Origin of the sequence: Stappia sp. P2PMeth1 (genome assembly GCF_900185735.1) — a bacterium.
Classification (GTDB): domain Bacteria; phylum Pseudomonadota; class Alphaproteobacteria; order Rhizobiales; family Stappiaceae; genus Stappia.
Genome location: NZ_FYAW01000040.1, coordinates 56,519 through 111,926 on the forward strand (window position 1 = coordinate 56,519; position 55,408 = coordinate 111,926).

General features: G+C 67.7%; 53 protein-coding genes (2 of these 53 cut by a window edge). 33 read left to right on the forward strand and 20 right to left on the reverse strand.

Annotated features, from left to right (window positions below; genetic code table 11):
- Window positions 1-243, reverse strand: the 5' end (the start) of a protein-coding gene (locus P2PM1_RS21880) for a LysR family transcriptional regulator (protein WP_186400543.1). Its footprint begins 630 nt before the window's first position; 243 of the gene's 873 nt are visible here — the first part of the coding sequence; its start codon is at window positions 241-243; its stop codon lies off the left edge, out of view.
- A gap of 75 nt (window positions 244-318) precedes the next feature.
- Here P2PM1_RS21880 and P2PM1_RS21885 point away from each other — a divergent pair, with 75 nt between their 5' ends.
- The gene (locus tag P2PM1_RS21885) at window positions 319-1,065 is read left to right on the forward strand and encodes an NAD(P)H-dependent oxidoreductase (protein ID WP_186400544.1); all 747 of its coding nucleotides are present in this window, start codon (window positions 319-321) and stop codon (window positions 1,063-1,065) included.
- Between the two features lie 15 nt (window positions 1,066-1,080).
- Here the strand turns inward: P2PM1_RS21885 and P2PM1_RS25850 are convergent, their stop codons facing one another.
- Complete coding sequence (locus P2PM1_RS25850) at window positions 1,081-2,148, reverse strand: methylglyoxal synthase (protein ID WP_186400545.1); 1,068 nt, start codon at window positions 2,146-2,148, stop codon at window positions 1,081-1,083.
- Window positions 2,149-2,323: 175 nt separating this feature from the next.
- On the opposite strand from P2PM1_RS25850, the gene P2PM1_RS21895 reads away from it, so the two are divergent.
- The 7 genes from P2PM1_RS21895 (at window position 2,324) to P2PM1_RS21925 (ending at window position 8,939) form a co-directional block, all read left to right on the forward strand.
- Entirely contained in the window at window positions 2,324-3,031 is a 708-nt protein-coding gene (locus tag P2PM1_RS21895; protein ID WP_186389856.1) for a B12-binding domain-containing protein, read from the forward strand.
- Between the two features lie 3 nt (window positions 3,032-3,034).
- On the forward strand, window positions 3,035-3,646 hold the full coding sequence (locus P2PM1_RS21900) for a DUF1638 domain-containing protein (protein ID WP_186400546.1): 612 nt from the start codon (window positions 3,035-3,037) through the stop codon (window positions 3,644-3,646).
- Window positions 3,647-3,824: 178 nt separating this feature from the next.
- Window positions 3,825-4,472 (forward strand): type B chloramphenicol O-acetyltransferase, encoded by a 648-nt coding sequence (gene catB, locus P2PM1_RS21905; RefSeq protein WP_186400547.1) that lies wholly within the window; start codon window positions 3,825-3,827, stop codon window positions 4,470-4,472.
- A 207-nt stretch (window positions 4,473-4,679) separates the two neighbouring features.
- Window positions 4,680-5,024 (forward strand): virulence factor, encoded by a 345-nt coding sequence (locus P2PM1_RS21910; protein WP_186389859.1) that lies wholly within the window; start codon window positions 4,680-4,682, stop codon window positions 5,022-5,024.
- Window positions 5,021-5,917 (forward strand): methylenetetrahydrofolate reductase, encoded by an 897-nt coding sequence (locus P2PM1_RS21915; protein WP_186400548.1) that lies wholly within the window; start codon window positions 5,021-5,023, stop codon window positions 5,915-5,917. The genes P2PM1_RS21910 and P2PM1_RS21915 overlap by 4 nt, the downstream gene beginning before the upstream one ends.
- Window positions 5,914-6,867, forward strand: a complete 954-nt coding sequence (locus P2PM1_RS21920) for a methyltetrahydrofolate cobalamin methyltransferase (RefSeq protein WP_186389861.1) — start codon at window positions 5,914-5,916, stop codon at window positions 6,865-6,867. The genes P2PM1_RS21915 and P2PM1_RS21920 overlap by 4 nt, the downstream gene beginning before the upstream one ends.
- A 32-nt stretch (window positions 6,868-6,899) precedes the next feature.
- Window positions 6,900-8,939, forward strand: coding sequence for an ASKHA domain-containing protein (locus tag P2PM1_RS21925; protein WP_186400549.1), 2,040 nt, complete (start codon window positions 6,900-6,902; stop codon window positions 8,937-8,939).
- A gap of 9 nt (window positions 8,940-8,948) precedes the next feature.
- On the opposite strand, the gene P2PM1_RS21930 is transcribed toward P2PM1_RS21925, so the two are convergent.
- On the reverse strand, window positions 8,949-9,848 hold the full coding sequence (locus P2PM1_RS21930) for a DUF1194 domain-containing protein (protein WP_186400550.1): 900 nt from the start codon (window positions 9,846-9,848) through the stop codon (window positions 8,949-8,951).
- Window positions 9,849-10,113: 265 nt separating this feature from the next.
- Here P2PM1_RS21930 and P2PM1_RS21935 point away from each other — a divergent pair, with 265 nt between their 5' ends.
- From P2PM1_RS21935 to P2PM1_RS21970, 8 genes are all read left to right on the forward strand, one after another.
- Window positions 10,114-11,052: an ABC transporter permease gene (locus tag P2PM1_RS21935; protein WP_186400551.1), complete on the forward strand. Its 939-nt coding sequence runs from the start codon at window positions 10,114-10,116 to the stop codon at window positions 11,050-11,052.
- A complete protein-coding gene (locus P2PM1_RS21940; protein ID WP_186400552.1) occupies window positions 11,053-11,919 on the forward strand; it encodes an ABC transporter permease in 867 nt (288 codons plus the stop codon).
- A gap of 5 nt (window positions 11,920-11,924) precedes the next feature.
- Window positions 11,925-13,493, forward strand: coding sequence for an ABC transporter substrate-binding protein (locus P2PM1_RS21945; protein ID WP_186400553.1), 1,569 nt, complete (start codon window positions 11,925-11,927; stop codon window positions 13,491-13,493).
- Window positions 13,494-13,561: 68 nt separating this feature from the next.
- Window positions 13,562-14,167 carry a hypothetical protein gene (locus P2PM1_RS21950; protein WP_186400554.1) on the forward strand — a complete coding sequence of 202 codons (606 nt, stop codon included), beginning with the start codon at window positions 13,562-13,564 and terminating at the stop codon, window positions 14,165-14,167.
- Window positions 14,168-14,169: 2 nt separating this feature from the next.
- On the forward strand, window positions 14,170-14,769 hold the full coding sequence (locus P2PM1_RS21955; RefSeq protein ID WP_186400555.1) for a hypothetical protein: 600 nt from the start codon (window positions 14,170-14,172) through the stop codon (window positions 14,767-14,769).
- A 7-nt stretch (window positions 14,770-14,776) separates the two neighbouring features.
- Complete coding sequence (locus tag P2PM1_RS21960) at window positions 14,777-15,340, forward strand: AAA family ATPase (RefSeq protein WP_186400556.1); 564 nt, start codon at window positions 14,777-14,779, stop codon at window positions 15,338-15,340.
- Between the two features lie 327 nt (window positions 15,341-15,667).
- Window positions 15,668-16,006, forward strand: coding sequence for an antitoxin Xre/MbcA/ParS toxin-binding domain-containing protein (locus P2PM1_RS21965; protein WP_186389869.1), 339 nt, complete (start codon window positions 15,668-15,670; stop codon window positions 16,004-16,006).
- A gap of 7 nt (window positions 16,007-16,013) precedes the next feature.
- On the forward strand, window positions 16,014-16,571 hold the full coding sequence (locus P2PM1_RS21970; protein WP_186400557.1) for an RES family NAD+ phosphorylase: 558 nt from the start codon (window positions 16,014-16,016) through the stop codon (window positions 16,569-16,571).
- Between the two features lie 78 nt (window positions 16,572-16,649).
- Here the strand turns inward: P2PM1_RS21970 and bmt are convergent, their stop codons facing one another.
- The 4 genes from bmt to coaD all read right to left on the reverse strand — a co-directional run bounded on the left by bmt (window position 16,650) and on the right by coaD (window position 19,479).
- Window positions 16,650-17,663: a betaine--homocysteine S-methyltransferase gene (gene bmt, locus P2PM1_RS21975; protein WP_186400558.1), complete on the reverse strand. Its 1,014-nt coding sequence runs from the start codon at window positions 17,661-17,663 to the stop codon at window positions 16,650-16,652.
- Between the two features lie 211 nt (window positions 17,664-17,874).
- Window positions 17,875-18,312, reverse strand: a complete 438-nt coding sequence (locus P2PM1_RS21980) for a peptidylprolyl isomerase (RefSeq protein ID WP_186400595.1) — start codon at window positions 18,310-18,312, stop codon at window positions 17,875-17,877.
- Window positions 18,313-18,392: 80 nt separating this feature from the next.
- On the reverse strand, window positions 18,393-18,935 hold the full coding sequence (locus P2PM1_RS21985; protein WP_186400559.1) for a peptidylprolyl isomerase: 543 nt from the start codon (window positions 18,933-18,935) through the stop codon (window positions 18,393-18,395).
- Between the two features lie 37 nt (window positions 18,936-18,972).
- A complete protein-coding gene (gene coaD / locus P2PM1_RS21990; RefSeq protein WP_186389873.1) occupies window positions 18,973-19,479 on the reverse strand; it encodes a pantetheine-phosphate adenylyltransferase in 507 nt (168 codons plus the stop codon).
- 127 nt (window positions 19,480-19,606) lie between these two features.
- Here coaD and P2PM1_RS21995 point away from each other — a divergent pair, with 127 nt between their 5' ends.
- Window positions 19,607-20,125 (forward strand): GNAT family N-acetyltransferase, encoded by a 519-nt coding sequence (locus P2PM1_RS21995; protein ID WP_186400560.1) that lies wholly within the window; start codon window positions 19,607-19,609, stop codon window positions 20,123-20,125.
- Here the strand turns inward: P2PM1_RS21995 and P2PM1_RS22000 are convergent.
- Complete coding sequence (locus P2PM1_RS22000; RefSeq protein ID WP_244301594.1) at window positions 20,115-21,020, reverse strand: DMT family transporter; 906 nt, start codon at window positions 21,018-21,020, stop codon at window positions 20,115-20,117. The two genes, P2PM1_RS21995 and P2PM1_RS22000, sit on opposite strands and share 11 nt — an antisense overlap.
- A gap of 151 nt (window positions 21,021-21,171) precedes the next feature.
- Between P2PM1_RS22000 and P2PM1_RS22005 the strand changes: the two genes are divergently transcribed.
- The 10 genes from P2PM1_RS22005 (at window position 21,172) to P2PM1_RS22050 (ending at window position 30,078) form a co-directional block, all read left to right on the forward strand.
- Window positions 21,172-21,882, forward strand: coding sequence for a helix-turn-helix transcriptional regulator (locus tag P2PM1_RS22005; protein ID WP_186400562.1), 711 nt, complete (start codon window positions 21,172-21,174; stop codon window positions 21,880-21,882).
- A gap of 353 nt (window positions 21,883-22,235) precedes the next feature.
- Window positions 22,236-23,078, forward strand: a complete 843-nt coding sequence (locus tag P2PM1_RS22010) for a hypothetical protein (RefSeq protein ID WP_186400563.1) — start codon at window positions 22,236-22,238, stop codon at window positions 23,076-23,078.
- A gap of 42 nt (window positions 23,079-23,120) precedes the next feature.
- Window positions 23,121-24,128: a polysaccharide deacetylase family protein gene (locus tag P2PM1_RS22015; RefSeq protein ID WP_244301596.1), complete on the forward strand. Its 1,008-nt coding sequence runs from the start codon at window positions 23,121-23,123 to the stop codon at window positions 24,126-24,128.
- A 237-nt stretch (window positions 24,129-24,365) separates the two neighbouring features.
- On the forward strand, window positions 24,366-25,829 hold the full coding sequence (locus P2PM1_RS22020; protein ID WP_186400565.1) for a TIGR03808 family TAT-translocated repetitive protein: 1,464 nt from the start codon (window positions 24,366-24,368) through the stop codon (window positions 25,827-25,829).
- A gap of 210 nt (window positions 25,830-26,039) precedes the next feature.
- Window positions 26,040-26,330, forward strand: a complete 291-nt coding sequence (locus P2PM1_RS22025) for a hypothetical protein (protein ID WP_186400566.1) — start codon at window positions 26,040-26,042, stop codon at window positions 26,328-26,330.
- A 318-nt stretch (window positions 26,331-26,648) separates the two neighbouring features.
- Window positions 26,649-27,995, forward strand: a complete 1,347-nt coding sequence (locus tag P2PM1_RS22030) for an FAD-dependent oxidoreductase (protein ID WP_186400567.1) — start codon at window positions 26,649-26,651, stop codon at window positions 27,993-27,995.
- Window positions 27,996-28,329: 334 nt separating this feature from the next.
- Window positions 28,330-28,674 carry a hypothetical protein gene (locus P2PM1_RS22035; protein WP_186389883.1) on the forward strand — a complete coding sequence of 115 codons (345 nt, stop codon included), beginning with the start codon at window positions 28,330-28,332 and terminating at the stop codon, window positions 28,672-28,674.
- A gap of 76 nt (window positions 28,675-28,750) precedes the next feature.
- The gene (locus P2PM1_RS22040) at window positions 28,751-29,101 is read left to right on the forward strand and encodes a hypothetical protein (protein ID WP_186389884.1); all 351 of its coding nucleotides are present in this window, start codon (window positions 28,751-28,753) and stop codon (window positions 29,099-29,101) included.
- 249 nt (window positions 29,102-29,350) lie between these two features.
- Window positions 29,351-29,509: a DUF5993 family protein gene (locus P2PM1_RS22045; RefSeq protein WP_186395052.1), complete on the forward strand. Its 159-nt coding sequence runs from the start codon at window positions 29,351-29,353 to the stop codon at window positions 29,507-29,509.
- A gap of 11 nt (window positions 29,510-29,520) precedes the next feature.
- Entirely contained in the window at window positions 29,521-30,078 is a 558-nt protein-coding gene (locus P2PM1_RS22050) for a disulfide bond formation protein B (protein ID WP_186395053.1), read from the forward strand.
- A 14-nt stretch (window positions 30,079-30,092) separates the two neighbouring features.
- Here P2PM1_RS22050 and P2PM1_RS22055 read toward each other — a convergent pair whose 3' ends face one another.
- Window positions 30,093-30,737, reverse strand: coding sequence for a MarC family protein (locus tag P2PM1_RS22055; RefSeq protein ID WP_208985376.1), 645 nt, complete (start codon window positions 30,735-30,737; stop codon window positions 30,093-30,095).
- 295 nt (window positions 30,738-31,032) lie between these two features.
- Here P2PM1_RS22055 and gyrA point away from each other — a divergent pair, with 295 nt between their 5' ends.
- The gene (gene gyrA / locus P2PM1_RS22060) at window positions 31,033-33,834 is read left to right on the forward strand and encodes a DNA gyrase subunit A (RefSeq protein ID WP_208985383.1); all 2,802 of its coding nucleotides are present in this window, start codon (window positions 31,033-31,035) and stop codon (window positions 33,832-33,834) included.
- A 750-nt stretch (window positions 33,835-34,584) separates the two neighbouring features.
- Here the strand turns inward: gyrA and P2PM1_RS22065 are convergent.
- Window positions 34,585-34,872, reverse strand: a complete 288-nt coding sequence (locus P2PM1_RS22065; RefSeq protein WP_186400569.1) for a GIY-YIG nuclease family protein — start codon at window positions 34,870-34,872, stop codon at window positions 34,585-34,587.
- Window positions 34,873-35,508: 636 nt separating this feature from the next.
- Window positions 35,509-38,070 (reverse strand): FAD-dependent oxidoreductase, encoded by a 2,562-nt coding sequence (locus P2PM1_RS22070; protein ID WP_186400570.1) that lies wholly within the window; start codon window positions 38,068-38,070, stop codon window positions 35,509-35,511.
- Between the two features lie 298 nt (window positions 38,071-38,368).
- On the opposite strand from P2PM1_RS22070, the gene P2PM1_RS22075 reads away from it, so the two are divergent.
- Window positions 38,369-39,910 carry a trimethylamine methyltransferase family protein gene (locus P2PM1_RS22075; RefSeq protein WP_186400571.1) on the forward strand — a complete coding sequence of 514 codons (1,542 nt, stop codon included), beginning with the start codon at window positions 38,369-38,371 and terminating at the stop codon, window positions 39,908-39,910.
- A gap of 252 nt (window positions 39,911-40,162) precedes the next feature.
- Here P2PM1_RS22075 and P2PM1_RS22080 read toward each other — a convergent pair whose 3' ends face one another.
- From P2PM1_RS22080 to P2PM1_RS22105, 6 genes are all read right to left on the reverse strand, one after another.
- Window positions 40,163-40,804, reverse strand: a complete 642-nt coding sequence (locus tag P2PM1_RS22080; RefSeq protein WP_186400572.1) for a sarcosine oxidase subunit gamma — start codon at window positions 40,802-40,804, stop codon at window positions 40,163-40,165.
- On the reverse strand, window positions 40,797-43,787 hold the full coding sequence (locus P2PM1_RS22085; RefSeq protein WP_186400573.1) for a sarcosine oxidase subunit alpha family protein: 2,991 nt from the start codon (window positions 43,785-43,787) through the stop codon (window positions 40,797-40,799). The genes P2PM1_RS22080 and P2PM1_RS22085 overlap by 8 nt, the downstream gene beginning before the upstream one ends.
- Window positions 43,784-44,077: a sarcosine oxidase subunit delta gene (locus P2PM1_RS22090; RefSeq protein WP_186400574.1), complete on the reverse strand. Its 294-nt coding sequence runs from the start codon at window positions 44,075-44,077 to the stop codon at window positions 43,784-43,786. The genes P2PM1_RS22085 and P2PM1_RS22090 overlap by 4 nt, the downstream gene beginning before the upstream one ends.
- A gap of 14 nt (window positions 44,078-44,091) precedes the next feature.
- Complete coding sequence (locus P2PM1_RS22095) at window positions 44,092-45,351, reverse strand: sarcosine oxidase subunit beta family protein (protein ID WP_186400575.1); 1,260 nt, start codon at window positions 45,349-45,351, stop codon at window positions 44,092-44,094.
- Between the two features lie 139 nt (window positions 45,352-45,490).
- On the reverse strand, window positions 45,491-46,444 hold the full coding sequence (locus tag P2PM1_RS22100) for a LysR family transcriptional regulator (protein ID WP_186400576.1): 954 nt from the start codon (window positions 46,442-46,444) through the stop codon (window positions 45,491-45,493).
- Window positions 46,445-46,545: 101 nt separating this feature from the next.
- Window positions 46,546-47,694: an iron-containing alcohol dehydrogenase gene (locus tag P2PM1_RS22105; RefSeq protein WP_186395063.1), complete on the reverse strand. Its 1,149-nt coding sequence runs from the start codon at window positions 47,692-47,694 to the stop codon at window positions 46,546-46,548.
- A 250-nt stretch (window positions 47,695-47,944) separates the two neighbouring features.
- Between P2PM1_RS22105 and P2PM1_RS22110 the strand changes: the two genes are divergently transcribed.
- A complete protein-coding gene (locus tag P2PM1_RS22110; RefSeq protein WP_186400577.1) occupies window positions 47,945-48,247 on the forward strand; it encodes a hypothetical protein in 303 nt (100 codons plus the stop codon).
- 94 nt (window positions 48,248-48,341) lie between these two features.
- Here the strand turns inward: P2PM1_RS22110 and P2PM1_RS22115 are convergent, their stop codons facing one another.
- Both P2PM1_RS22115 and P2PM1_RS22120 read right to left on the reverse strand, forming a co-directional pair.
- Complete coding sequence (locus tag P2PM1_RS22115) at window positions 48,342-50,564, reverse strand: xanthine dehydrogenase family protein molybdopterin-binding subunit (protein WP_186400578.1); 2,223 nt, start codon at window positions 50,562-50,564, stop codon at window positions 48,342-48,344.
- A gap of 4 nt (window positions 50,565-50,568) precedes the next feature.
- Window positions 50,569-51,027: a (2Fe-2S)-binding protein gene (locus tag P2PM1_RS22120; RefSeq protein WP_186389898.1), complete on the reverse strand. Its 459-nt coding sequence runs from the start codon at window positions 51,025-51,027 to the stop codon at window positions 50,569-50,571.
- Window positions 51,028-51,204: 177 nt separating this feature from the next.
- On the opposite strand from P2PM1_RS22120, the gene P2PM1_RS22125 reads away from it, so the two are divergent.
- Together P2PM1_RS22125 and P2PM1_RS22130 are read left to right on the forward strand one after the other, a co-directional pair.
- The gene (locus tag P2PM1_RS22125; protein ID WP_186400579.1) at window positions 51,205-52,242 is read left to right on the forward strand and encodes a LysR family transcriptional regulator; all 1,038 of its coding nucleotides are present in this window, start codon (window positions 51,205-51,207) and stop codon (window positions 52,240-52,242) included.
- Window positions 52,243-52,404: 162 nt separating this feature from the next.
- Window positions 52,405-53,061, forward strand: coding sequence for a hypothetical protein (locus P2PM1_RS22130; protein ID WP_186400580.1), 657 nt, complete (start codon window positions 52,405-52,407; stop codon window positions 53,059-53,061).
- Window positions 53,062-53,064: 3 nt separating this feature from the next.
- On the opposite strand, the gene P2PM1_RS22135 is transcribed toward P2PM1_RS22130, so the two are convergent.
- The gene (locus P2PM1_RS22135) at window positions 53,065-54,615 is read right to left on the reverse strand and encodes an alkaline phosphatase family protein (RefSeq protein ID WP_186400581.1); all 1,551 of its coding nucleotides are present in this window, start codon (window positions 54,613-54,615) and stop codon (window positions 53,065-53,067) included.
- A gap of 274 nt (window positions 54,616-54,889) precedes the next feature.
- Here P2PM1_RS22135 and P2PM1_RS22140 point away from each other — a divergent pair, with 274 nt between their 5' ends.
- Window positions 54,890-55,408, forward strand: the 5' portion of a protein-coding gene (locus P2PM1_RS22140) for a pirin family protein (protein WP_186400582.1). It continues 408 nt past the right edge of the window; the window shows 519 of its 927 coding nt (coding positions 1-519); its start codon is at window positions 54,890-54,892; its stop codon lies beyond the right edge, outside the window.

Sequence of the window (55,408 nt, forward strand, 5' to 3'; positions counted from 1 at the left end):
CTCGAAAGCCTTCGCTGCGGCCACCACCGCCTCCCCGGCCCCCGTCAGCGCGTATCCGCTGCGGTGCCGGTCGAACAGCCGCGTTCCCAGCCGCTCCTCTATCGCGTTGAGCCGGCGGAACAGCGTCGCATGGCTGCGTGCCGAGTGCCGGCCGGCCAGCGTCAGCGACCCGGCGCGGGCAATCTCCAGCACCAGACGATAGTCGCTCCAGTCGAGCCGATCTTGCAAAATTGCAAACTCCATCTGCGATATCGACGATCATCCTATCATTTCCGCAAGATAAGCTGAAGCGAATGTCCATCGTCAGAGGAACCCCGCATGCACGTTCGCATCATCCGGGCCCATCCCGATCCCGGCTCCTTCAACGCCGCCATGTCGTCCGCGGCGTCAACGGCGCTGGCCCGCGACGGCCACACGGTCAGCCTTCAGGATCTTTACGCCTCGCGCTTCGACCCGGTCGAAAAGGGCGCGCATTACGTCAACCGGCTCGATCCAGACGCCTTCTCGCCGCTCGCCGAACAGCGCCACGCCTGGCAGAGCGGCAGCGTTCCCGCCGACGTCCTTGCCGAAATTGCCGAGCTGGAACGCGCCGACCTTCTCGTGCTCCAGTTTCCGCTGTGGTGGCACGGCCCGCCGGCGATGCTGAAAGGGTGGTTCGACCGGGTGTTCCTGAGCGGCGGCCTCTATACCAGCCGCATGCGCTACGACGCCGGCTATTTCCGCGGACGCCGCGCCATGCTCAGTGTCACCACCGGCGCGCCGGAGAGCGCCTTCGGGCCGGGCGCGCGCGGCGGCGACTTCGCGACGATGCTCTGGCCGCTGCACTACTCCCTGCACTATCTCGGCTTCACGGTGCTGCCGCCCTTCACCGCCTGCGGGGTGCAGGGGCACGGCTATTCCTACGAGGATGAGTCCGCCCAGCAGCAGCGGCTGCGCTGCGTGCTCGCGGCCTGGGGCGCGCATGTCGCGAGTGCGCAAACCCTCCCCGCGCTCGCCTTTCCCGGCTGGCAGGACTGGGACGCGGCCGGCCGGCCGCTTCACCTGCCACATGCGGCGAGCGACTGACGGGGCCCCTTCCCCCTACCCGGCGAGGCTTGCCGCGACGACGAGGTCGGCGGCGGCCGGCGAGCAGGCGATCGGCGTGTCGTGCAGGATGGCGAGCCGCGTCAGCGCCATCAGGTCGACATCGCTGGTGTGGTGGCCATGCGGATCGGCGAAGAAGATCACCGCGTCGAGCTCGCCGGTGGCGATCAGCGCGCCGAGCTGCTGGTCGCCGCCATGCGAGCCGCGCTGCAGCCGCTGGATCGCCAGCCCCGGCACCGCCTCCAGCAGCATGGCGCCGGTGCCGCCGGTCGCCACCAGCTTCTGCCGGCGCAGCACGTCCGCATGCCGGCCGACCCAGGCGCGCAGATGCGCCTTGCGGGCATTGTGGGCGACCAGCGCGATGCGGCGCGGCGCGGTGGAGCGGCGGCGCGCCTCCAGCGTCAGCGACAGGATCGCCCGCACCTGCGCGGCAAGGCCGGCTTCGGAGGCGGCGAACTGGCCCTTCAGCGCCGCCGTGCCGACGGTGAAGCCGGCCGCCCCCGCCTCCGCCACCTCGACGATCCGCGCCGCCCGGTCGATGCTGCCGGCCATGATCACCGGCTTGTCGCAGGCCGCGCAGACGCTGCGCATCAAGGCCGGCACGTCGCCGGCAAAGCGATAGGCGAGCAGGTCCAGCCCGTGCACGCTCTCCAGCTCGGCGAGCGCCCGGGCGCTTGCCGTGATGCTCCCGATGGTTCCGGCCAAGACGCTCGGATGGCCGACGATCTCGCCGGGAAACGGGTAATAGCGGATCGGATGCGCCTTCAGGAGCGGCGCCACCTCGGCCGGCCGCGTGCCGCCGAGCAGGCAGTCGACTTCGAGGCCGATGGCCGCGCGGGCCGAGCGCAGCTCGCTCTGCGCATCGAGGCTCACCACCTCCAGATAGACCCGCCCGCCGGCGGCGCGGATGTCGCGGGCGAGCCCCCGCAGCTCTTCGAAGGGCAGGCCGACATCCTTGAAGCCGATATGCCTTGCGCCGCCCGCCAGCACCTCGTCCAGCCGGCTTCGGGCATCGGGGACGGTGCTGTCGTCCTCCGTCAGCATGAAGATGAAATCGAAGGCCATCGGCGCGCCGGTCCCCTTGAAAATCGCGCAGGCGTCCGCGGGACGCCGGCGCTGTCGCTCCCGCGACTCCGCATGTCGCATTGAAGATATCGACGGGAGGCGGTGCAAACCAGTGTACTGGAAGCAGGCCCGGAAGCGAGCCATGCCCCCCGAATGCGCAAACGGAGCGCCCGCGATGTCGCAGGAAGACGATCTCGATCTCAGGTCGCTGTCCGACGAGGAACTCGTCGAGCAGATGCATGACGATCTCTATGACGGCCTCAAGGACGAAATCGTCGAGGGCGTGGAGATCCTGCTGGAGCGCGGCTGGACGCCCTACCGGATTCTCACCGACGCATTGGTCGAAGGCATGCGCATCGTCGGCGTCGACTTCCGCGACGGCATTCTCTTCGTGCCGGAAGTGCTGATGTCGGCCAATGCCATGAAGGCCGGCATGGGGCTGCTGCGCCCGCTGCTCGCCGAGACCGGCGCGCCGAAGGTCGGCAAGATGGTGATCGGCACCGTCAAGGGCGACATCCACGACATCGGCAAGAACCTCGTCTCGATGATGATGGAGGGCGCCGGCTTCGAGGTGATCGACATCGGCATCAACAATCCGGTCGAGAACTACCTGGCGGCCATCGAGGAGCACAAGCCGGACATCGTCGGCATGTCGGCCCTCCTGACCACCACCATGCCCTACATGAAGGTCGTCATCGACACGATGATCGAGAAGGGCATCCGCGACGACTATATCGTCATGGTCGGCGGCGCGCCGCTGAACGAGGAGTTCAGCCAGGCGGTCGGCGCCGATGCCTATGGGCGCGACGCGGCGGTGACCGTCGAACTCGCCAAGGAGCTGATCGCGCGCAAGCACAACCAGTTGGTGGCGCGGGCGGGCTGAGCCATGCCGGCGGCACCCGCGCCCTTTCGCGAAAAGGTGCTGGTGATCGCCTGCGGCGCGCTGGCGCGCGAGATCCTCGCCATCATTGATGCCAACGACCTCACCCATGTGGAGCTGCAATGCCTGCCGGCGCAGCTTCACAACCGCCCGGAGAAGATCCCGGCCGCCGTGCGCGCCGAGATCCGCAAGCTGCGGCCGCATTACGCCCATATCCTCATCGGCTATGGCGATTGCGGCACCGGCGGGCTGCTCGACACGGTGCTGGCCGAGGAAGGGGTGGAGCGGATCGAGGGCGCCCATTGCTACGCCTTTTTCGCCGGCCTCGACGCCTTCGACGCGGAAGCCGAGGCCGAGCCCGGTACCTTCTATCTCACCGATTTCCTCGCCCGCCATTTCGAGACGCTGGTGATCCGCCCGCTCGGGCTCGACACGCATCCCGAGTTGCGCGACGCCTATTTCGGCAACTACACCCGCCTGCTCTACCTGGAACAGGCCCCCGATCCGGACGTCGAGGCGCGGGCCCGCGCGGCCGCCGAGCGGCTCGGCCTTGCCTATGCCAAGCGGGTCACCGGCTACGGCCTGTTGGAAACGCGGCTCACCGCGCTCAGTACCTGATCACCGCTTGTTTGCACGCCCCTGTTGCATCCGCGTCCTTGCGCGATACCTCCCGCATGCTAGAAGCGCGGTCCCGGCGGCACGGACGGGTCTGCGTGGCATGAGCCGCAGGACCGGTCCCCTCATCCCATCCAACGGGCCGGAAAGGGCCCAGCCTCGCGACAGAGGACGACCTCCCGTGAGCAATTTTTTCGACAGCCCCTTCAAGGGCAAGCTGCTGAGCGAGCAGGTGACCACCCCCAACATTTCGGTCGGCCGCTACAGCTATTATTCCGGCTATTACCACGGCCATTCCTTCGACGACTGCGCCCGCTACCTGATGCCCGACCGCGACGATGTCGACCGGCTGGTCATCGGCAGCTTCTGCTCCATCGGCACCGGTGCCTGCTTCATGATGGCGGGCAATCAGGGCCACCGGATGGACTGGATCTCCACCTTCCCGTTCTTCTTCATGCCCGAGGAACCGGCCTTCGCGGACGCCGAAAACGCCTATCGCCCGGCGGGCGACACCGTCGTCGGCAATGACGTGTGGATCGGCGCGGAAGCGATGATCATGCCCGGCATCCGCATCGGCCACGGCGCGATGATCGGCAGCCGAGCGCTCGTCACCAAGGATGTCGCTCCCTACACCATCGTCGCCGGCAATCCGGCGCGCGAGATCCGCAAGCGCTTTTCCGACGAGGAGATCGCCATGCTGCTGGAGATGGCGTGGTGGGACTGGCCGATCGAGCGGATCGGCCGCGAGATGCGCGCCCTGTGCTCGGGCGACATCGCCAGGCTGCATGCGCGCTGGAAGGCGGACCCGGCAGGCACGGCCGAGGCCTGAGTCTCGCACCTCCCGCACGACGACAGGTACGCCCGCCGGGAGCGAAAACCCCCGGCGGGCGTGCCGCGTTCCGGCGCCCCTTCGCCGCTGTCGTTTTCTGGCTTTCCCGTGTCGTCTGTGCACCGATGAGATGGCCGGCCAAAGGCATCATGATGCTCGAAAGCACGGGGACGACAGGCGTTCCCGGCCGGGTCGAAGGGCCGCATCTTGGCGCAGAAAACCATCGTCTACTGGCGTGACATCCCGGCCCAGGTGCTGGTCCGGGCCGGCCGCGCCAGCGCCCGCCGCGAGCTGCCCGAACGCTTCATCCAGGCTGTCGACCGCTGCGCCATGCGCGTCGGCGCGAAGGACAGCGACGCCTATCTGGCCGAGTGGCGGCGGGGCGATCCCGTCGCTGTCGGCGACGACATCGAGGCGGAGGCGGAGGCGGCGCTTGCCGATCTCCTCGCCGCCTATCCGCCGGAGCGGCTTGCGGCCCTGGTCGCAGCCGAAGGCTTTGATGCGGCCGCCTCCCCCTCTCCCGACCACACCAGCACGGGACCGGCGACATGACCGACCACCGCCTCAACGATTTCGGGCGCCTTGCCGCCTCCACGGAAATGTCGCCCCGCCAGGTAGTGGAAAAGCCGGAGTTGCTCCGTCTCGTCCCCGCCGGCACGCGCCTTTATCTCACCGATCTCGGCAATGTCGGCGAGGACGACATCATCCGCGCCGCCCGCGCGGTCACTGATGCCGGCCTCGTTGCCGTGCCGCACATGGCCGCGCGCCGCTATCCCTCCTTCGCCGCCTTCGAATACCGGCTGACCCGCCTCGTTGGGGAAGCCGGCGTCCGCGAGGTGCTGGCGGTGGCCGGCGAGGCGCCGACGCCCGGCCCCATCGCCTCCTCCGTCGCGATGATCGAGACCGGCCTGTTCGACCGGCTCGGCATCACCCGCATCGCCGTTGCCGGCCATCCGGAGGGCGCGCCGGAGATCTCGCGCGAGACCATCCGCGCCTTCCTGATGCGCAAGCACGAGCTCGCCGCGAAGAGCGACGCCGAGTTTCACATCGTCACCCAGTTCGGCTTCGATCCGCAGAAGGTCAGCCTCTGGCTCGACGAGATCGCCGCCTGGGGCAACCGCTTCCCGGTGCATATCGGCGTCGCCGGCCCGGCCAAGATGACGACGCTGCTGAAATATGCCGCCTTCGCCGGGGTGGAGAACTCGCTCTCCTTCCTGAAGAAGCGGGGCGGCGCCGTCGTCTCGATGCTGTCGGGCTACGATCCGGAGACCATGGTCGGCCCGCTGGAGCTGCGCGTGCAGACCCAGCCCGAGACCCGGCTGCAGCAGATCCATGTCTTTCCCTTCGGCGGCCTGACCAAGACCGCCGACTGGCTGAGTGCCCGCGGGAGCTGGTCCTTTCCCGCCGCTGGCACCGCGACTTACCCCGCAGAGGTAGCCCAATGACCCGCACCATCGTCGCCTCGGCCACCCGCGAGATCGTCATCGGCTTCGATCAGCCGTTCTGCGTGATCGGCGAGCGGATCAACCCGACGGGCCGCAAGAAGCTCGCCGCCGAGATGGCCGCCGGCGACTTCTCCACCGTGGAGAAGGACGCGCTGGCCCAGGTCGCCGCCGGCGCCACCATGCTCGACGTCAATGCCGGCGTCACCGCCGTCAATCCCAACGAGACCGAACCGCCGCTGCTGGTCAGGACGCTGGAGATCGTCCAGAGCCTCGTCGACGTGCCCCTGTCCATCGACAGTTCGGTCACCGCCGCCATCGAGGCCGGCCTTCGGGTCGCCAAGGGCCGCCCGCTGGTCAACTCGGTCACCGGCGAAGAGGAAAAGCTCGAGGCGATCCTGCCGCTCGTCAAGAAATACAATGTCCCGGTCGTCGCGATCTCGAACGACGAGACCGGCATTTCCGAAGACCCGGACGTGCGCTTTGCGGTCGCCAAGAAGATCGTCGAGCGCGCCGCCGACTACGGCATTCCCGCCCATGACATCGTCGTCGATCCGCTGGTCATGCCGATCGGCGCCATGGGCAGCGCCGGCCAGCAGGTCTTCCGCCTGCTCCGCCGCCTGCGCGAGGAGCTGAAGGTCAACACCACCTGCGGCCTCTCCAACATCTCCTTCGGCCTGCCCCACCGGCACGGCATCAATGCCGGCTTCATCCCGATGGTGATCGGCGCCGGCATGACCAGCGCCATCATGAACCCCTGCCGGCCGCAGGAGATGGAGGCGGTGCGCGCCGCCAACGTGCTGACCGGCAACGATCCCAACTGCTCCGACTGGATCATGACCTATCGCGACTACAAGCCGGGCGCGGAAGGCGGCCCGGCCCCCGCCCCCGCCGCCTCGGGCGGCTCCGGACGGCGCGGCGGACGCGAGGGACGGAGGCGGGCCAGCGCTTGAACGCAAGACCAACCACGAGAACGGGCGAGGCCATGAGCGAGACGCCCGAAACGGCGAAGGTCGTCTTCCAGCCGAGCGGCCGGCGGGGCATGTTCCCACTCGGCACGCCGCTGCTGGATGCCGCGCGCGCGCTCGGCGTCTATGTCGAATCCGTCTGCGGCGGGCGCGGCATCTGCGGCCGCTGCCAGATCTCCGTTTCCGAAGGCGCCTTCGCCAAGGAGCAGATCACCAGCACGGCGGACCATCTCGGCCCGGTGACCGATGCCGAGGCGCGCTACCTCTCCCTGCGCGGTCTTCCCGAAGGCCGGCGCCTCTCCTGTCAGGCCGCGATCCTCGGCGACATGGTGGTCGACGTGCCGATGGAGGCGCAGACCAATCGCCAGGTGGTGCGCAAGCGCGCCGAGAACGTCACCGTCGCGCCCGACAGCGCCATCCGCCTCGTCACCGTCACAGTCGACGAGCCGGACATGGAGCAGCCGCTGGGCGATGGCGACCGGCTGCTCGCCGCCGTTGCCGAAGCCTCCGGCCTGTCCGGCCTCAGCCTCGACCCGCCGCTCTTGCCGAAGGTGCAGAAGGTGCTGCGCGCCGGCCACTGGCGCGTCACCGCCGCCATCTGGCAGGACGACGACGCCCCCCCGCGCGTTACCGCCCTGTGGCCGGGCGAGAAGACCACCGTCTACGGCCTTGCCGTCGATATCGGCTCCACCACCATCGCCGCGCATCTCTGCGATCTCGCCAATGGCCGCACCGTCACCTCGGCCGGCACATCGAACCCGCAGATCCGCTTCGGCGAAGACCTGATGTCGCGCGTCTCCTATGTGCAGATGAACCCGGCGCGCCTGCCCGATCTCGTCTCGGCGGTGCGCGCGGCGGTCGATGCGCTGGTCGCCAAGCTGGTCGCTGATGTCGGCGCCACCCGCGAGGACGTCATGGATGCCGTCTTCGTCGGCAACCCGATCATGCATCACCTCTTCCTCGGCATCGACCCGACGGAGCTGGGCGGCGCGCCCTTCGCCCTCGCCGTGTCGGGCGCCGTGCATATCCCGGCTTCCGAGCTGGGGCTGGAGCTCAATCCCGGCGCGCGCGCCTATATCCTGCCCTGCATCGCCGGCCATGTCGGCGCCGATGCCGCCGCCGCCGCGCTCTCCACCCGCCCGTTCGAGGCCGAAGCCCTGACGCTGGTCGTCGACATCGGCACCAATGCCGAGATCGTGCTCGGCAATCGCGACCGGCTGCTGGCGGCGAGTTCCCCCACGGGCCCGGCCTTCGAGGGCGCGGAGATTTCCTGCGGCCAGCGCGCCGCGCCCGGCGCCATCGAGCGCATCCGCATCGATCCGGTCACGCTCGAGCCGCGCTTCAAGGTGATCGGCCTCGACGAGTGGTCGGACGATCCTGAGTTCGCGGAGAAGAAGGACCAGGTCGGCGTCACCGGCATTTGCGGCTCGGGCATCATCGAGGCGGTCGCCGAGCTCTATCTTGCCGGCGTCATCACCGTCGACGGGCTGATCGACGGCGCGCTCGCCGAGCGCTCGCCGCGCGTGGTGCAAAAGGGGCGGACCTTCGCCTATGTGGTGGCGAGCGAGGGCATCGAGCTCACCATCACCCAGACCGACATCCGCGCCATTCAGCTCGCCAAGGCGGCGCTCTATGCCGGCATCCAGCTCCTCTCCGACAAGCTCTGCAATCCGCCGATCGAGCGCATCCGGCTTGCCGGTGCCTTCGGCAGCTATATCGACACCAAATACGCGATGATCCTCGGGCTGATCCCCGATTGCGACCTCGCCCATGTCGCGAGCGTCGGCAATGCCGCCGGCACCGGCGCGCGCATGGCGCTGATCAATCGCGGCGAGCGGCGCACCGTCGAGCGCGTCGTGCGCGAGATCGAGAAGATCGAGACGGCGCTGGAGCCGCGCTTCCAGGAGCATTTCGTCAACGCGATGGCGATCCCCAACAAGGTGGACCCCTTCGTCAAGCTGCGCGCGGCGGTCGCGCTGCCCGAGCCGCGCGCGGCGAGCGAGGGCGCGGACGACGACGGCGACGGCGGGCGTCGTCGCCGCCGGCGGCGGGGCTAGAGCGCTGGCCTACCTGCCGCCGTCGTAGAACAGGTCCCGGCGGTCGCGCCACATCTTCTCGCCGACCAGGCAGTCATACGGCTCCTCGGCGGCGAACTGCGCCGGCACCACCGGCAGCACACCGCCGTCGTGATGCTGCCGCCACGGGTCGTGGAACGGCGCAAGCTCGCCGATTTCCAGCACCAGCTTGCGCCGCACCGCCTCGGGGAACTCGTTCCACTCGTGCACCGGCACGACGAAGGCGCCCGGCCCGCCGATCACGCAGCGCCGATAATATTCGTCGAGATCGGGAATGGCGAAATACCGGGCGAAGCCGTCGACGGTCATCAGCGGCAGCCCGTTGATGGTGATGCCCCGGTCCACCGCCATATCGCGCAACTGCGTCACCGGCGGGCCCTGATTGTTGGGGCCATCGCCGGAAATGTCGATCACCATCCGCTCGGCCGCGAACGGCACCTCCTCCAGCAGCGCCATGCTGCGCAGGATCGCGCCGGAGATCGAGGTGCGGCTCTGGCTGGAGCTCTCCTCTTCCAGCAGCAGCGCGGCAATCGCCTGTGCGTCCGCCGCGCTCTCGACGATCGTCCAGGGCAACACCTCGCGGGTGTGGAAGTCGCCGGCCCATTCGAAGATCGCCAGGCCGATCCGCCCATGCGGGCCGTGCTCGATCGCCCGCAAGACCTCGCGGCTGGCGATCGCCTCGGCATAGCCCCGGCGCTGGATCGCCAGTTCCTCGCGCGACATCGAGCGCGACACGTCGATGGCGAGCACCAGGGCGACGTCGACAGGCTCGCCCCCGGCCGGCTGCGCGCGCGCCGGCACCAGGGCGACAAGCACCATCGCCGCGGCCAGCACCATCGCCAGGGCCGTGGCCGGGAGCGTCCTTCTCAGGGCGTCCGTTCTCCAGCTCATCGCCCAAGCCTAACCCAGGAGGCCGCCGGGTCCAGTGCACACTCTCGTGAACGGCCCTCGCCTCTGGCCCCTCGCCTCTGGCCCCTCGCCTCTGGCCCCTCGCCTCTGGATAGAGACTGCCAGTCCTGCTGAAACCCTGGATATGTTGTTTCGAAATTTCATGAGCAAAATTGTCAGGTTTTTTCGCCGGGGCATGGACGATCCCGAAAATTCATGATTTCTACACTCAAGTTTAACGGCCCCCAGGCCCACCCGGCACCCGGACATGGCACGGCAACTCGTCCTCAGGCTGTTCTCGGCAGCGCTGCTGCTGCTGGCGATCTCCATCGCCGGCTTCGCCCTGCTGCGGCTGATGCCGGGGAATTTCGCCGAAGTGCTGTTGATGTCGCAGATGGACGGCACCCTGCCGGACGCGGCGGCGCTGGCGCGGTTCTCGGCGGAAAACGGCTTCGACGCGCCGCTGCCGCAGCAATATCTCGTCTGGCTCGGCAATGTGCTCGCCGGCGATTTCGGCCGCTCGATGGTCAGCGGCACCCCGGTCGCCGACGAACTGGCCCTGCGCGTTGCCGCCTCCTTGAAGCTTGCGGTCGCCGCCTTGCTGCTGGCGCTTGCCATCGCCCTGCCGGTCGGGGCGGTCTGCGCCGCCTTTCCCGGCAGCCTCCTCGACCGCGGCCTTGCCGCCTTCGCCGTTCTCGGCATGTCGATCCCGAATTTCTGGTACGCGCTGCTGCTGGCGCTGCTGTTCTCCCTCGCGCTCGGCTGGCTGCCCAGCACCGGCTACGGCACGCCGGCGCATCTGGTCCTGCCGACGCTGGCCATTGCCACCTCGGTCTGCGGCATCCTCGCCCGCTATGTGCGCGGCTGCCTCTTGGAGGAGCTTGCCCAGCCCTATATGCGCACCGCCCGGGCCAAGGGCCTCTCCGGCACCCGCGCCCTTCTCACCCATGCCGCGCCCAATGTGCTGCCGGCGGTGCTCACCCTCACCGGCCTGCAATTCGCCCGCATCTTCGACGGGCTGATCATCGTCGAGACGCTGTTCGGCTGGCCCGGCATCGGCCGGATGATGGTGGAGGCGCTGCTCGCCCGCGACTATCCGATGATCCAGGCGAGCTTCCTCGTCGTCGCCTGCGGCTATGTGCTGGTCAATCTCGCCGTCGACTATGCCATCGCCCTTTACGATCCGCGCACGCGGGAGGTGGTCTAGATGGTCGCCGCCGCCACCCGTCTTCGCGCCCGCCTTCGCACCGGCCTTGCCCGCCGCCGCGGCGGCCTCGCGCTCGCCGTCACCGCGCTCCTCGGCCTGTTGCTGCTCGGCCCGCTGCTCGCCCCGCACGATCCCTATGCTGCCAACATCCTCGGCCGGCTCGCGCCGCCCAGCCTTGCCTATCCGCTCGGCACCGACGCGATGGGCCGCTGCATGCTCTCGCGCCTGCTCTACGGCGCGCAGCTCACCACGCTCTCGGCGCTCGCCGTGGTGCTGGCCTCCGCCGGCCTCGGCACGCTTCTGGGCGCCGTCAGCGGCTATTTCGGCGGGATCGGCGACCGGCTGTTGATGCGCCTGTGCGAAGGCGTCTCGGTGCTGCCCGCGCTTGCCGTCGCCCTCGTCATCGCCGGGGTGCTCGGCCTCGGCCTTCAGGCCGTCATCCTGGCGCTCGCCGCCGTCCACTGGACCGAATATGCCCGCCTCGTGCGCAACGCGGTCATGATCGAGCGCAGCAAGACCTATGTGCTCGCCGCCGAGGCGCTCGGCGTGCCGCGCCTGTCGGTGATCCGCCGCCACCTCCTGCCCAACATCCTGACGCCGCTCCTCGCCATGGGCAGCTACTCGATGTCCTGGGTGATCCTGTCCTTCGCGGGACTGAGCTTTCTCGGCCTCGGCGTCGAGCCCGGCGCGCCCGAATGGGGCCGGATGATCGCCGAGTCCCGCAACCACCTTCGCGATCACCCGCGCCTCGTCCTGGTGCCGGGTCTCACGATCATGGCCTTCGTCATCCTGGTCAATCTCCTGGGCGATGCCCTCGGCGACCGGCTGCGCGCGGGCCGCACCAACTACCTGACAACACGGAGCTGATGCACATGCCCCTCTCCCTTTCCCTCCCCCGGTTCGGCAGGCACGCGATTGCCGCCATAGCTGCGGCGATGCTCGCCCTGCCCGCGACCGACGCGCTCGTCTCTCCGGCCCACGCCGAGACGCCGGCCGACACGCTGGTCGTCGCCACCATGTGGGAGGCGCTGCCGCTCGCCATGGCGCCGCGCCGCAGCCGCTTCTTCAACGAGAGCGAGATCCTCGACACGCTGATCAAGCTCGACTACCAGATGACCCTCGTCCCCGGCCTTGCCACCTCCTGGGAGCGGGTCTCGCCGACCGTGTGGCGCTTTGCCTTGCGCGAGGGCGTCACCTTCCATGACGGTTCGCCCTTCGATGCCGAGGCCGCGAAATTCTCGCTGGAGCGGGTCGTCGACCTGCTGCCCTATGCTGCCGACTTGCTCAACATCAAGAGCATGTCCGCGCCCGAGCCCCTGGTGCTGGAGATCGAGACCTCCGAGCCCTTCTCGGCCCTGCCGAACCAGCTCACCGATGCCATCACCGTGATCTACGGCAAGGCCTCCTTCGATGAGGCGGGCCAGTTCGTCACGCCGATCGGTACCGGCCCGTGGAAGCTTGCCGACTACCGCAAGCAGGACCGCACCATCGTCGAGCGCTTCGACGGCTATTGGGGCGCGGCGCCCGCGCTCAAGACCATCGAATACCGCTACATCCCCGACCACAATGCCCGCGCCATCGCGCTGGAGGCCGGCGAGGTCGACTTCATCGACAACCTGCTGCCGTCCGACGTCGCGCGCCTGTCCGCCGACGCCCGCTTCACCGTCCATAGCGAGGAAAGCGCCGGCATCTATTACGGCGCGATCAATGCGGGCGAGAAGAGCGTGCTCTCCGACGTGCGCCTGCGCCGCGCCGTCAACCTGCTCGTCGACCGCAACATCGTCGTCACGGGCGCGCTCGACGGCATCGGCAACCCGGCCTGGACCTTCTTCCCCGCCTCCTTCCCCTGGACCAGCGAAGAGGTGACGCCCTACAGCTTCGATCCCGAAGCCGCCGCAGCCCTGCTCACCGAGGCCGGCTACGACAAGTCCTCCGGCACCTGGACCAAGGACGGCGAGCCGCTGACCCTGCGCATCCTCAGCTATTCCAGCCGCGCCGAAATGCCGACCATCACCGAGGCGCTCGCCATTCTCCTGAAGCAGCAGGGCATCGAGACCAAGGTACAGATGTTCACCTGGGAAGGCATGCTGGAGCTGGTCCGCCAGGGCGACTACGACATCTCCGTTGTGTTCTGGACGCCGGAAATGACCGGGCACCCGGACCTGCACCTGAAGTCGCAGTTCCACTCCAAGGCCGGCATGAACTACCAGTTCTGGGTCAACGAGGAGTTCGACGCCCTGGTCGACAAGGGCCGCACCCTCGACGCCGGGCCGGAAGCCTTCGCCACCTATGTCCGCGCCCAGCAGATCCTGCAGGAGGACGCGCCCGAGATCCCCTTGGTGCACAAGGTCTTCGTCGCCGCCTCCAGGGCCACGGTCGAGGGCTACAAGGTCCATCCCTCGGGCTTCTTCTACGACTTCAAGTCCGTCACCAAGAACTGAGCCTGCCGACAAGACGGACGGGACCGGCCGGCGTTCCCCGCGCCGGTCCCCTTCCGCCGGAGTTTCCCATGGCATCCTGTCTGTTTCTCAAGCCGATCAAGGGCGCGGGCGGCGACCTGCCGGACATTTCCGGCTTCGTCGACGATCTCGACCAGATCGACCATTACGCGCTGGAAGGGGCCGACCTGTCGGCCTATCGGGCGCTGCTCGTTCCCGCCCATCTCGACCAGCGTTACTTCGGAACGCTGGCGGGCAAGATCTCCGCCTTTCTCGACGGCGGCGGCACGCTGGTCTTCAACGGCCATGTCGCCTGGCCGATGCTGCCGGAGTTCGCTCCCTTCGTGGTGCTGCCGAAGGTGACGCTGGCGACGCTGGAGGTGCACCGGATGACCGATCACCCGGTCTTTGCCGGGGTCGACGCGCGCGAGCTGACCTTTCGCCGCGGCGTTGCCGGCTTCTACGCGCGCGGCCACAACCCGCCGCCGCCGGGCGCCATACCGCTGCACGGGCTGGGGCCGGAGCGGGCGCCCTGTGACTGGCTCTACCACCGCCCGGCCGGCGGGCGCATCCTCATGCATGCCGGCAACGACCTTTGGATGTATGCCGGCTCCAGCGACACCACGGCGCGGATCGTGCCGCAACTGTGCCGCTGGGCGGCCGGACAGGAGGCTTGAGCATGGCGCGCATCACCGCCCTCGACAGCGGCACCTATTACCACCACCGCTCGCTCTACGAGCCGCGCTACCGCGACCATTTCGACGAGATCGTCTATATCCGCGACCTCGCCGGAACCGACCTCTCCGCGCACGAACTGATCCTGGTCTCCTGCCGCACCGATCCCTCGCAACTGATCCCCTGCCGGGCACAGTTCGCCGACTATCTCACCAGTGGCGGCACCGTCATCGCCATGGGCTCGACCGGCCAGCCCGCCTGGCTGCCCGGCGTCTCCTGGCACGACACGCCGACGAATTTCTGGTGGTGGAAGGAAGGCGGCAGCCTCGGCCTGAAGATCGCCGCCCCCGAGCATCCGCTGTTCGGCCACATCACCCTCGCAGATGCCACCTGGCACCATCACGGCCATTTCGACGTGCCAGAGGGCGCCGTCAGCCTGCTCGACGTGGACGGCAAGGGCTCCGTGCTCTACGACGACGAGGTCACCACACCGGGGCGGATGATCGTCACCGCGCTCGATCCGATGTATCATCACGGCAGCCATTTCATGCCGGCGACGACGCGCTTCCTCGACGGCTTCCTGCCCTGGCTGAAGAGCCTTTGAGCCGCCCATGACCCGTGCGGGCCGCATCTACATCACCGGCGCCTCCTGCGCCGGCGTCACCACGCTCGGCGCGGCGCTCGCCGCCCGCCTCGGCATGCCGCAGTTCGATGTCGACGACTATTACTGGCTGCCGACCGACCCGCCCTTCACCGACAAGCGCCCGCCGGACGAGCGCGTGCGCCTGATCGCCGCCGACATGGCCGAAGTGGAGCAGGCAAAGGGCCGCGGCTGGGTGCTGACCGGCTCGTTCGACGGTTGGGGCGATGCCCTGATCGAGGAGGTCGACCTGATCGTCTTCGTGGCGACGCCGACGCCCCTGCGGATGGAGCGTCTCAGGGCGCGCGAGCGCCAGCGCTACGGCACCCGCATCGATCCGGGCGGCGACATGCACGAGATCCATACGGCCTTCGCCGCATGGGCCGCCAGCTACGACACTCACGGCTTTTCGGGCCGCAACCGCGCCCGCCACGAGGAGTGGCTCGTCGCCCAGACCGCCCCTGTCCTCCGCCTCGACGGCAGCCGGAGCGTCGAGGAGCTGGTGGAGCGGGTGGTGGGGATACCGCCCCTATAGCTTCCAAAGGAAATTGGTCTTCTGAGGCTGAACGCCAGCGAAGCGATAGGCCGCGGCTCTGGCGGTCACCGTGACCGGGCACGCGTGCCAGTGCACGAGCGGCGCCGGCCAAGTGAATTCCATATCGATTTCACATCTTTCCTCTGATGAAATTATTTTGTAATCTAGGTTTGAACAGAGGCAGGCGTAGCGCTCTCGCGAGCGACTGGAGAAGATGCAGTCTGTGCTCGACGACTTTCACGGCACGATAAGCGAGGCTCCTCGCCTCCGCACGCCGCGACGTCGACCGCAAAGCTCCTCCACCGCCACGTCCAGAAGGAACTCACGATGAGTACCGCAGTTGCCCGTATCCTCGACGATCTCCGGTCGCGCGGCGGCCTTCAGGGGAAGGATATCGCGAATATCGTCGATGTCTCGACAGCGACTGTGTCCCGCTGGACGCGGGGAACCGGATCGCCCAACTTAAGAACCCAGACGGTTATTGCCGATTTGCGGTATGTCGTGGACAGGCTTTCGGACTTCTACACCGCCGACGAGACCCGTCTTTGGCTGCATTCCCGGCACCCGCTGTTGAACGGCGAGAGAGCCATCGACTTGATAAATGCCGACCGGACCGAGGAAGTGCTCGCCGTGATCGAGCGCCTCGACGCCGGCGCTTACATCTGAGCAGTCGATGGTAGAGCGACGCGCACGGGATATCGAACTGCTTGACGCTCTGGACGCCCAGGCTCGTGTCTCGTTCGAGGGCGATGTCTGGCGCATCGTACGCGCCGGGCGTGACGTGCTGGAAGGATCTGCGCCCCAAGCCAGATGGGACCCGGGCACGTTCGATGTCCTTTACACGTCCCTCGAACGGGACGGCGCGCTGGAAGAAATTCACTTTCATTTGAGCCGGCAACCGGTCTTCCCGTCAAAGCTGCAGTCCGTCCTGCACCGGATATCGGTAAAAACCCGCCGAACGCTCAAACTCGCCGATTTCGCAGCGTTGTCCGCGTTGGGAATCGTCCCCGAGCGTTACGGAGACTTGAGCTATGAACGCAGCCAGGAAATCGCGGATGCCGCCTTCTTCCTGGACTTCGATGGACTACTGGCTCCCAGCGCCAGATGGGAGTGTCAAAACCTGATCCTGTTTATGGATCGCGTCGAGCCGGGAGACCTGACCGTTCTGGAGGCCGAGGCTGTCGATTGGGCCGCCTGGAGAAAAAGCCGGCAGGAAAGGCGCGGGACATAACGTCCGAGCCCGCCTTCGAGCCCTGACCGGATCCGGACAGAACGGACGCATCTCAGCGCCCCCTCTGCGCGTCGGCCCTCACCCCCTCCTGCGTCGCCGTCTTCCGCCCTCGCCGTCCCCGCCGTCGGTGGAGCTTGCTGCCGGCGGGGAGACCAGCGGGCCGAGGCGGGCGACGACATCGGCAACGCTCGGGCGCGGGCCCTTCTCGTACCCGTCGAGCGCCTGGCGCATCGCCGCAAGGTGGGCATAGGAGGTGCCGCAGCAGCCGCCGATGATCCGCGCGCCGGCATCGACCGCGAGCCGCGCATAGTCGGCCATCAGTTCCGGCGTGCCGGTATAGACCACCTCGTCGCCGCGAATGACCGGGATGCCGCAATTCGCCTTGGCGACGACGATGGCGTCCGGATGGTCGCGGGTGATTTCCAGCACGGCGGCCAGCAGGTCCGAGGCGCCGACGCCGCAATTCGAGCCATAGGCGACGGGGGCGCAGGCGAATTCGCCGGCAAGGTCGGCAAGGCCGCTCGGCGGCAGGCCCATCATCGTGCGCCCGGCCGTGTCGAAGCTCGCCGTCACCACGAAGGGCATGCCGACCTTGGCTGCGGCTTCCGCGGCCGCGCGCATTTCCTCCGGTGCCGACATGGTCTCGATCCAGGCGACATCCGCGCCGCCCGCCTTCAGCCCTTCCGCCTGCTCGGCAAAGGCCTCGACCGCCTCCTCAAAAGTGAGCGCGCCGAGCGGGACGAACAGCTCGCCGGTCGGGCCGATGGAGCCGCCGACGATCACCTCGCGCCCGGCCTCCGCCGCCACTTGCCGGGCCAGCTCCGCCGCCGCCTTGTTCAGCTCGTGCACGCGCCCTTCCAGCTTGTGCAGCTTCAGCCGGTGGCGATTGGCGCCGAACGTGTTGGTCAGGATGATGTCGGCGCCGGCCTCGACGAACTTGCGGTGCAGGGTGCGGATCTTCTCCGGCTCTGTGACGTTCCACTCTTCCGGCGGATCGCCGGAGGTCAGCCCCATGTCGAAGAGATTGGTGCCGGTCGCGCCGTCGGCCAGCAGCGTGCCCTTCTGCGCCAGGAGATCGTCAAGCTTGCTCATGGTCCTGTCCTGTTATCCGGCCCGGTTTCTGGCGCGATCTTCCGGCCGGTTTCTGGCCCGATCTTCCCTGATTTGTCCGCCGACTATGTCGCCTGCGCCCCGTTTCCACAATCCGGGACAAGGACACCATTGGCGGAAGCGGCGGCCTCACGAAAAGGGGCAGGCGCCGTCCGGCCCCTGCCCCGATCTGCGTCGCCGTGCTTGTTGCGCGTTACGCGATGTCGGCCGCGACCTTCATCGAGACGATCTTGTCCGGATTGACCACCGGCTCGCCGCGCTTGATCTTGTCGACATTCTCCATGCCTTCCGTGACCTCGCCCCAGACCGTGTACTGGCGGTCGAGGAAGCGGGCATCGGTGAAGCAGATGAAGAACTGGCTGTCGCCGGAATTCGGGTCCTGGGCGCGGGCCATCGAGCAGGTGCCGCGCACATGCGGCTCGGCGTTGAACTCGGCGCGCAGCTTCTTGCCCGAGCCGCCGGTGCCGGTGCCGCGCGGGCAGCCGGTCTGGGCCATGAAGCCCTCGATCACCCGGTGGAAGACGATGCCGTCGTAAAAGCCCTCGCGCGCCAGTTCCTTGATGCGCGCGACATGGTTCGGCGCCAGATCCGGGCGCATCTCGATGACGACCTGGCCCTGGGTGGTCTCCATCACCAGCGTGTTTTCTGCATCCTTGTAGTCGGCCACCCTCGGTCTCCTTGGTTTTGGTGTGGTGTTGCGGTTTGGTCGGGTCAGTTGGCGTCGGTGGCGACGCGCATGCGCACGATCTTGTCCGGGTTCTGCACCGGCTCGCCGCGCTTGATCTTGTCGACGTGCTCCATGCCCTCGATCACCTCGCCCCAGACGGTGTACTGGCGGTTCAGCCAGTCGCCATCGGCGAACATGATGAAGAACTGCGAGTTGGCGCTGTCCGGGTCCTGGCCCCGCGCCATGCCGAGCGTGCCGCGGCGGAACGGCTCGCCGGTGAATTCGCCCTTGAGGTCCGGCAGGTCGGACTTGCCCATGCCGGTGCCGGTCGGATCGCCGGTCTGCGCCATGAAGCCGTCGATCACCCGGTGAAAGACGATGCCGTCGTAAAAGCCCTGGCTCGCCAGCGTCTTGATGCGCTCGACATGCTTCGGCGCCAGGTCCGGCCGCAGGCGGATCACCACCCGCCCGTCCTTCAGGTCGAGCAGCAGCGTGTTTTCGGGATCGGTGGTCTGCGCCGCTGCGGGCGACATCGCGAGCGTTGCGGCAAGGACAAGCGCGGAAAGGAACGAAAGCAGGCGTGCCATGGAGGAAGTCTCCCGCAGAGGGGGTTGAAACGGGGTGTCAGCGCGGGGCGGCCAGCCGTTCGGCCAGGCGCTCCGCAACGTGAGCCGGAACGAAATGACGGACGTCGCCGCCCATCTTGGCGATCTGCCTGACCAGCGTGGCGGTGATGTGGCGGACCTCCGGCGAGGCCGGCAGAAACACCGTCTGCACCTCCGGCGCCAGCGAGCGGTTCATGCCGGCCATCTGCATCTCGTAGTCGAGGTCGGTGCCGTCGCGCAGGCCCCGCACCAGGAAGGCCGCGCCATTGCGCCGCGCCGTCTCGATGACCAGATCGTCGAAGGCGATCACCTCGATGCGCGCCGCATCCGCCGCGCCGAAGGCCTCGCGCGCGATGCGGGCGATCATCTCCACCCGCTCCTCGAAGGCGAACATCGGCGACTTGCCGGGATGGACGCCGATGGCGACGACCACCTTGTCGGCAAGGTCGAGCGCGTGGCGCAGAATGTCGACATGGCCGTTGGTGACGGGGTCGAACGAGCCGGGATAGAGCGCGGTGCGTGTCATGCCGCCGATGTACAGGGCGCGCCGCTTTCAGGCAAGCGGGACGAAGGGCTTGCGGCGCCCTCCTTGCACGCGGCGCCTCCGCCGGTAAAACGGTGAGAGCCCCACCGAACGACGAGATATCCCCCCAATGCCGACCATGCCGACCCTGCCGACCTTCCACACCGCCCGCCTCACTGTGCGGCCGCGCAGCCTCGCCGACCTGCCCGCCTGCCTTGCCATGGACCGCGATCCCGAGGTGACGCGGTTCGTGCCGCGCCCCTGGTCCGATCCCGCCGGCCACGAGGCCTTCGTGCGCGGGCGGATGGAGGCCGATTACGGGCGGGGCCTCGGCTACTGGTCGGTGGTCCCGCGCGAGCGGCCGGAGCATTTCCTCGGCTGGATCCTGCTGATCCCCTGCGACGGCATCGGCCCGGAAATCGAGATCGGCTGGCGCTTTATCCGCGGCGCCTGGGGCAAGGGCCTTGCGACCGAGGCGGCACGGCCGGTCCTTGCCCATGCACTGGGCACGCTGGCGCTCGACCGGGTCGTCGCCGAAATCCACCCGGACAATGGAGGCTCCGTCCAGGTCGCGCTGAAGCTCGGCATGACCGAGGAGGGCGTGATCGACAAGGACGGCACGGCCTGGCGCTCCTTCGTCATGCGGTAGCGGCGGCGCGGCGGCGGGCGGGCAGCGTCATGGCGATGACACCGGCGACGACGCAGCCCAGCCCGATCCAGGCCGTCGGGCTCAGCGTCTCGCCGAGAAACACCATGCCGATCGCCACCCCGATCGGGACGCGCAGATAGGACTGCGCCGTGGTGCCGACCGAACCGAGCGTCTGGACCAGCCGGAAATAGATCACGAAGGCCAGGGCGGTGGAGACCACCGCAAGGGCGATCAGCGCGAGGACGGAGGCGGAGCTGGGCTCCAGCCGCCACGGCTGGTCGACAAGCAGGCTCGCCGGGACAAGCACGAAGGCGCCGCAGATCAGCGATCCGGCGGCGGGCATCATCGGATCGAGATCCTTGAACCCCTTGCCGAAGATCGCCGCCCCGGCATAGCAGACGGAGGCCGCGACGATGGCCAGTTGCGCCAGCAGCTCGCGGCCGAGCCCGCCGAGCGCCTCGACCCCAATGATCAGGCAGATGCCGACCAGCCCGGCGGCGACGCCGAACAGCTTGCGGCCGGTCACCGCCTCGTGCCGGACGACCAGCACGGTCAGCAGGAAGGCGAAGATCGGCGTCGTCGCGTTGAGGATGGTGGCGAGCCCGGCGTCGGTGGTCTGCTGCGCCCATGCGATCAGCGTGAAGGGCACCACGCTGTTGAGGCAGGCCTGAACCAGGAAGCGGCCCCATGTCCGCCGGTCGCGCGGCAGGCGCAGGCCGCGCCAGCGCAGCACCGCCAGCAGGACCGCCCCGGCGATCAGGGTGCGCGCCGCGATCAGCGTCACCGGCGGGATGGTTTCGACCCCCACCTTGATGAAGCTGTAGGACGCGCCCCACACGGTCGACAGCACCAGCAGCAGCGCCAGTTCCACCGTCATGTTCGTTTGTCTTGGCATGTTCGTTTGTCTTGGCATGATCCGCCTTTCCGCCACAGGTCCGATGCCCGGTTCTAGCGGAGTTCTAGCGGGGTTCTCGCGGCGGATGTTTCGGCCGGCGCCGAACTGTCGGCGACTGACACCGGCCGGCCGGGATGCTATGCCTGCCGGCATGGTGAACATCGCATCCGGCAATACGATCGCGGAGGTGGCGAGCCTGATCGGCGACGCCGCACGGGCCAACATGCTGGCCGCGCTGATGGGCGGCCAGGCGCTGACGGCGGGGGAGCTTGCCCGCCATGCCGGGGTGAGCCCCCAGACGACCAGCGGCCATCTCGCCAGGATGACGGAGGCGCGGCTGCTTGCCGTCGAGAAGCAGGGGCGGCATCGCTATTACCGGCTGGCCTCGGCCGAGGTCGCCCAGGCGATCCATGCCTTGATGGCGGTGGCGTCCGGCGGGCCGAAGCGGCATCGCCCGGTCGGGCCGAAGGACGAGGCCCTGCGCCTGGCGCGAACCTGCTACGATCACATGGCCGGCCGCCTGGCGCTGGCCGTCGCCGACGCTCTGGTGCGCGACGGCCACCTGGTCCTGTCGGACGAGGCCGGATTCGTCACCGAGAGCGGGCGCGGCTTCTTCGGCACGCTCGGCATCGACGTCGCCTCCCTTCGCGCCCGCCGCCCGCTGTGCCGAACCTGCCTCGACTGGAGCGAACGCCGCCCGCATATCGCCGGGCAGCTCGGCGCCGCGCTTCTGGACAGGGTGCTGGAGCGGGGCTGGCTGACCCGTGCGCCGGAAAGCCGTGCGCTGCACCTGACCCGCGCGGGAGAAAGCCGCCTCGTCGCCGCCTTCCGGCTGCCGCCGGACTGGCGGGGCACGACGTGACCCGACCGGGTCGGCTGCAGCGCCGGCCGCACCGGACAGGCTCCAATGCGCGCCTGACCCCGTGCCGCCGAAACCGTTTTACAACGCGGCACTGTCGGGTGACTATCGTCTGTGCACAGACTGTCGCATTCCGGGTGGTATAGACCTCACGTCGCAGCGGCCTGCTGATGGCACAAAAGGCATGGCGCAGTTAAGTCGATGGTAAGACAATCTGCCTATCCTTGGTTGTGAGGATGCAAGGATAAACTTGAGTGATCAGTGTATCTGTTGAAGAATCTCCCGACTATACGGAGACGGCGCGGCTTGCGACGGAAGCATTCGCATCGCCTGATATCGTCTTTGATCCAAACCATGTGCGATGGCTGTACGAGGACTGTTTCTCCGATGGCACCACCGTTGTCCGCCTGACCGAGGTCGAGACCGGGAAAAAGATCGGCCAGATCGCCCTGGTGCATCAGACGGTGCTGGTGAACGGCAGACCGGAAAAGGCCGCAGCCCTGGTCGATCTGTTCATCCTCAAGGAGTGGCGCGGGCGCGAACGTATCCAGATGCTCTATGATGAGGTCGGGCGGCAATTCGCTGCGCACGGCTTCAGGTTCGCTTTCGGAATGCCGAATGCCAAGGCATTGCCGGTCAACGAAAGGTTCTTCAACCTGAAAGCCTTCCTGCGTCTCGAACTCAGGATGGGCCTTGCCATCCCGGCGCGTTCAAAGCGCGTGACCGTCCACGAGCCCTTCGACAGGCAACGCCGCGACCACTTCGTCAGCATCTTCGACCGCTATGCGACCGATCCAGGCGAAACCGGCGTGCCATGGGACGGGCCCTCGCTTTTTGAGCGGCTGTGCGGTCACAAATACACCTACGCCGTCCATGCCACCGACGACCTGCTGCTGATCTCCTCGCCGCGGGAAAGCCGCAAGCTGCCCTACACGCTCGCCGCGGCCTTTCTGCGCGCCACGGGCGCGGCGCCCGCAAGAGCCGATGTGAGGGCGGTGACGCGCGCCGCCTGCGCCTTCTGGCGCCGACCGCTGTTCGTCTATGCCGGCCTCAACCGGGCGCTTCCCGCCGCTCCGGGCCTTCGCCTGCCCGACCGCGTGCGGCCCTCGCCGATGCTCCTGCAGATGCGCGACTTTGCGCCCGAGCGCGGACCGCTCGACTTCTACCGTTTCCAACTGATCGATTTCGATTTTGCCTGAGCCAGAGCCTGGACCACGATGACCCCGAACCTCAAGCGGGCGATGATCACCGCCGGCCTTGAAGCGATCGCGCTGACAGGTGCCGACAGGCTGCTTCCCGGCGCGGCCGGGCGTGGCATGGTCTTCACGCTGCATCATGTGCGCCCGGCCACCAACCGGCCCTATGAGCCGAACGCGCTGCTCTCGATCACGCCGGAGTTCCTCGACGCGGCCATTCGTGAGGCCAGGGAAAGGGGATACGTTCCGCTCGCGCTCGACGAGCTTCCCGATGCGGTTGCCGCGGCGAAGAATGGCGAGCGCTACGTCGCCTTCACCCTCGACGACGGCTGCCGGGACAACGCCGAGCATGCCGCGCCGGTGTTTCGCAGGCACGGCGTCCCGTATACGCTGTTCATCACCAAGGGTCTGGTCGAGCGCACCCACACCATGTGGTGGGAAACCGCCGAGGAGCTGACGCGGACCTGCGACCGGTTCGCGTTCGATTTCGGCGCCGGCATCGAGACCGTTGTCTGCGCCACCACCGCGCAGAAGCACGCGGCCTTTCTCCGGCTCGCGGATTTTATCGAAGCGATCGATGAAGACGCAGCGGTGGCGCGGCTGAATGACGTGGCGGCCGCGCAGGGCGTCGACCCTGCCGCGATCGTTGAAGAGCAGGTGATGGATGCGGATGCCTTGCGCCGGCTCGCCAAGACCGATCCGCTCGCCCGCTTCGGCGTTCACACCGTCTCGCATTGCAACCTCGCCCGGGTCGATGCCGACCGTCTCGAGCGGGAGATCGTCGAGCCCATCGAAGCGATCACGAACTGGACGGGCGTGCAGCCGCGAACGATCGCCTATCCCTACGGATGGAAGCGGGCCTGCACCGCCCGCGAGGCCGCCGCGGCGCGCCGGGCCGGCTTGACGGTCGGCGTCACCACCCAGCCCGGGGTTGTCGATCCTGCGGAAACCCAGGACTGGATGCTGCTGCCCCGCGTGTCCCTGAACGGGCTTTACCAGAAGCGCCGCTATGTGCGGGCGCTGCTCAGCGGCATTCCCTTTCGCCTGATGTGACGCTTCGGCGAGACGTCTTCCGTCTCCCTCTCGGCGTTCCTGCCAGAACTGCCAGGTTTCATTCGGCTTTTATTTGAAAAATCCTTCGTCATCTCACAATTGCCACGCGATAATTCCATGGATTACCAATGATACCACACGCTTGCTGACGCCGCGCTGAGCCCTGCGCCATGGAAGCAGTTCATTCCAATAGCATAATGCTCTCTACATTCTCATAATTGATCAAGGAGCCATCAAATGGCCTACTACCGCATACTCGACGACGCCATTGTAATGGATGACAATACATTCTCTGGAGCCACCAGCGCATCTCTGCAAGCCATCTTCAATCAAGCGGTCAGCAACGGCTTGCCTCTCGTCGCACGGCCAGGAGTCTATAACGCCGCCAATATTTCGGTTACGGGGCCAATCTCGGTTCGAGGCGTTCCTGGCAAAGTCACTTTTCGCATGACGGCCGGAGCCTCGGGGATCCTGTATCTTGGGGCCTTCGAGAAGGCTGAGTTCTATGGGATCATCTTCGATGGCGACGGCCAATCGTTCACCAACGATACGTTGTTGCAGCCGTCGCAGGGCTTGGTGAACATGCGCAAAGACAGCGGTTCGCTGATTAGCAAGGCCGATTTCAACACGTGTACGTTCATAAACTCCACGCAATGCGGCATCGGTGTGAACGAGTGCCGTCTGTTGGTTACCGATTGCGAATTTGCCAACTGTGCGCTGAAGTCCATTGGCGTGATTGCGACCGATGGGGCCAATGTACGTGACAGCCGCTTCGAGGATCAGGACTACGCCCTGCATTTTTCACCGGGAGCCTCAACCAACGTCTCGGTCGAGAACAACGTTGTTCGTCGTTGCAGACGCAACGGAATCGCCTTCGAGCCCTCCGGCAGCGTCAAGATTAACAAGAATATATCTGTCGTTAACAACAAGGTCGAGAAGCTTATATCCGATGATACATGGGCTGTCAGCCGCACCAATCCGGCTTCTACGGGCGCTGAAGGCAACGGCATTCTTACCTATCTTTGCGAAAACGTCGTGATCGAGGGAAATGATGTCTCGGACTGCGAATTTTCGGCCATCCGGAGCAATGTAACGTCCCAGATTACCGTGACCGGAAATATCTGCCGTGGATCTGGCGAGACCGCGCTATACGTTGAGACGGTTGGGATCTCTGTTGGCGAGTTTGGAGCAACAGTGACAAGCAATGTCGTCTATGGCGGCGGCGCTGGTATTTCCGTAGTCAACTTCGACTTCAACGGACGATTTTCGACCATTTCGAACAATGTCGTGCGCGATATCACGGTCAGGACCATAACCTATAGCGGTGGCTCATATGGAACGAGCGGCTCAGGTATCTACGTCGAGGCCGATACCGCAGTGATAGGAAACTCCATTCAAAACACGCACTTCGGCCTCGTGCTTGGAACCAACACATATACGAGCGACCTTAACGCTACGGGAAATGTGATCCGTCAAACGACACTCGGGATCGGCGTGGCCAGTTCAACTCCCAAAGACGTTTTGATCTCCAGCAACTTGATTGCAGGCTTCTCATCTGGAGCAATCAAATCGGTTACCTACACAGGGAGTGGAACACCCCCCTATTCTATAGTAGGAGCGGAACTTTGCCCTGCAAACCTCGGATCATCGAATGTCGGAAACGTACACATTATCGGGAATGTCCGCAGGGCCTCCCTCTGAATTTCACAGTGTGTCCAGAGACCCTCTGTCACCTGACAGCGCCGTATTTCGGGGCGGCATCGGATGACAGAGGGTCTCGAAAGCGCTAGGGCCGCCAAAAGCGCCGCGCCCGTCACCCTCCCCGTTGCCGTCGCGCAACTTCCTGTGAATTTCTGTATCTCGCCTCGCTTTTCTGCTAGACTGTTGCCCACAAGCAATAGGAGGCGCATCATGCGTGGCATCGCAGCTTTGGGCCTTGGCGGCCTCGCCGCCATTGCCGTCTCCCTCGCCGTCGGCGGGCTGACATTCAGCCCCGGGCATCTGGTCAACACCGCGAAGAAGGGCGACCGCATGGCGCGCACGGTGCAGATCGCCTGCGCCGGCAGCACGATGCAGGACGCGGCGCAGGGCTGCGCCGATCTTGCCCGCGGCGTCGATCCGGCCTCTGCCCCGCCCTGGCGGACGCTCGCCGCGCGCGACGGCACCACGACCATTCTCACGCGAACCCGCGTTTCAGAGTGATCCGGCCCTCCTGACCTCGGACACTCTCGAAGAGCGTGGCGGCGGGTCCCCCGGCCCGCCGCCATGTCGTTCGGGGCCTGTCGTTCGCGGCATGTCGTTCCCGGCCGGCGTTCCCGGCCCGTCCGCCTCTCCCTCTCCCTCTCCCCTCTCCCCCCTTCCCCTTCCCCTTCCCCGTCCTGGCGCGCCCGGCAGTCGCCGCGCGCTTTGCGCTTTCGCGCCCGCCCATCCCGGTGCAAGCTCCCGGCGGGCCGCGCCGGAGACACCCGGTCCCCTGGGGAGACGCGCGCGATCCGGCGGCGGCAGGCGGGAGGTGCGGTCATGAGCAGTTCGCCGAACAGACGACAGGTCCTTGCCGGGCTCGCCGCCGTGGCGACATGGGGGGCCGGCGGCGGCCCGCGCGCGCAGGCGCCGCAGCGCGTCCTCGTCCTCGGCGCGGGCATGGCCGGGCTCTCGGCGGCGCGGGCCCTGCAGGAGGCCGGACATGCGGTCACGGTTGTGGAGGCGCGCGCGCGGATCGGCGGGCGTGTCGTCACCTCGCGCCTCTGGGCGGATCTGCCGATGGATCTGGGGGCGAGCTGGATCCACGGCCAGCGCGGCAACCCGCTGACCGCTCTGGCGCGCGAGGCCGGGGCGCGGCTGGTGGCGACCCGTTACGACGCCTCGCTGCTGCTCGGCCCGGACGGGGCGGAGATCGACCCGGACCTGCGGCCGGCCGAGCGCATCCTGCGCCGCGCGCTGGCGGCGGCCGAGCGGCTGCCGGACGATGTCTCGGTGGCGCGGGCGCTCGAAGCCTCCGCCGACTGGCAGGGCGCCGAGGCGCCGCTGCGGCGGCTGGTATCCTATCTGGTGAACAGCACGCTGGAACAGGAATATGGCGGTCCGGCGCGGCTCCTGTCGGCCTGGCACGGGCGGGACGGCGAGGCGTTCGACGGGGCCGACATGCTGTTTCCCGACGGGTTCGACCGGATCGCCGCGCATCTGGCGCGCGGGCTGGACATTCGCCTCTCCGCCGAGGCGAGCGAGATCGCGCCGGGCTCCGTGCGCCTCGCCGACGGCAGCCGGATCGCGGCGGAGCGGATCGTCTGCACCCTGCCGCTGGGCGTGCTGCGCTCGGGCCGCGTGCGCTTTGCCGAACCGCTGGCGCGGGACCGGCAGGCGGCGATCGACGGGCTGGGACTGGGGCTGTTGAACAAGTGCTGGCTGCGCTTCGACCGGGTCCGCTGGCCCGGCGACGTGGACTGGATCGGCTGGCTCGGCCCGCGCGCGGGCTATTGGGGCGAGTGGCTGTCGCTGGCGCGCGCGCTCCGCGCCCCCGTTCTGCTGGGCTTCAATGCCGCCGATCCGGCGGCCGAGATCGAGCGGATGAGCGACCGCGACACCGTCGCCGCCGCGCGCGACAGTCTGCGGGCGATGTTCGGCGCGCGCTTTCCCGCGCCGCGCGCCGCGCAGGTCACCCGCTGGGGGCAGGATCGATACGCGCTCGGCAGCTACAGTTTCAATGCGGTCGGAACCAGCCCCGCGACGCGGCGGGCGCTTGCCGGTGCGGATTGGGACGGGCAGCTCTGGTTTGCGGGAGAAGCGGCCTCGGCCGCCCATTTCGGCACGGTGCATGGCGCAGTGCTGTCGGGGCGGGCGGTCGCCCGCGGCCTGTCCGAGCGGGACTGACCCGACCAAGCCCCGTCGCCGGAGCCGCCCGCCTCATCCCCTTCGCGCGCGCAGCCCCGAAAAAGCGCCGCCCCCCTTGCCGTCGGCCCGTCCCCGTCCCATCTGCAGATCAGGGAGTGCAGGAAAAGCAGGGCGCAACCCTCGCCAGTCCGCCTCCGTACAGGCATGACCCCGACGGCACCGGCATGCGCCTGGCGCATGGCTGGCATGCGAAAGCATGGCCGGCTCAAGGGCAAGCTTCTGCAATCGTTCACAAAAACAGCGCAGACCGTTCACGCGGAGATGATCCGGCAAAGCCTTGCCAAGTCCGCCCGGACAGACCATATGGCAGTGCATGATGACGATTCACAAAATTCATCAGCTATCGACTCCGATCGCCCTGTGGGGCGCCGGCGTCGTGCTGCTGGTTGCGACGCTCGGGGCCGGATTGGCCGCCTCGGATGTCGACGCCGCGGCGAAGTCCGCCGCCACCCTGCAACCTTTTGCCCAGGAGCACGTTATCCTGTCAGGCAAGGAGGAGCGAGCCATCGCGCGCACCGTTGAGGCGGTCTGCGGCGGCATCATCTTCCGCGAGGAGGATCCCGACTGCTTCGCCGGCACCGTGCCGGAGAAGAACCCGGTCATGGCCGAGCCGGCGACGGGCACCCCCGCCCTGCCGGCGCAACCCTCCGGTTCGTGATCCGCGTCACGGTTTCCTTGCCGTTTCTGCCTCAGTGTGGGGTCATCGAGAAACGATAAGCAGGGACGTGACGACAATGACCTTCCTTCATGACCATGGCGAGCCCTATGCTCACCGCCTGCGGGACCTGGCGATCGCCACCGTTGCCGCGCTGGCCGTCTTCGGCGGCCTGGTGAGCATCGCCCACACCATCCAGACCGCCTCGGCCGGCGCCGTGCGCAGCGAGATGGCGGCGCCCAAGACCGACCGCGCCGCCTCCGCGCTGCCCGCCGAGTGCCGCGGCCAGAGCTGGGGCAACTGGTCGGCCGACTGCGCCACCGCGCTCAGCGGTAACCGGTCGATGCGCCAGGTGCAGTTCACCACCGTCGAGACCCGCCAGCCGGCCGCCAACACCTCGGTCCTGGAGCGCATCCCCTCCAGTTCCTGACCGGGCGCCGCATGCCGGCGATCCGATACTAAAACGGGCGCCGCTTGCCGACGACCCGACACCGCAAAAGGCGACGCGCTGCATCCCGCAGGCGTCGCCTTTGCCGTTCTGGAGCCCGTTTCAGAGCCCGTTTCGGTGCCCGGCCCGGCGCCGGTCGGCGCGCGGGCGAGAATCGTCTAATCTCCCCGGAGTTCGCACCCGGTTCCCCACCCGGACATCCAAGGTCCCGGATCCCAAAGGCCCTGCCCGATGTATCTCGCCGCCCTCTTCGCCCTGCTCTTCGCGGCCCTTGCCGCCGCCGCCTTCGGCCCCATGCGCCTTGCCGGCCTGTTGACCGCGGCGAGCTTCGTCGCCGCCGTGCTGGTCTACCTGCACCACGCCACCGACCCGCTGCCGCTGTCGTTCTGAAGGGGCGCGCCATGATCTCCCGCTCTCTCGAGACGACCCTCAATGCCCTCGCCCTTCTCGCCATCTCGGCGGTGCTCGGCGTCGCCTTTCTCGACCAGTTCGCCAAGGGCGAGCTGCCCTGCCCGCTCTGCCTGCTGCAGCGCGCCGGCTTCCTGCTGCTCGCCATCGGCCCGGTGCTGAATGTCGCGCGCGGCCCCCGGCCCGCCCATTACGGCGTGACGATCCTTGCCGGGCTCATTGGCGCCGGCTTTGCCATGCGCCAGGTGCTGCTGCATATCCAGCCGGGCGATGCCGGCTATGGCGCGCCCTTTCTCGGCCTGCATTTCTACACCTGGGCGTTTGTCGTCTTCGTCGTCGCGATTGCCGCCTGCGCCCTGATGCTGGTGCTGCGCGCGCCCGGCGAGGAGCCGCGTGCCGCCGGCAGCGCGCCCGTCCGCCTTGCCGGCCTGCCGCTCATTGCGGTGCTGCTGGTGCTGGCGATGGCGGCGGCGAATGGCGTCAGCACGCTCCTCGAATGCGGCTTCGAAGCCTGCCCGGACAATCCGACCGTCTACCGCCTGCTGCAATAACCCTGGGACGGGTTCTAGCCGGCGGCGATCATCGCGCGGATGCCGTCGGCGATGAACTGGATCGACAGCGCCGCCAGCAGCACGCCGAGCAGCCGCGTCACCACCATGGCGGCGGTGTCGCCCATCATCCGCTCGATGCGGTCGGCCAGCAGGAAGGCGACGAAGCAACTGCCGATGATCACCAGGATCACCAGCGCCAGGCCGAGATAGGACACCGTGTCGACCGCCTGCGACGACAGCAGGATGACGGCGGAGATCGCCGCCGGCCCGGCGATCAGCGGGATGCCGAGCGGAAACACGGCAACGTCATGCAGCTCTTCCTGGTGTGCGGCGTGCTGCGACACCGCCTTTTCCGCCGTCTCGGATTTGCGCCGGTTGCGCTTGTCGAACACCATCTCGATGGCGATGATCAGCAGCAGCAGCCCGCCGGCGATCTGGAAGGCCGGCACGGAGATGCCGAGCACGCCGAGAACGCCGCGTCCGGCCACCAGGAACAGGAACAGGATGGCGCCGCCGATCAGCGTCGCGCGCAGGGCGATGCGTCGGCGCGTCGCCGCCGTGGCGCCCGCCGTTACCGCCAGGAACATCGGCGCCAGCCCCACCGGATCGATGGTCACGAACAGCGTCGCGAAGGCATTGATGAGATAGTCCGCCAGCATTGCGCAAGCCCCCCGCGCGACTCGTCCAGCCCCCTTATATCAGCCAAAAGACGCCCTGTGGACGCGGGCGCGCCGGCCCGTGTCCGAACTTTCCCTTGGGCAACTGACAAGCCACTGTTTTATCTTGCCTTTTCGCAGCGCGAAATGCCCTGGCGGATTTGGCTGGCAGCGCGGAATCGGCTATAAGACCGGGACAGATTCAACAAGTGAGAGAGATCTCTTGACCGATCGGGACACGAACGCACCGTCGGGCGGCCTGCCGTCCGACATCCGGCCCGTTTCCATCACCGACGAGATGAAGCGCAGCTACCTCGATTACGCCATGAGCGTCATCGTCAGCCGCGCCCTGCCGGATGTGCGCGACGGGCTGAAGCCGGTGCATCGGCGCATCCTCTACTCGATGCACGAGAACGGCTACGAGTGGAACAAGCCCTACCGCAAGTCGGCCCGCGTGGTCGGCGACGTGATGGGTAAATATCACCCGCATGGCGACAGCGCGATCTACGACGCGCTGGTGCGCATGGCGCAGACCTTCTCGCTGCGCCTGCCGCTGATCGACGGCCAGGGCAATTTCGGCTCGGTCGACGGCGATCCGGCCGCGGCCATGCGCTACACCGAATGCCGGCTGCAGAAGGTTTCCGCGCGCCTCCTTGACGACATCGACAAGGAGACCGTCAACTTCCAGGAAAACTACGACAATTCGGAGAGCGAGCCGGTCGTTTTGCCGGCAAAGTTCCCGAACCTGCTGGTCAACGGCGCCGGCGGCATCGCCGTCGGCATGGCGACCAACATCCCGCCGCACAATCTCGGCGAGGTCATCGACGCCGCCATCGCCCTGATGGAAAACCCGGCGATGACCACCGCCGAGCTGATGGAGATCGTCCCCGGTCCCGACTTCCCGACCGGCGGCATCATCCTCGGCCGCTCGGGCATCCGCTCGGCCTATGAGAGCGCGCGCGGCTCCATCGTCATGCGCGGCCGCGCCGAGATCGAGGAGATCCGCAAGGACCGCTACGCCATCGTCATCACCGAGATCCCCTATCAGGTGAACAAGGCGGCGATGATCGAGAAGATCGCCGAGCATGTGCGCGAAAAGCGCATCGAGGGCATTTCCGACATCCGCGACGAGTCGGACCGCTCCGGCATGCGCGTCGTCGTCGAACTCAAGCGCGATGCGGTCGGCGACGTGGTGCTGAACCAGCTCTACCGCTACTCGGCGCTGCAATCGACCTTCGGCGCCAACATGGTGGCGCTGAACGGCGGCCGGCCGGAGCAGCTCGGCCTCAAGGACATGCTCACCGCCTTCATCGCCTTCCGCGAGGAGGTGATCGGCCGGCGCACCCGCTTCCTGTTGAAGAAGGCGCGCGACCGCGCCCATGTCCTCGTCGGTCTCGCCATCGCGGTCGCCAATATCGACGAGGTCATCGCGCTGATCCGCACCGCGCCGGACCCGGCCACCGCCCGCGCCCAGTTGATGGAGCGCAACTGGCCGGCCCGCGACGTCGAGCCGCTCATCCGCCTGATCGACGATCCGCGCCACATGGTCAACGAGGACGGCACCTACAAGCTCTCCGAGGAGCAGGCCCGCGCCATTCTCGATTTGCGCCTGCAGCGCCTCACCGCGCTCGGCCGCGACGAGATCGCCGACGAGCTCAACAAGATCGGCGAGGAGATCCGCGACTATCTCGACATCCTGCGCTCGCGCTCGCGCATCCTCGACATCATCCGCGAGGAACTGACGGCGATCCGCGAGGAGTTCGCGACGCCGCGCCGCACCGAGATCATGGACGGCGGCGCCGATCTCGAGGACGAGGACCTGATCCAGCGCGAGGAGATGGTCGTCACCGTCAGCCATGCCGGCTATATCAAGCGCGTTCCGCTCGACACCTACCGGGCGCAGCGGCGCGGCGGCAAGGGCCGCTCGGGCATGTCGACCAAGGACGAGGATTTCGTCACCCGCCTGTTCGTCGCCAACACGCACACGCCGGTGCTGTTCTTCTCCTCGCGCGGCATCGCCTACAAGCTGAAGGTCTGGCGCCTGCCGCTCGGCGGCCCGACCTCGCGCGGCAAGGCATTGGTCAACATGCTGCCGCTGGAACAGGGCGAACAGATCACCTCGATCATGCCGCTGCCGGAGGACGAGGAGACCTGGGGCAATCTCGACGTGATGTTCGCGACGACGCGCGGCACCGTCCGCCGCAACAAGCTGTCCGACTTCACGCAGATCAACAAGAACGGCAAGATCGCGATGAAGCTGGACGAGGGCGACGGCATCGTCGGCGTCTTCACCTGCACCGAGCATGACGACATCATGCTGACCACGGCGCTCGGCCAGTGCATCCGCTTCCCCGTCACCGATGTGCGCGTCTTCGCCGGCCGCAATTCGGTCGGCGTGCGCGGCATCAATCTCGCCGACAGCGACAGCGTCATCTCCATGTCGGTGCTGCGTCATTTCGACTGCACGGCGGACGAGCGCAGCGCCTATCTGCGCCTGCGCCGGCTGATGCGCGGCGAGGCCGACGAGGCGAATGGCGAGACGAACGGCGAAGCTGGCGGCGAGGACGAGGGCGTGCCGGCGGGCGAACTGACGCAAGAGCGCTACGCGGCGATGAGCGCCACCGAACAGGTGATCCTCACCATCTCGGAAAACGGCTATGGCAAGCGGTCCTCGTCCTTCGAGTACCGGGTCACGGGCCGCGGCGGCAAGGGCATCACCGCCATGGCGGTGACCAAGCGCAACGGCCCGCTGGTCGCCTCCTTCCCGGTGGAAGACAGCGACCAGATCATGCTCGTCACCAATGGCGGCCAGTTGATCCGCTGCCCGGTCGACGGCATCCGCATCGCCGGCCGCGCCACCCAGGGCGTCATCGTCTTCAACACCGCGGAAGGCGAGGAAGTCGTCTCGGTCGGCCGCGTCTCCGACGAGGAGGACGCGGAAGAGGCGGCGCTCGACCAGGCTGGCGCGGGCGAGACCCCGGCCTCCGGCTCCGCCGCGCCGGGCGACAGCGGCAACGCCTCTGGCGACGACGAGGCTCCGGGCGACGACGCTCCCGGCAACGACACTCCGGATAGCGACGCTCCGGACGGCGAGGCCTGATCGGACTGCTCGCTTCGCGTTTCGGCACTCGCCTCGCGTTTCGGCACTCGCCTCGCGTTTCGGCACTCGCCTCGCGTTTCGGGCACTCGCCTCGCGTTTCGGCACTCGCCTCGCGTTTGGGCACTCGCCTCGGGTTTCGGGCACTCGCCACACTATCAGGGCCGCGGGACACTCCCGCGGCCCTTTCGTTTGCGAAATCTCCTCTCCCCCCTCGGCCGTCGCCCAAGCGCGAGCGCCCTACCGCCGCCGCCCCGCTGCCGTCGCCCTACCGCCGTCGCCCTACCGCCGTCGCCCCGCTGCCGTCACCCCACCCTCCGAGGTCACCCCGGCCGCAGGCGAAGCCGGAGAGCCGGGGTCTATTGGTTCCCAGAGCGGTGGCGACGGCATGCCGAGCCCACCTCCGGCACGGCCCGCAACGCCTCCCGCCTCACGCCTGCCGAGGTCGCCAATGGATCCCGGCTCTGCGCTGCGCTTGGCCGGGATGACCTCCGAGGAGGAGGCCCGGCCTCGCATCCCCTCAGCCGTCACCCCGGCCGCAGGCGAAGCCGGAGAGCCGGGGGCTATTGGTTCCCAGAGCGGCGGCGAGGACCCTCCGAACAGGCCTCCGGCACGGCCCGCAAAGCCGCCCGCCTCACGCCTGCCGAGGTCGCCAATGGGTCCCGGCTCGGCGCTGCGCTTGGCCGGGACGACAGCCTGAGAAAAGGGCAACCGGAGCGCCTCACCAAGAACGCATCATCCCTTCTCGCCCGGCTACATGTTGAGCTGCTCGTAAAGGTCTTCCCACTCAGCATTGAAGGCGTCGATCGCCTGGATCTTCCATTCCCGCTTCCAGCGTTTCAGCCGCTTTTCCTGGGCAATCGCCTCGTTGATGGAAGAATACTCCTCATAGTAGACGAGGCGGCCGACGCCGTGCCGGCGGGTGAAACTCTCGCCTTGCCGTTCCCGATGCTCGAAGATCCTCCGGGCAAGGTCATTGGTCACACCGACATAGAGCGTGCCGCGCCGTCGGCTGGCGAGAATGTAGACGAAATATGTCATCCCGCCATGGTTGTACCGAGTTGCAGAAAATGCAAGCCACAGGCTGACGGACTGGGCTCAGTCCAGCACTCCCCTCTCCCCCAAGACCATCACCCCACCACCATCACCCCACCTTCGGCCGTCGCCCAAGCGCGAGCGCCGCCGTCCCACCCTCCGAGGTCACCCCGGCCGCAGGCGAAGCCGGAGAGCCGGGGCCTATTGGTTCCCAGAGCGGCGGCGAGGACCCTCCGAACAGGCCTCCGGCACGACCCGCAAAGCCGCCCGCCTCACGCCTGCCGAGGTCGCCAATGGATCCCGGCTCGGCGCTGCGCTTGGCCGGGACGACCTCCGAGGAGAAGGCCCGACCTCGCATCCCCTCAGCCGTCACACCGGGCAAGCGTAAGCGCGACCCGGTGCCCATTGGCTGCCAGAGCCGGAGTTGGTGCGCGCCGATCTCTCCCCGCGTCATCCCGCACGCAGCGAAGCGGAGATGCGGGATCGGCGAGCCGAGGGCGTATGAGGCACGCTCCGGGCCGAACCCGCGACCGCCGTGGCTCGCCGATCCCGGCTCTGCGGCCGGGATGACGACGGAGGGGCCTGCGAGCACACACAATGGCAGGCACTCCGGTCTCCCCCCTGTCCCCCCCGGCGGCCGCCTCAGCTCCGCGGTTTCAGGTTCTGCGGGTCGTAGAGCGGCGCGTAGCCGACGCCGGCGACCTCCACCGGGAAGGTTTCCGAGAAATACTCCACACTGAGCTTCTGACCCACCCTGGCGAACTCATGCGGCAGATAGGCGAGCGCGATGTTCTTTCCCACCGTCGGGCCATAGGCGATGGAGGTCGTGTAGGAGAGCCGGCCGAGCGCATCGACCAGGGTCTTGCCGGTCGCCGGATCGATCACCGGCAGTGTGCCGACCGGGTAGCGCGGCGTGCCGCCGGCATCGACATTGTCGGTCATAACCAGCGTGCACAGCATCGCCGGCTGGTAGCCGCGCGACCGGTACTCCAGATGCTTCGCCTTGCCGCGGAAGTCGGCCTCCTTGACCTTGGGGCGGGCAAGATCGGCCTCGTAGAGATTGTACTGGGTCAGCAGGTCGGCGTTCTGCAGGCGCAGCGACTTCTCCATCCGCCGCGAATTGGCATAGGTCTCGACGCCCGCCGCCATGATGCCGAGCGCCCGCAGCGCGTCCCAGACGGCGAGCCCGTCCTCGTAACGCATATGCAGCTCCCAGCCCTGCTCGCCGACATAGGAGAGCCGCAGCGCCGTCACCTTGCGCCCGGCGATCTCGATCTCGCGGATCGCCGCGAAGGGGAAGGCCTCCGGCTCGAGGCCGGCCGGATCGGCCACCGCCTGCTTCAGCCTGTCGCGCGCATTCGGCCCCCAGATGCCGATGGTCGTATAGCGCTCGCTGACATCGGTGACGGTGACGTCGAGCCCGCGGTCCTGCGCCGTCCGGCGGACATAGTGGAGGTCGCGCGGGCCGGCATCGGCGCCGTCGATGATGCGGCAGCGGTCGGCCATGCGGATCACGGTGAGGTCCGCCCGCACCATGCCCTCGTCGTCGAGGAAATGGGTGTAGATGCCCTTGCCGATGTTGCCGTCGCCGCCGATCTTCGCCGCGCAGAGCCATTCCAGCAGCTCCACATGGTCCGGACCCTCGACCTCGAACATGTAGAAATGCGAGAGGTTGATGATCGCGCAGTCCTCGCTCATGGCGAGGTGCTCGGCATTCGACACCCGCCAGAAGTGCCTGTTGTCCCACTCGTTGTGCCGCTCGGGCACGCGGTCGCCGTACTTGTCCAGCAGGTGCTCGTTGGCGGCGTAGCCATGGGCGCGTTCCCAGCCGCCGAGCTCCATGAAATAGCCGCCGAGTTCCACCTCGCGCTCATGGAAGGGCGAGCGCTTGACGCCCCGCCCGGTCGCATAGGGCTCGCGCGGGTGGATCGCCGGGAAATAGATCTTCTGCGCCGCCTCGCGGCAGCGGCCCTCGATGAAACTCTCGGTCAACTGGTGCGCATAGAAGCGGGAATAGTCGATCGAGGCATGGTCGATGCCGGTGCGCCCGTCGGTGATCCAGTCGGCGATCAGCTTGCCGTAGCCCGGCCCGTCCTTCACCCAGATCGCGACGCAGTACCACAGGCCGCGCACCTTCTGGCTCTCGCCGCAGGACGGGCCGCCGGCGGCGGAGACCTGCAGCAGCCCGTTGAACGAGTGGCTCTCATTGTAGCCGAGTTCGCCAAGGATCGGCGTCAGCTCCATCGCCCGCTCCAGCGGGCCGATCACCTGCTCCATCTCCAGGTCGCGCTGCGAGGGCGACAGCCGCGCCTCGTGCTTTTCCAGCAGGTCGCGCGGGTGGCACAGGCGCGGTTCGTCGGTCTCGTAATAGCCCCACTCGATCTGGCCGCCCTCGGTGGTCTTCGGGTCGCCGGTGTCGCGCATATAGGCGGAATTGCCCTGGTCGCGCAGCAGCGGATAGCCGATCTCCTTGCCCGTGCCGGCGAATTCGTTGAACGGCCCGAAAAAGGTCAGCGGATGGTCGACCGGCATCACGGGAAGATCCTCGCCGACCATCTCGGCGATCAGCCGGCCCCAGAGACCCGCGCAGACGATGACGTGGTCGGCGCGGATCGTGCCGCGATGGGTGACGACGCCGGCGATCCGCCCGTCCTCGACAATCAGCGACTGCGCCGGCGTGTTGGCGAAGGCCCTGAGCCGTCCGGTCTTCTCGCCCGCATCGACCAGCTTGCCGGCGACCGTCTGCGAGCGCGGCACCACGAGGCCGGCATCCGGGTCGAACAGCCCGCCCTGGACCATCTCCTCCTCGATCAAGGGGAACTTCTGCTTGATCTCGGCGGGCGTCACCAGATGGGCGCGGGTGCCGAAGGCCTTGGCGGAGCTCGCCTTGCGCTTGATCTCCTCCATCCAGGTGTCGTCGCCGGTGCGCGCCACTTCCAGCCCGCCGATGCGCGCGTAATGGCCCATCTTCTCGAAGAAATCGATGGAATACTGCGTCGTCCACACCGACAGGTAGTCGTGGCTGGTGGTGTAGCAGAAGTCGGAGGCATGGGCGGTGGAGCCGATATCGGTCGGGATGCCGGACTTGTCGATGCCGACGACATCGGTCCAGCCGCGCTCCAGCAGATGATGCGCCACCGAGGCGCCGACGATGCCGCCGAGGCCGATGATGACGATTTGTGCCTTGTCCGGAAACGCCGACATTGTCCACCCTTCTTGCCTGCGGGCCTGGGCGGGTCGGCGCGCCGGCCTGCCCCTTCGCCGGCAGTATTGCCACGATTTGCGTCCCCCAATGGCCTGATTGCGTCATGCCACCATCCCCGCGACGACACGCGGGCCAAAGATGCCCGGTCGCGGCCGGCTCCCGTCCCCGCAATGCAGCGCGCACCCATGACGCTTTTAGAGAAACCGACGACGCTTTCGCGCCGCAGGCGGGCGCGCGCCCGGCGCACAGTGACGGGCAGAATCGGCAGTCGGCAGCTACGCAGAGGACTTGCAGCGGATGAGTGACCAGGAAGCGCGCGCCGGACGGCGCGGCCGGGCGGCAAGGACGGAAAAGCGGCGCGGATCGCAGGCGGCCGGCGCCCTGCCCTATATTTCCCGCAACCTGCCGGTCTACGACATTCTCAGCGACGAGGGCGCCGAGCTGATCGAGGCCAATGCCGACCGGCTGCTGGCCGAGATCGGCCTGGAATTCCGCGACGATCCCGAGACCATCGCGATCTGGAAGGCGGCCGGCGCCGAGGTTTCGGGCGAGCGCGTGCGCTTTCCGAAAGGCATGCTGCGCGAGCTCATCAAGACCGCGCCTTCGCAATTCGTCCAGCACGCCCGCAACCCGGAGCGCAACGTCGTCATCGGCGGCAACAACACCGTCTTCGCGCCGGTCTACGGCCCGCCCTTCGTCACCGACCTCGACAAGGGCCGCCGCTACGGCACCATCGAGGACTTCCGCAATTTCGTGAAACTGTCCTATGCCTCGCCCTGGCTGCACCATTCGGGCGGCACGGTGTGCGAGCCCGTCGACCTGCCGGTCAACAAGCGGCATTTCGACATGGTCTATGCCCATCTGAAATATTCCGACAAGCCGTTCATGGGCTCGGTGACGGCGCCGGAGCGGGCGCGCGATTCGGTCGCCATGGCGGAACTGGTCTTCGGCAAGGAGTTCGTCGACCAGAACTGCGTGATGATCCAGCTCATCAACGCCAATTCGCCGCTGGTCTATGACGCGACCATGCTCGGCGCGCTCAAGGTCTATGCGGCGGCCAACCAGGCCTGCATCGTCTCGCCCTTCATCCTCGCCGGCGCGATGAGCCCGGTGACGGTCGCCGGCACCCTGTCGCAGGTGCTGGCCGAGGCGCTGGCCGGCTGCGCGCTGACCCAGCTCGTGCGCCCCGGCGCGCCGGTCGTCTTCGGCGCCTTCGTCTCGTCGATCTCGATGCAGTCGGGCGCGCCCACCTTCGGCTCGCCGGAAGGCAGCCTGCTGCTCAACGGCGCGGCGAAGCTGGCGCGGCGCGCCGGCCTGCCCTTCCGCTCCGGCGGCTCCTTCACCTCGTCGAAGACCCCGGACGCCCAGTCGGCGCAGGAATCCGCCCAGACGATCCTGGCGACGCTGCTGTCGGGGGTGAACTTCTGCCTGCACGCCGCCGGCTGGCTGGAGGGCGGGCTGTGCTCGTCCTACGAGAAATTCGTCATGGACGCCGACCAGCTCGGCATGATGCATGTCCTGGCCAAGGGCATCGACCTGTCGGAGGAAGCGCAGGCGATGGACGCCCTCGCCGAGGTCGGGCCGGGCGGGCATTTCCTCGGCGCCCTGCACACCCAGCGCAATTTCGAGACCGCCTTCTATCGCTCGGAGATCGCCGACAACAACTCCTTCGAGCAGTGGAGCGCCGATGGCGGACTGGACGCCGCCTGGCGGGCGAACCGGAAGTGGAAGCAGATGCTCGCCGACTACGAGGCGCCGGCGCTCGACCCGGCGATCGACGACGCCCTGATCGGCTTCATGGCCCGCCGCAAGGCCGAGTTCCCCGACAGCAACGTCTAGGGTCCGGCAGGAGCCTCTGGGGGCCTCCGGCAGGGGGTCTTTGGGGGGGCTCGGACCGTTTTTTTGGGCGCGCGTCGCGTTCGCACGCGCCGTTTGCCGCCGAACGCCGATTTCGAGACGGCATTCTCAAAAATCGGGCGAATTGAGACGGAATTTTGCAAAATTCGTCTCGAAAATTGAGACCCCTGCAATCTCAACGGGTTGCAGGGTTTTTCGCGCGATTTTCCGTGATTCTCCGTGATTCTGGGGCCGTTACAGCACCGCGCCCGGCTCGCCGACCCGGTAGCCGAATTCCAGCGCCGCGTCGGTCATCCAGTCGATCAGCGCATCGGCAAGGCTCGACGGCGCCAGCACGTCGAACACCGTTTCGCTGCGCCGCAGAATCACCGCCGGGATCTGGTGGATCACCGATTGCGCCAGCGCTCCGGCCGGAAACGCGGCCGGGTCGAAGTCGATGGCGACCGCCTTGTTGAGCACCTCGGACGCCGCCTCGCCCTCGATCCGGACGATCCGGCGGGCGCCGGCGAGATCGACCACCGCGGCGTCTTCCGCCTCGAGCGCGCCGTCGACGCGGGCCGTCTCGCCGGCCTCCGCGCCGAGATAGATGAACCGGCCGAAGGCGATCCAGCAGACCAGCGCGGACGGGCTTTCGGTGAAGCGGCCGGGCCGTCCCGGCAGGGTCGTTCCGGCCAGGTCCGAGAGGGTTTTCGTTACTTTTTCCAGATGGTTAGGCCATGCGCCGACTTCCAGAAGCGCCCCAGTGGAAAGCTCCCTGAGGGTCAGCGTCGGGGGCTCCGCCCCCGCCGCCTCGCCCGGCACCAGCCGGCCGACCACCGGTCTTGCGACCGTCGTTTGGGGCTCGGTTCGGGGTTGCTCGTTGCTGACGTCAGACATGCATTCGGCTCCCGTCGGGGTCATAGAAGCAGGGATCGGCGACGGTCACCGCCACCCGCTCGTCCTTCAGCGGGAAGGCCGCCTCCAGCACCTCGCCGTGGCGGTCGCGACCACGGGACAGGAAGGCGAGCGCGATGTTGGCGCCAAGCGCCGGCGACCAGGTCACGGCGGTGACATGGCCCAGACTCGCCCCTCCACCGGGCAGGGTCAAGTGGCTGCCTGCGCGGATCGCCTGCCCGTCCCGCGACACCAGCCCGACCAGAACCGGCCTTTCCGGATCGACGAAGGCCGGTCGCTGGGTCATCGTCGAGCCGACATACGGCTTCTTCCGCGACGCCATGCCGCCGAGCCCGACATCGGCGAGCGTCGTCCGCCCGTCCATTTCAGCGCCGGTTATATGCCCTTTCTCGATGCGCAGCGTGCCCAGCGCCTCCATGCCGTAGGGCATGATTCCATTGGGTTTTCCGGCCTCGATCAGCGCTTCCCAGACGGCAAGGCCGGCCGGCCAGTCGCAATAGACCTCGTAGGCCAGTTCGCCCGAAAACGACAGCCGCGCGATCATCACCGGCGCCCCGGCGATGCGCCCGCGCACGATCCCCATATGCGGGCAGGCCTCGGCCGAGACGTCGCCCTCGGCGAGCGCGGCCTGCAGCACCTTGCGCGCCTGCGGCCCGGCCACCGCCATGCCGGCGAAGCGGTCGGTCACCGAGGTGACATGGACGCGCAGGTCCGGCCAGACCACCTCCAGATAGTGCTCCATATGGGCCAGCACCGCGCCGGCATTGGCCGTCGTGGTGGTCACGAGAAAGCGGTTCGGCGCCAGCCGCCAGGCGGTTCCGTCGTCGAACATGATGCCGTCCTCGCGCAGCATGACGCCGTATCGCGCCTTGCCGACCGGCAGCTTGGCAAAGCCCCCGGTGTAGAGCCGGTTGAGGAATTCGCCCGCGTCCGGGCCCTGCACATCGATCTTGCCCAGCGTCGAAACGTCAACGATGCCAACGCTCTGGCGCACGGCCGTCGCCTCGCGGATATAGGCATCGCGCAAAGTTTCACCCGGCCCGATATAGGCGCGCGGGCGCATCCACAGGCCCGCCGTCATCATCTCCGCGCCCTTGGCCACGTGCCAGTCGTGCAAGGGCGTGCGGCGCACCGGCGCGAAGTGATGGCCGGTCTCGCGGCCGGCCAGCGCGCCGATGGTCACCGCCGTCCAGGGCATGCGGAAGCGGGTGGTGCCGACCTGAGGCGCGGTCAAGCCCCGCGCCCGCGCCATCAGGGCGATGGCGTTGACGTTGGAGGTCTTGCCCTGGTCGGCGGCCATGCCGAGCGTCGTGTAGCGCTTCAGGTGCTCGACCGAGCGGAAGCCCTCGCGATTGGCAAGCTCCACGTCGTCCGCGGTGACGTCGTGCTGGAAGTCGACGAAGCGCTTGCCCCGGCCGGTCGCCGGCACGTCGAAGAGCGGGAACGGCAGCTCGGCGCCGGCCAGTTGTCCCGACAGCGTGGGCAGCGAAATATCGCGGTTTTCTGCCGTTTTTCCGCAGGCGTTCGCCGCTGTCCGGCCGGCTTCGAGGCCCGCGGCAAGGCAGCCGGCAAGGTCGAGCATGCCGGCGCAGGCCCCCGCCGCCGTCCAGGCCTCGCGGGCGCTGCCCGGCACGAAGGACTGCAGCGCCTCGTCGAAAACCGGCGCGCTGCCCGCCTGGCTCGCCAGATGCACGCTCGGCGTCCAGCCGCCGGAGACGAGAAGCGCGTCGCAGCCGGGCTGCATGACATTGGCGCCGAGCGCGCCGGAGATGGGATCGAAGCCGCGAATGTCGATGCCGGCCAAGGCCTTGCGCCCCTTGGTCGCGGCAACGACCGCGCCGGTTTCGAGGCGAATTCCGCGCGCGCCGAGGGCTGCGGCAAGGGCCGGGTCGATCTCGCGGCGCGGGTCGACCACCGCCTTGATCGACACGCCGAGATCGGCAAGCTGGATCGCGGTGCGGGCGCCGCCGTCATTGTTGGCGAAGACGACGACCGACGCGCCGACGGCAACGCCGTAGCGCGTCGCATGGGCAAGGCCGGCGGAGGCCAGCATGACGCCGGGCGCGTCGTTGCCGGAAAAGACCAGCGGCCGCTCGATGGCGCCGGTCGCCAGCACCACATGACGGGCGTGGATGGTCCAGTGGCGCTGGCGCGGCTCGAAGGGCGCCGGCTTGCGCTTGTGGTCGGCGACCCGCTCGACCGCGCCCAGCACGTTGCCGTCGAAATAACCGTAGACGCTGGTGCGCGGCAGGATGCGCCCGCCGCCCGCCTCGATCTCGCGCAAGGCCCCGTCGATCCACTCGGCCGGCTCCAGCCCGTCGAGCTGCACTCCGTCCTCGAAGAGACGGCCGCCCGGCTTCGCATTCTCGTCGGCCAGGATGACGCGCAGGCCGGCGGCGGTCGCTGCGCGCGCGGCCATCAGGCCGGCGGGTCCGGCACCGACCACCACCACGTCGCAGAACGCGTTGGTCTTCTCGTAGCGGTCGGGATCGGCAAGATGGGTGCCGCGGCCGAGGCCCGCCGCCTTGCGGATGAAGCGCTCGCAGAAATGCCAAGTCGCCTGGCCCGTCCCCATGAAGGTCTTGTAGTAGAAACCGGCGGAAAACAGCGGCGAAAGCAGGTCGTTGACCGCCATCATGTCGAAGGAGAGCGACGGCCAGCGGTTCTGGCTGGCCGCTTCCAGCCCGCCATAGAGCTCCGTCATTGTGGCGCGGGTGTTGGGCTCCTGCCGGGCGCCATCGCGCAGCTCGACCAGCGCGTTGGCCTCTTCGGGGCCTGCGCCCATGACGCCGCGCGGGCGGTGGTACTTGAAGCTGCGGCCGACCAGCACCCGGCCGGAGGCGAGCAGCGCGGAGGCCAGCGTGTCGCCGGCAAAGCCCTGCATCGGCTCGCCGTCGAAGCGGAAGGCGAGCGGCCGCGAGCGGTCGAGATGGCTGCCGCCCTGGGGAAGCCGGTAGCCGCTCATGCGCCCGCTCCCGGCATGCGCGCGGCCTCGCCGGCAAAGCGCCCGGCCATCTCGACGCTGCTGATCTCGTGGGTCAGCGTATCGCGCGTCACCAGCAGCCAGTGGCGGCAGCCGCCGATATGGTGCCAGAGCTCGACATGGCGCCCGCGCGGGTTTTCCCGCTCGAAGACATAGGCCACATGGGCGTCGGTGTCGGTGACGGAGAGATCCGGCCGGCGGACGGTGCCGTCGCCGCCATAGGAGAACTCGGCGACGCCGCGCGGCCCGCAGCAGGGACAATGGATGCGCATGGGCGGGCGTCCTCTCAGTGCATCTTCGGATAGGGGCCGGCGCCGCGCTCGTCGAGGACGTAGCCGCGCTGGAACCGGTCGAGCGTGAAGGGGGCGTTGAGCGGGTGCGGCTCGTCCTTGGCCATGGTCCAGGCGAAGCACCAGCCGGAGGCGGGCGTTGCCTTGAAGCCGCCGTAGCACCAGCCGGCATTGAGATAGAGCCCGGGCAGCGGCCCGGTGGCGATGATCGGGCTGCCGTCCATGCTCATGTCCATGATGCCGCCCCAGTTGCGCAGCAGCCGCAGCCGCGAGACGAAGGGCAGCATCACGCTCACCTCCGACATGACATGCTCGACCACCGGCAGGTTGCCCCGCTGGGCATAGGAATTGTACTTGTCGATGTCGCCGCCGAAGACCAGACCGCCCTTGTCGGACTGGGAAATGTAGAGGTGGCCGGCGCCGAAGGTGACGACGCAGTCGAGGATCGGCTTGACCGGCTCGGAGACGAAGGCCTGCAGCACGTGGCTTTCGATCGGCAGGCGCTCGACGCCGGCGAGGCGCAGCACCTGCGAGGTGCTGCCGGCGACGGCGACGCCGACCTTGGGCGCGCGGATCTCGCCGCGCGTCGTCTCGACGCCGACGATCCGCCCGCCCTCGCGCAGGAAGCCCGTGACCTCGCAATTCTCGATGATGTCGACGCCGCGCGCATCGGCCGCGCGGGCGTAGCCCCAGGCGACCGCGTCGTGGCGGGCGGTGCCGGCGCGCGGCTGAAGCAGGCCGCCGAGCACCGGAAAGCGGGCGTCCGGCGACATGTCGAGGCCGGGCACCCTGCGCGCGACCTCCTCGCGGCCGAGCAGCTCCGCATCGATGCCTTCCAGCCGCATGGAGTTGCCGCGCCGGGCGTAGTCGTCGAGCTGCGACGGGGTGTGCGCCAGGTTGAGGATGCCGCGCTGGGAGAACATCACATTGTAGTTGAGGTCGAGCGACAGGCCCTCCCACAGCTTCATCGACCACTCGTAGAAGCGGTTGTTGCCGGGCAGCATGTAGTTGGAGCGCACGATGGTGGTGTTGCGGCCGATATTGCCGGAGCCAAGCCACCCCTTTTCCAGCACAGCGATGTTGGTAAGGCCGTGCTCCTTGGCGAGATAATAGGCGGTCGAAAGACCATGGCCGCCGCCGCCGACGATGATGGCATCGTAGGCCGGTTTCGGATCGGGCTTGCGCCAGGCGGGCTGCCAGTCGCGGTGTCCGGACAGGGCGTTGCGCAGCAGCGAGAAGGCCGAATATTTCTGCAAGGGCGAGAGGTCCTTCCTGATGGCGGGCCCGGTCAAAAACGGAGGGCGGATGCCAGCCTAGCCCGGCGGCGGCAAAGGCCCAATGGCCGAAATCCGTCCCGCCGCTGTCGCATTTGCGACCCGCGCCGGGACCCCGCGGTCAGGCCGCCCCTTGCGCCCGCTCGCTTTCGGTCGGGAGATGTTCGAGCGAGGGTGCGAACTCGGTCAGCATGCGGCGGCGGAAGATCTGCACCGCCTCGCGCTGCAGGTCGTCGGGACGGAACAGCATGAAATAGCCGAAGCCGGAGGCGGCGGTGACGGCGAGCGGGGCCGCGAGCCGCCCTTCGGCGATGTCGCGCGCAGCAAGCCGGCGGTCGGCGACGACGAGCCCGCCCTCGCGGGCGGCGAAATCCAGCGCCATATAGGCGGTGTCGAAGACGACGCCCTGCGGCAGGGTTGCGGCGACGCCGGCGGCGCGCAGCAGCTCCACCCAGGCTGTGTGGCGGCCGGCCTCGTTGCGGATGTGGATGACGGTCTCGCGGGCAAGCGCCGCCGCGATCCCCTCCTCGCGCAGGCGCGGCGCCATGTCCGGCCGGCACAGGAGGGTCAGCTCCTCCATCCACAACAGGTCCATCACCTGGTCGGTGACGCGCGGGCGGGAGAAGACGACGGCCGCGTCATGCACGGTGCTGTCGAGGCTTTCCAGCACGTAGGGCGTGTCGATCTCGATGGAGACGCCGCCCTGCGCGCGGCAGGTCTCGATGATCGGCGCGGCCATGCGGATGGCGAAGGACGGCGGCAGGGCAAGGCGCAGCGTGCCGCCCCGGTCGATCTCGCAGATGGCGTTGAGCCCGGCCTGCAGCCGGTCGAGCGCCGGGGTGACATTGGCGATGAGGTCCTGGCCGGCGGCGGTGAGCGCCAGCGAGGAGCCCCGCCGCTCGAACAGTTGGGCGCCGATCACCTCCTCCAGGTTCAGGATATGGCGGCTGATGGCGCTCTGGGTGACGCCGAGGCTTTCGGCCGCGCGGGTGAAGCTCATCTGGCGTGCGGCGGCCTCGAAGGCGCGCAGCGAATTGAGCGGCAGCCGGCGGCGGTCGATCGGGCTTGTGGTCATGCTTGCGGATCCCGGGCGGCGTGCATCCTCCCGCCGCTCGGCAAAGGCTACGACGGCGGCGGGCGCCTGCAAAGGGTTCATCCGCATTCCTCCCCGGATCGTCAGCCGAAGCCGAGCGCGCGCTCGGCCAGCAGCAGCAGGTCGTCGTCGGTAACGAGGCGGCGGCTGGCATTGCGCATCGGGGCGTTCTCGGGCGCGGCCATGCGGGCAGCAAGACGCTCCGGCGGCAGACGATTGATGTCGGCGGCCAGCGACAGGCGAATGCCGAGGCGGCGAACAAGGCCGGAAAACGCCATCGGCAGCTCACCGTAATGGGCGCAGCCGAAGGCGCGGGCGACCTCCGTATAAGCCTCCTCCTCCCCCTCCATCGACCAGCCGAGCGAGGCGGCCATGCCGATGGCGACGGCGCGGCCGTGATGGATCGGCACCAGGCTTGCCAGCGCATGGGCGATGTTGTGGGCCAGGCCGGTGCCGGCATTGTCGATGCCGATGCCGGCCCAGGTGGCGGCCAGCAGCATGGCGCCGCGCGCCTCCAGGTCGTTCGGCTCGGCGACGGCGCGGTCGATATTGGCCGTGGCGAGACGGATCGCCTCGTGGCAGATGCGGGAATTCTCAGTGAAGGCGGCCCGACCCGTCGCCGCCTCCATGGCATGGACGATGGCGTCGACGCCGCAGGCCGCGGTGAGCTGCGGCGGCAGGCCGATGGTCAGGCGCGCGTCGAGCAGGGCGACATCGGGCTTCAGGGCCGGCGCCCAGTACCAGTATTTGGTGCCGCCGGCATCGGAGATGACGGAAACGGCGGTTGCCTCCGAGCCGGTGCCGGCGGTGGTCGGCACACAGACCAGCGGCACGCGCGCCACCGGCAGCGCGGCGGCGGCAAGCCGGTAGTCCTCGAGGTTGCCGTGGGCGCCGATCATCGCGGCGACAAGCTTGCCGGCATCGAGCGCCGAGCCGCCGCCGAGACAGACGACGGCACCGGCCCCCTCCTGGCGGGCGATCCGCACCGCCTCGGCGACGGCCGGCTCCTTCGGATCGCTGAGGATCGCGTCATGGGTGACGACCCGGTGGCCGCCATCCTTGAGAAAGCCGGCGATGCGGGAGGTGAGACCGATGCCGGTCAGGCCGTTGTCGGCGACCAGCAGAACGCAGGCGCCCGGGCCGGCAAGCTCGGCGACGATGGCGCCGATCTCGGCGCTGCGCCCCGGCCCGGCAACGATGCGCGGCACCTGGTTGGTGGTGAAAGGCTGCAATCTCCCCTCCCCGGTTCGGGCCCCGCACCCAACGCGCGAGCGGACTGGACCGGAAAAATGCTAGGGCCGAGAGGGCCTTCGGCGGAAATGCAAAAAAGCCATCGGCCAATGAGATTATGTCGGGCGCGGCATGTCGGCGCGGCCTGGAGCCGTGTCGGAACGATGGACCATGCATGGGTGAACGGGATAGGACTGGGAAGTTGGCGATGCTGGTCGCATCGTCGGACATGCCATTTCAGGATGCCGAGCCATGAAATTCCTCGCCACCGCCTTCGCCCTGACACTCGCCGCCGCGCCCGCACAGGCGGCAGTGTCGGGTTTTTACGACAGCGCCGAGCAGATCGGCACCATCCTGTCCAGCGCGGCGGTCGCCGATGCCCTGCGCCAGGCGCCGATAGGCCATGTCGCCAACACCGGCACGCGCGCGGACGGCGCGCGCGAATGGCAAGTGAGAACCCAGGAGTGCGATCTGACGGTCTATCTGAAGCCGGTGCCGCCGCAGGGCATCGGCAGGACCACCTACGAGCTCGAACTCGGCGCCCCCTGTCCTTGAGACCGGGCGAAAGCCTCAGCGCAGCAAGGTGCAGCAAGACGGGCCGGCGCGTGAGGCACACGCGCCGGCCCGTTCGTTCATCTCGGCATGGCCCTCAGGCGAGGCCCGTCTTGGTCAGCGGCAGCACCGCCGGCAACTCACCGGTGGCGGCGAGGATCGCATTCGCCACGGCCGGACCGATCGGCGGCGTGCCGGGCTCGCCGGCACCGGACGGCGCCTCCGCCGAGGCGAGGACCTCGACCTCGACATGCGGCATGTCCTCGATACGCATCGGGCGGTAGCTGTCGAAGTTCACCTGGTCGACATGGCCGTCGGTCAGGGTGATCTCGCTGAACAGGACCGCGGCAAGGCCGTAGCCGATGCCGCCTTCCATCTGCGCCTTGACGTTGTCCGGGTTGACGGCAACGCCGCAGTCGACCGCGCACCAGACGTTCTCGATCCTGAAGGTTCCATCGTCGCGGCGGCTGACCTCCGCGACCTCGGCCACATAGGTGTTGAACGACTTGTGCACGGCGATGCCGCGGAAGCGGTCGCCATTCTCAGGTCCCGCCCAGCCGGACATTTCGGCGACCTTTTCCAGAACGCCGAGCTTGCGGGCATTGTCCTTGTCGCGCTCGGCAATGCCGGAAGGCTGCGCTAGGTGCCGACGGCGGAACTCCAGCGGATCGACGCCGGCAGCGCGCGCCGCCTTGTCCATCATCGCCTCGACCACATAGCCCGTCTGGGTGTGGCCGACCGAGCGCCACCACAGCACCGGCACGCCGACCTTTGGCGAGTGCAGCTCGGCATGGAAGGCCGGGATCGCGTAGCTGGCATCCTTGATGCCCTCGACCGAGGTCTCGTCGATGCCGTCATGGACCATGTACTGCTCGAAGAAGGTGCCGGACATCAGCGACTGCTGGACGATGCGGTGATGCCAGCCGACGAGGTTGCCGTCCGCGTCGAGCCCGGCGCGCACCTTGTGGACGCCCATCGGCCGGTAGTAGCCGGCGCGCGTGTCGTCCTCGCGGGTGTAGACCAGCTTGATCGGCTGCGACTTGCCCCAGAGCTTGGCGATGGTCGCCGCCTCGACGATGTGACGAGCATCAGGCGTAGTACGCCGGCCGAACGAGCCGCCGCCATAGAGCGTGTGGATGGTGACATTCTCCGGCGCGATACCGAGAACGGCGGCGGCCGTCTGCTGGTCGACCGTCTGGAACTGAGAAGGGTACCAGAGGCTCGCCCGCTCGCCCTCGACATGGATGGTCAGCACCATCGGCTCCATCATGCCATGGGCGAGATACGGGAACTCGAAGACCTGCTCGACCACGGTTGCGGCGCCCGCAATCGCGGCCTCTGCATCGCCGTCGTCGCGGAACACGGGACCGGCCGTCTCGGCCAACTCGCGGAATTCGGCGAACAGGGCATCGGAGGAGCGGGTTTCGGCGCCGGTCTCGTCCCACTCGATCTCCAGCGCCTCGCTGGCCTTGATCGCCGGCCAGGTCGAGGTCGCAAGCACCGCGACGCCGTGGCCCGGGACCTCGATGACGTCGACGACGCCCTTCACCGCCCTGGCGGCCGAAGCGTCGAAGGAGGCCACCTTCGCTCCGAAAGCCAGCGGGCGGGTCAGCACGGCGACCAGCATGTCGTCGCGCTGGACGTCCATGCCGTAGGTGTTCGGCGCGCCGACCGTCTTGTTCGGCACATCGAGCCGCGGGAAGGACTTGCCGATATAGACCCATTGGTCGGGCGACTTCAGCGTCACCTCGGCCGGGGCCTCGAGCTTCGCCGCCGCCTCGGCAAACTCGCCGAACGTGCCGGACTTGCCGGAGCCGTGCGAAATCGTGCCGGCGGAGACGGTGATCTCGGCAGCCGGAACGCCCCAGGCCTTCGCGGCGGCGGCGACCAGCATGGCGCGGGCCGTGGCGCCGGCCTTGCGGTACTGCTCGAACGAATTGGCGATGGCGGTGGAGCCGCCGGTGCCCTGCATGCCGAAGGCAAGGTTCTTGTAGCGCCCGGTATCGGCCGGAGCGAATTCGGCCCGCATCTGCTCGGGAGCCGCATCAAGCTCCTCTGCGACGAGTGTCGCAAGGCCCGTGGCATTGCCCTGGCCCATGTCGAGATGCTTGTTGAGCACCGTGACGATGCCCTCCGGCGAGATGCGGATGAAGGGGGTGAAGGCGTCCTCGGTCGAGGCGCCGTTCGCCTGGGCGATACCCGGAACCGCAAGCCGCGACCCGACGACGAGACCGCCGGCGGCGACCGCCGACATCTTCAGGAAGTTGCGGCGGGTGGGACGCGCGGCGGCGTCCTGCATGCGCTTCATCACATGAAACATGAGCTCAGCCCTCCATCGTCTCGGCAGCGCGATGGATCGCCGCGCGGATACGGGTGTAGGTGGCACAGCGACAGACATTGCCGCTCATCGCCATGTCGATGTCCTCGTCGGACGGCTTCGGCGTCTCGGCCAGAAGCGCGGTGGCGGCGAGGATCTGGCCGGACTGACAGTAGCCGCATTGCGGCACCTCCAGCTCGCGCCAGGCGGCCTGGACGGCCTTGGCCGCCTTGCCGTCGACACCCTCGATGGTGACGATGGCCATGCCCTCCGCATCGCTCGCCATGGTCTGGCAGGAGCGGACGGCCATGCCGTCGAGATGGATGGTGCAGGCACCGCAAGCGGCGATGCCGCAGCCGTATTTGGTGCCGGTCATACCGAGCTCGTCGCGCAGGACCCAGAGCAGCGGCGTCTCGGGATCGACATCGATCTCGCGATCCTGGCCATTGATGTTCAAACGGATCATCCGTCCCTCCTGATGAACGGGATTGGCTGGATCGCGCAAGTCCCGTCTCCCTGCCTTCTTCCGCCCGAAGAACGCAAAAGCCGGGAGACGGGACTTGCGCGATTGCTACGCGACCTTAAGTGGGTCACGATCCATCTATCGTCCAATTGATTTTGGATATCCGGGAACATTGACGAGATGAATATATCCTCGGTCGACCTCAACCTGCTGGTGGCGTTCGACGCGCTCATGAGCGAGCGCAACGTCACACGCGCCGCGCGCCGCATCGGCCTGTCGCAACCGGCCATGTCGAACGCGCTGTCGCGACTGCGCGCACTGTTCGACGACGAGCTGTTCGTGCGCTCAGGGAGAGGCATGGAGCCGACCGCGCGGGCGCAATCGCTGGCGATGCCGGTGTCGGAGGCGCTGCGGCGGATCGAGGAGGCGATTGCCCCGGCGCTGGCCTTCGACCCGTGCAATCTTGATCGGTCGGTGCGGCTCGCGATGACCGACAATTCGATGGCGGTGCTGCTGGAGGCGCTGATCCTGCGGTTCCGCAACGCTGCGCCCAAGCTCGACCTGCACATCAAGAACTCCCGCGCGGCCGGCATGACGCCGATGCTGGACGACGGCGAGATCGACATGGCCATCGGCGTTGCCGGCGAGCTGGAGGCGCGCCACCGGGCGATGCCGCTCTATTCGGATCGGCTGGTGGGGGTCGCCCGGCGCGGGCGCTTCGGGCCGCAGGGGCCGACCCTGGAGCAATTCGTTGCCGCCGAGCACGTGCTGGTGACGCCGCGCAGCGGAACCGGCGGCACGCTGGACCGGGAGCTTGCCAATCGCGGCCTGTCGCGCCGGGTGTTCCTGACGCTGCCGCAATTCATCATGGCGCCCTATGCGGTCGCCAAGGCCGATCTCGTCGCCTGCCTGCCGGCGCGCATCGCGCTGGCCAAGGCGGAGATGCTGGACCTGGAGATCTTCGAGCCGCCGGTGGAGCTGGACGATTTCACCGTCTCGCTGATCTGGCATGGGCGCGACGACGCCGAGCCGGCGCATCGCTGGCTGCGCGAGACGGTCGCCGATGTGGTGCGCGAGGTGACGGCACTCGGCAACACCGACCGCTGGCCGATCTGCCAGACGTTGCTCGGCCCCTGCCGGGCGAACATCCCGGCAGCGGACACGGCGGCGGTACAGGAGCAGCCGGCAGAGGACGAGCGCGTTCCCGCGTCCGCCTGATCCCTGCCGGTCAGGCGCCCCTGGCGTCGACCGGGCCGTCCGAAAAACAGCAGCGGCCGGCCGGCGAACTGGAAGCATTTCACTTCCGCCTCCCACCTGCGCCAGATTGATCAGAGGCAACCCGTCAGCTAACCTCTGAGCTTCGCCAGACGGAAAAATAACATGGTTTCAAACAAACACTTTGATATCGACCTAATCTCACTCGAAGCGCCCGAGGTCAGCGCCCCCAGCTTTGACGAAATAATCTACATCGCAAACCTGGAAAATTCAGAAAACCCCTTTGGAAACACTTTAACAAGAGGTAAATTTATAAAAGAAACAGGAAATAAATGGCTGATAGATGAAGGACTTTCAGAATTTAACTACCAAAAACACGGGTACGACAATCAAGTATCTCAATTTGAATTGATTATAAAATTTGATTCACCTATAGAAATTCACGAAACAAATTCGGACAAATTCTTATATTCATTATCAAAAAATATAATCACAAGCAAATGGAGAAACGGAATCCGCCACTCAGGCGCCTATGTCAAGTTTGGGAAAGTTGAAGAAGGCTCCATATACGCACGACTGATCGCGGGAGTTCTTGCGTTCGGTACTTTTGTAGTTAACTATCCCGACCTAAAAGAAGGATTTCGAGAAATAATTACCGACGCAGAATTTATTTCTGAAAAAATAACAACAGCAATAAGAGCATCGAAAATACCAGATAACAACCAACAAAAAGATGAAGAAAAACCAATAGAAAAATTTATACTGGATCGAAGGCAACGCCTGAATCCAGAGAACCTACGGCGTATTTTGAACGATGATTAGACGCTACGCCCGCGCGTCGACCGGTCCGTCCTCGGTCAGCTCGATACCGGTCAGCCGCCGGTCGAGATGGCGCGCGCGCCAGGACAGCATCTTCTCCGCATAGCGCAGTCGCAGCGAGGCGTAGGCCGGGTCCTCGGCGACATTGCGGGTCTCGTGCGGATCGGCGGCAAGGTCGAAGAGCAGCGGCGGTAGGCCGGCGAAGTGGACGTATTTCACATCCGCATCGCGAATGACGCTCATGGAGCAGGCATCGAGCGGCAGGCCGAGCGCGGCCTGCGCCTCGCCGGTCGCAACCTCGCGGAAATCATACTCCCAATGCGCCGCATCGCGCCACTCGGCCGGAACCCGCCCTTCCAGGAACGCGGTCAGCGGCGCCCCGTCGAGCCACGGCGGACAGGTCGCGCCGATCGCTTCCAGCACCGTCGGCATGATGTCGACGGACTCGGTGAAGGCCTCGACCGTGCGGCCATGGCCCTCGCTCTTGCGCGGATCGCGGACGATCAGCGGGATGTGATAGGCCTGATCGTAGAAGCCGAGCTTGGAGAAGAGCTGGTGGTCGCCCATCATCTCGCCGTGGTCGGCGGTGAGCACGACCAAGGTGTTGTCCCACTCGCCGCGCGCCTTCAGTTCGGCGACGAGGCGGCCGATCTGGGCATCGACTTCCGAGACCATGCCCCAATAGGTGGCACGCAACTGCCGGCGGACGGCCTCGTCCCAGTCGCGCACCGTGCCCCGCGCGCCCCAGACGAAATCCGACTTCTCCTGCTGGCCGATCGCGTAGTCGAGGAAGGGATGGAGGCGAGCGGCCTCGCCCGGCGTTGCCGCGCCGCGAAAGGCCGGTCCCTCGGCGGGATCGTACATGGAAGCATAGGGCTCCGGCACGATGAAGGGTGGATGCGGGCGGATGAAGCTGAGATGCGCGAACCAGGGCCGGCCGCCGGCCTTGGCGCGAGCCGGCGGCGCGCTCTCCACCTCGCCGAGCCAGCGCAGGAACTCCTCGACCAGGAACGCGGTCTCGGTCTCCTCGGCCGAATAGCGCGCCGGGCGGCCGGTGGGCGGATCAGCCGGACCATCCGCCGGCAGCCACATGTCCTGCCGCGGATCGGGCAGCTCGTGCCCGCGAGACGCCAGCCAGGACAGCCAGGGGCCGTGATCCTCCGGCACGCGCACCCGCACGCTCATGCCCGGCAGGATGCCCTCATAGGTGCGCAGCCAGGGATCGTCGCCGGTGACCGTGCGCGGATCGACGGACTGGTCGGTATAGCCGAACAGGGTCGGATCGTAGCCGGCGCGGCGCGCGGCAAGCGCGATGGTGTCATGCCGTGCGTCGAGCGGCGTGCCGTTGCGCACCACCCGGTTGGTCATCTGGTAGAGGCCGGTGTAGAGGCTGGCGCGGGCCGGCGCGCAAGGCGCCGCCTGGCAATAGTGGCGGGAGAAATACACTGCCTCCCGCGCCAGGGCGTCGATATTGGGCGTGCGCACGACGGGATGCCCGGCGAGGCCGAGGCAATCGCCGCGCCACTGGTCGGCGGTGATGAGGAGAACGTTGAGCATGGCGGCGGGAACCTGAAAGGCGGCAGCGGTCTGACGACCTGATGGGAGAGGCTTCAAGCGAGACGATCCCCCGCAAAGACCGGAAACCGGTCTGGCAAGGGAACCCAAGCAGGGGAAACGGCGCGTCGCCCGGCATTTGCCCCAACGCCGGCGACGGCGCATTATGTTGGTAGCGGATGACAGAGGAACGACGCAAGCCCGATGCAGCGCGCCGCCTGTCCGTGACCAGCCGCTTGTCCTGCAACGGGCAAGTCCGCCAGAGGGAGACCCGCCAATGACCTGGATGCCCGATCTTGACCCCGCACCCGGCGATGCCGGGGCATGCGACCTCATCGACACCGTGATCGTCCCGCGTGCCCGCGACATTGGCGGCTTCGAGGTGCGGCGCGCCCTGCCCTCGCCGAAGCGGCAGATGGTCGGCCCCTTCATCTTCTTCGATCAGATGGGGCCGGCGGAGTTCCTCGAGACTGGCGGGATCGACGTGCGGCCGCATCCGCATATCGGCCTCGCCACGGTGACCTATCTGTTCGAGGGCGAGATCCACCATCGCGACAGTCTGGGCTCGGACCTTGCCATCCGTCCGGGCGAACTCAACTGGATGACCGCCGGGCGCGGCATCGTCCATTCCGAGCGCGAGGACCCACAGATGAAGGGCCACAAGCGCAAGCTGTTCGGCATCCAGAGCTGGGTGGCACTGCCGAAACACGCCGAGGAGGCCGACCCGGCCTTCGAGCATGTCGGGCGCGAGGCGCTGCCCTTCCTGGAGGACCACGGCATCAACGTGCGGGTCATC

Excerpts from the sequence above, each read along its gene's own strand:
- P2PM1_RS21885 (WP_186400544.1), top strand. The coding sequence starts at position 319 with ATGCACGTTCGCATCATCCGGGCCCATCCCGATCCCGGCTCCTTCAAC.
- P2PM1_RS25850 (WP_186400545.1), bottom strand. The coding sequence starts at position 2,148 with ATGGCCTTCGATTTCATCTTCATGCTGACGGAGGACGACAGCACCGTC.
- P2PM1_RS21895 (WP_186389856.1), top strand. The coding sequence starts at position 2,324 with ATGTCGCAGGAAGACGATCTCGATCTCAGGTCGCTGTCCGACGAGGAA.
- P2PM1_RS21900 (WP_186400546.1), top strand. The coding sequence starts at position 3,035 with ATGCCGGCGGCACCCGCGCCCTTTCGCGAAAAGGTGCTGGTGATCGCC.
- P2PM1_RS21915 (WP_186400548.1), top strand. The coding sequence starts at position 5,021 with ATGACCGACCACCGCCTCAACGATTTCGGGCGCCTTGCCGCCTCCACG.
- P2PM1_RS21920 (WP_186389861.1), top strand. The coding sequence starts at position 5,914 with ATGACCCGCACCATCGTCGCCTCGGCCACCCGCGAGATCGTCATCGGC.
- P2PM1_RS21925 (WP_186400549.1), top strand. The coding sequence starts at position 6,900 with ATGAGCGAGACGCCCGAAACGGCGAAGGTCGTCTTCCAGCCGAGCGGC.
- P2PM1_RS21930 (WP_186400550.1), bottom strand. The coding sequence starts at position 9,848 with ATGAGCTGGAGAACGGACGCCCTGAGAAGGACGCTCCCGGCCACGGCC.
- P2PM1_RS21935 (WP_186400551.1), top strand. The coding sequence starts at position 10,114 with ATGGCACGGCAACTCGTCCTCAGGCTGTTCTCGGCAGCGCTGCTGCTG.
- P2PM1_RS21940 (WP_186400552.1), top strand. The coding sequence starts at position 11,053 with ATGGTCGCCGCCGCCACCCGTCTTCGCGCCCGCCTTCGCACCGGCCTT.
- P2PM1_RS21945 (WP_186400553.1), top strand. The coding sequence starts at position 11,925 with ATGCCCCTCTCCCTTTCCCTCCCCCGGTTCGGCAGGCACGCGATTGCC.
- P2PM1_RS21950 (WP_186400554.1), top strand. The coding sequence starts at position 13,562 with ATGGCATCCTGTCTGTTTCTCAAGCCGATCAAGGGCGCGGGCGGCGAC.
- P2PM1_RS21955 (WP_186400555.1), top strand. The coding sequence starts at position 14,170 with ATGGCGCGCATCACCGCCCTCGACAGCGGCACCTATTACCACCACCGC.
- P2PM1_RS21960 (WP_186400556.1), top strand. The coding sequence starts at position 14,777 with ATGACCCGTGCGGGCCGCATCTACATCACCGGCGCCTCCTGCGCCGGC.
- P2PM1_RS21965 (WP_186389869.1), top strand. The coding sequence starts at position 15,668 with ATGAGTACCGCAGTTGCCCGTATCCTCGACGATCTCCGGTCGCGCGGC.
- P2PM1_RS21970 (WP_186400557.1), top strand. The coding sequence starts at position 16,014 with ATGGTAGAGCGACGCGCACGGGATATCGAACTGCTTGACGCTCTGGAC.
- bmt (WP_186400558.1), bottom strand. The coding sequence starts at position 17,663 with ATGAGCAAGCTTGACGATCTCCTGGCGCAGAAGGGCACGCTGCTGGCC.
- P2PM1_RS21980 (WP_186400595.1), bottom strand. The coding sequence starts at position 18,312 with ATGGAGACCACCCAGGGCCAGGTCGTCATCGAGATGCGCCCGGATCTG.
- P2PM1_RS21985 (WP_186400559.1), bottom strand. The coding sequence starts at position 18,935 with ATGGCACGCCTGCTTTCGTTCCTTTCCGCGCTTGTCCTTGCCGCAACG.
- coaD (WP_186389873.1), bottom strand. The coding sequence starts at position 19,479 with ATGACACGCACCGCGCTCTATCCCGGCTCGTTCGACCCCGTCACCAAC.
- P2PM1_RS21995 (WP_186400560.1), top strand. The coding sequence starts at position 19,607 with ATGCCGACCATGCCGACCCTGCCGACCTTCCACACCGCCCGCCTCACT.
- P2PM1_RS22000 (WP_244301594.1), bottom strand. The coding sequence starts at position 21,020 with ATGCCAAGACAAACGAACATGACGGTGGAACTGGCGCTGCTGCTGGTG.
- P2PM1_RS22005 (WP_186400562.1), top strand. The coding sequence starts at position 21,172 with ATGGTGAACATCGCATCCGGCAATACGATCGCGGAGGTGGCGAGCCTG.
- P2PM1_RS22015 (WP_244301596.1), top strand. The coding sequence starts at position 23,121 with ATGATCACCGCCGGCCTTGAAGCGATCGCGCTGACAGGTGCCGACAGG.
- P2PM1_RS22020 (WP_186400565.1), top strand. The coding sequence starts at position 24,366 with ATGGCCTACTACCGCATACTCGACGACGCCATTGTAATGGATGACAAT.
- P2PM1_RS22025 (WP_186400566.1), top strand. The coding sequence starts at position 26,040 with ATGCGTGGCATCGCAGCTTTGGGCCTTGGCGGCCTCGCCGCCATTGCC.
- P2PM1_RS22030 (WP_186400567.1), top strand. The coding sequence starts at position 26,649 with ATGAGCAGTTCGCCGAACAGACGACAGGTCCTTGCCGGGCTCGCCGCC.
- P2PM1_RS22035 (WP_186389883.1), top strand. The coding sequence starts at position 28,330 with ATGATGACGATTCACAAAATTCATCAGCTATCGACTCCGATCGCCCTG.
- P2PM1_RS22040 (WP_186389884.1), top strand. The coding sequence starts at position 28,751 with ATGACCTTCCTTCATGACCATGGCGAGCCCTATGCTCACCGCCTGCGG.
- P2PM1_RS22045 (WP_186395052.1), top strand. The coding sequence starts at position 29,351 with ATGTATCTCGCCGCCCTCTTCGCCCTGCTCTTCGCGGCCCTTGCCGCC.
- P2PM1_RS22050 (WP_186395053.1), top strand. The coding sequence starts at position 29,521 with ATGATCTCCCGCTCTCTCGAGACGACCCTCAATGCCCTCGCCCTTCTC.
- P2PM1_RS22055 (WP_208985376.1), bottom strand. The coding sequence starts at position 30,737 with ATGCTGGCGGACTATCTCATCAATGCCTTCGCGACGCTGTTCGTGACC.
- gyrA (WP_208985383.1), top strand. The coding sequence starts at position 31,033 with ATGAAGCGCAGCTACCTCGATTACGCCATGAGCGTCATCGTCAGCCGC.
- P2PM1_RS22065 (WP_186400569.1), bottom strand. The coding sequence starts at position 34,872 with ATGACATATTTCGTCTACATTCTCGCCAGCCGACGGCGCGGCACGCTC.
- P2PM1_RS22070 (WP_186400570.1), bottom strand. The coding sequence starts at position 38,070 with ATGTCGGCGTTTCCGGACAAGGCACAAATCGTCATCATCGGCCTCGGC.
- P2PM1_RS22075 (WP_186400571.1), top strand. The coding sequence starts at position 38,369 with ATGAGTGACCAGGAAGCGCGCGCCGGACGGCGCGGCCGGGCGGCAAGG.
- P2PM1_RS22080 (WP_186400572.1), bottom strand. The coding sequence starts at position 40,804 with ATGTCTGACGTCAGCAACGAGCAACCCCGAACCGAGCCCCAAACGACG.
- P2PM1_RS22085 (WP_186400573.1), bottom strand. The coding sequence starts at position 43,787 with ATGAGCGGCTACCGGCTTCCCCAGGGCGGCAGCCATCTCGACCGCTCG.
- P2PM1_RS22090 (WP_186400574.1), bottom strand. The coding sequence starts at position 44,077 with ATGCGCATCCATTGTCCCTGCTGCGGGCCGCGCGGCGTCGCCGAGTTC.
- P2PM1_RS22100 (WP_186400576.1), bottom strand. The coding sequence starts at position 46,444 with ATGACCACAAGCCCGATCGACCGCCGCCGGCTGCCGCTCAATTCGCTG.
- P2PM1_RS22110 (WP_186400577.1), top strand. The coding sequence starts at position 47,945 with ATGAAATTCCTCGCCACCGCCTTCGCCCTGACACTCGCCGCCGCGCCC.
- P2PM1_RS22115 (WP_186400578.1), bottom strand. The coding sequence starts at position 50,564 with ATGTTTCATGTGATGAAGCGCATGCAGGACGCCGCCGCGCGTCCCACC.
- P2PM1_RS22120 (WP_186389898.1), bottom strand. The coding sequence starts at position 51,027 with ATGATCCGTTTGAACATCAATGGCCAGGATCGCGAGATCGATGTCGAT.
- P2PM1_RS22125 (WP_186400579.1), top strand. The coding sequence starts at position 51,205 with ATGAATATATCCTCGGTCGACCTCAACCTGCTGGTGGCGTTCGACGCG.
- P2PM1_RS22130 (WP_186400580.1), top strand. The coding sequence starts at position 52,405 with ATGGTTTCAAACAAACACTTTGATATCGACCTAATCTCACTCGAAGCG.
- P2PM1_RS22135 (WP_186400581.1), bottom strand. The coding sequence starts at position 54,615 with ATGCTCAACGTTCTCCTCATCACCGCCGACCAGTGGCGCGGCGATTGC.